A 57,671-nucleotide genomic window follows, 5' to 3' on the forward strand; every position below is an offset into this window, starting at 1 on the left:
AAGAATCGTCATTTCGACTGGAGCTTGCCGGTTTTTCACCGGTGGCGGAACGGAGAAATCTATTTAGACAGATTTCTCGGCTACGTTGCACTCCGCTCGAAATGACGACCATGGAAGAGGCTGTCACTTATATTGATTTTTATACAATAAATTACACCTCAGGATGACAAATAATTTTTACTGTTCTATAGTAAATGCACTCAGGTTTACAAATTGCTGGATACGTGCCGCAACTTCAGCTTCGGTTAAGTTTAACAATTTCTCATTTCCGAATTTCTCTACACAGAAAGAAGCCAGTGCTGAGCCATAAATAATGGCATTTTTCATGTTGTTAAAGTTAACGGTGCCTACTTTGGCTAAATAACCAATAAAACCGCCTGCAAAAGTATCGCCGGCACCGGTTGGATCGAATACCTCTGCCAAAGGCAATGCCGGAGCAGAGAAAATCTGATCTTCGTGGAATAACAAAGCACCATGCTCACCTTTTTTAATAATTAAATATTTTGGTCCCATTGCAAGGATTTTTTGAGCAGCTTTAACCAACGAGTACTCGCCTGATAGCTGACGTGCTTCGGCATCGTTAATGGTTAAAACATCTACCATTTTAATGGTTTCCAGTAAATCGTCCATCATAATGTCCATCCAGAAATTCATGGTATCCATTACAATTAATTTCGGACGGTTTTTAAGGCGTTTGATTACGGTTTGCTGTACCTGCGGGGTGAGGTTACCCAACATCAGGTATTCGCAGTCCTGGTAGCTTTCCGGAATAATCGGGTCGAAGTTTTCCAATACATTTAATTCGGTAATTAAAGTATCGCGGCTATTCATGTCATTGTGGTATTTTCCTGACCAAAAGAATGATTTTTCGCCTGCTTTAATCTGCAATCCTTCAGTGTCGATACCGTGTTTGGTAAAGGTATCAATATCCGATTGAGGGAAATCATCACCTACAACTGCAACAATTTTTGCTTTATTATAAAAGTAAGATGCCGCTAAACTGGCATAAGTTGCTGCTCCACCTACAATTTTGTCTGTTTTGCCAAAAGGCGTTTCAATAGCATCGAAAGCTACAGTACCTATGATTATCAGGCTCATATCTATGTATTAGTTTTTTTTTAATTTTTTTTCACTGCAAATATTGCATAAATAATTTAAAAGCCCTAATATTGCATTCCCAAAACGAACAAGCGGGTATTTTGCTGCAAAGCTTAAAGAAACTTGTTTTTTGGATAGCCGGATTCCTTCTTAGCTCAGCCGGTTAGAGCATCTGACTGTTAATCAGAGGGTCGCTGGTTCGAGCCCAGCAGAAGGAGCACAAAGCCAACTTTCGAGTTGGCTTTTTTCGTTTATAGCTGGGTGAGAAGTTTACCCTGAGCGCCAGTCGAAGGGAGCCCAGCAGAAGGAGCAGATCAAAAGCCTTACAACATTGTTGTAAGGCTTTTTTGTTTTACAGCCCTGTTGGGCGAGAAGTTTATCCTGAGCGCCGTCGAAGAGGCAGATCAAGGTTTTTTGCATCCGTTGTCACGTTGAGCCTGTCGAAACGCTTTGGTATATCTTTCGGAGAATTTGTCTGCGGGTACAGGATTGACAGCCTATAATTCTGGTGCTTCTTTTTTATCTCCTATCTTTTGATCCAATTAAACTTTCCGCTTTGGCCCTCGTCCAAATTATACACACAGCATAAAGCTTGATTTATTGTTTATTTAAAATTTAGGTTATGAAAAAGATTGTAAATGCATTGCTCTTATTGGTTATGGCTGTAAATTTTAGTGCCTGCGTGGTTCACACCCGTGCGCCTAGGGGCGAGTGGGTTCGCGGACACTATGTTATTGGTCCGTACGGTGGCCGCCATTGGGTACCTGGCCATTATCGCTAACGCTGGACTGGAGGATTGAATGTTGAAATTCAAACATTCAATCCTTTTTTGTTTGCTTCAAATCTTAATGGTAAGAAAGTAATTCATCATTAAGGAATTATGGGGATTAAGCGTTTTTGGTTTTGTTGCAAATCTACTTTATAATTCAAGCATGTTATTACTGTTGAAAAACGTTTACGTAACGATTGTAATTTTTGGTATAGATTACAGGAATAAAATAATACATTAGTGGCATCAATACCATTTAGGATATGCAGGAAGAAATTCTTTTACAGATTAGCGGAAAAATTAAAGAGCGTAGAAAAGAACTTGGGATTACCGTTCAGGAACTTGCCGATAAGGCATCGGTAAGTAAAGGGCTTATTTCACAGATCGAAAACAGCCGTACCATACCATCGCTTATGGTATTGATGGATATTATTAAAAGTCTGCAGATCGATTTAAACAGCTTTTTTAAGGATATTAACTTTCATAAAAAAGATGCACCTGTACTGGTTAAACGAAAGGATCAATATCAAAAATTTGAAAAAGAGCAGGCCATGGGTTTTAATTATTCAAGGATCCTGACTAAAAACATTAAATTTTCGACCGCCGATTTCGTATTACTGGAACTGGAAGTGAATGCACATCGTCCTATGGTTAAAACTGAAGCTTTCGAGTTTAAATATATGATTGAAGGTAAGGTTGAATACCAGTTTTCTAAAAAGAAAATCGTGCTCGAAAAAGGCGATTCGATGCTTTTTGATGGTCGGCTTTCACACACACCGGTTAATATCGGCGATACCAAAGCCTTGATGCTGGTGATTTATTTCTTTGAATAATATTTTAAACTTTGTTTATTAATACTTAACAAAATAACTACCTTCATATTCATAAATCACCATTCATACAGGATGGTAAACACACAAATGAATATGAAGAAAATTTTATTGGGTGCACTCTTGTCGCTCGCATTAGGCCTTAACTCCCAGGCGCAGTCTAAAAAAATCAAACATGTAGTATTAATTGGCTGCGATGGTTTCGGTGCCTATGCGCTGCAGGAAGCCAAAATGCCAAACCTTAAGGCCTTAATGAGTAATGGCTCATGGACGGATAAAGCGCGTTGTGTGCTGCCTTCTTCGAGCGCAGTAAACTGGGCCTCGTTGTTAATGGGGGCTGGCCCAACCGAGCATGGTTATACCGAATGGGATAGCAAAGTTCCCGAAATTCCGTCGGCAACCAAAACGGCTTACGGCATATTCCCTACCATTTTTAGTGTAATCAGAGAGCAGAAAAAGGAAGCTAAAACTGCCGTAGTTTACAGTTGGGGTGGTATTGGTTATCTTTTTGAAAAACAGGCTGTTAATATTGTGGTTGACGGAAAAGATAAAGATGATTTTTGTGCCGATACCACTGCTGCCATCATCAAAAAGGAGAAACCTTATTTTACTTTTGTGCATTTTGATGAGCCCGATCATACCGGGCATGCCATCGGGCACCGTACTCCGGAATATTATAAACAACTCGAATCGGTAGATCAGCGCATTGGTAAGGTTGTGCAGGCGGTTAAAGATGCAGGTATAGCAGATGAAACGATTATTTTAGTAACGGCCGATCATGGTGGTACTGGTAAAGGGCATGGTGGTAAATCCTTAGATGAGATTCAGATTCCATGGATTATTGCAGGTCCTGGCGTGCGTAAAAACCATGAGCTTAAAGATGTAATTATTACATACGATACCGCTGCTACCTTAGCCTGGGTGATGGGCTTGCAGCAACCACAGAGCTGGCGGGGTAAACCGGTTCAGGAAGCTTTTACAAAATAACAGTAGTTTACCTGGGCTAAACTTAACAATTTGATAACTTAATTTTTGTTTACAAATAATAAACTCTGTTTACTATTGTATTATTGAAGTAAGAGTTTATGGAAGTCAAGATCAAAGCGTTCTGTAAAACAGACGTAGCCGTGAAGTGTCAGTATTGTTGGGGTAATGCTTTTCAGCGGGCTCAGCTTAATTTATTTAGTTGTTAAGATGAGTCTGCTGGATGTTACCCGTAAAAGAGCCCTTAACTGGCCATATTGGTTAATTACGGTGCTTGGTGGTATTGCTGCTTTCGGCTGCTATACCAGTATGTATGCTTTCAGGAAAGCCTTTGCTTCGGCTACTTTCGAGCATCAGGAATTTCTGCATGTCGATTATAAAGTTTGGCTGGTAGTTGCGCAAATGGTAGGTTATACCCTCAGTAAATTTTATGGTATCCGGTTTATCTCCGAATCGGGTAAAAGTAACCGTGCGCGGAGCATTATGCTGCTCATTGGTTTTTCGTGGCTGGCCTTACTTGGTTTTGCCCTGGTGCCTGCCCCTTATAATATTGTTTTTCTTTTCCTGAATGGTTTTCCATTGGGGATGATCTGGGGTTTGGTATTCAGTTATTTGGAAGGCCGTAAAACAACCGAATTTATGGGGGCACTCATGTCTATCAGTTTAATATTTGCTTCGGGTTTTGTTAAAACGGTTGCGCGTACCCTAATGTCGGTGGCTGCGGTAAGCGATTACTGGATGCCATTTTTAACCGGACTTATTTTTCTGCTCCCGCTTTGTTTTTTTGTTTTTTGCCTGGAAGTAATGCCTCCACCTTCAAAAGAAGACCGGCAGTTGCGTACCGAACGGGTGCCTATGGATGGAAAACAACGCAGGCAGTTTATTGCAACTTTTTTACCGGGCATTGTGCTTACCATCATTATTTATGTGTTGCTTACCTGCATCCGCGATATGCGCGACAATTTCGAAGTAGAAATATGGAATGGTTTGGGCATTCACGATAACCATATTTACACGCAGATAGATACACTGATCTCGGTGGTGGTACTGGTGATGATCGGCCTGTTAATCCTGATTAAAGATAACCTCAAAGCATTTACCGTAATCCATATCATGATTATAGCCGGTTGTTTGTTAATCGGGTTCAGTACATTTCTTTTTGATAGGGGCTATGTAGGTGCTGTAAGCTGGATGGCGCTTTTAGGTATGGGGCTTTATATGGCTTATATTCCTTACAACGCCATATTTTTTGAAAGGATGATTGCCAATTTCCATTATAAAAGCAATATCGGTTTTATCATGTACCTGGCCGATTCTATTGGCTATGTAGGTAGTTTTTCGGTACTGATGTTGCACGAATTTGGCGAAACCAATGTAAGCTGGATGCATTTCTTTAAGCAATGTTTAATTGCCGTGCCGCTTATTGGTGGTTTGTGCAGTGTGCTTTCACTGATTTATTTCAGACGGAAAACCCTTTTAACACATAAAAAACAGCAAGCGCTTCAAGCTAAACAGGTGTGGAGTGCTGCTTCAGAATAATAATTTAAAATAAATTTGTGCAGGCCGAAAATTAAACCGGTGGGCACCAGAATAAAAATTCCATGACAAATAAACATTTCGATCTTATTGTAATTGGCGGAGGTATATTGGGTACTTTCCACGCCTATCATGCCTTGCTTGCAGGTAAAACTGTATTGCAGTTAGAAAAAGATAACTTTCCGGTAGGAGCTACCGTGCGCAACTTTGGCCAGGTGGTGCCTTCCGGTATGGAAGCCGAGTGGTTTGAGTACGGCGTAGCCGGATTGGAAATCTACAAATCTATCCAACAGGAATTTGATATTTCGGTGCGCAAGAATGGCAGTGTTTACATTGCGTCGGATGAAGATGAGCAAACTTTAATACACGAGCTAAAAGCGCATTATGATACTTTAGGTTACGAAACCGAACTGCTTGGACAGGCAGCTATTCTGAATAAATATCCTGCTATAAAAGCCTCGTACGCAAAAGAGGCAATATTCTTTCCACAAGAAATTAGTGTAGAACCCGAATTGATGATTTATCGCCTGCAGCAGTATATGCAGGCTAAATTTAATGGATATACCTTACAGTACAACAGTCCTGTAACTGCCTGCACACGCAAAGGCAATGGCGTAGAAGTTGGCTTAAGAAACAACAGTGTGGTTTTTACCGCAGAGAAAGCCATTATTTGTAACGGTTACGAATTTAAACTGCTTTACCCAGAACTGTTTAGCGAAAGCGGTATTGTGGTAAGTAAGCTGCAGATGATGCGCACAGTGCCTATGGCCGATGTAGCTTTGTCTGGTAATATTTTAACCGGTTTAACCACACGCCGTTACGAAAGTTTTGAGCATTATTGTCCTTCTTTTAAATCGGTAAAAACACCTGAACATTATGATGAATTGAAGAAATGGGGGATTCATATCCTGTTTAAGCAAGCTGCAGATAATAGCATTATTATTGGCGATTCGCATGTATATGCAGATGTAAACCATTTCGATGACCTAGGTTTTGATTTAAGCCATCACATTAATCAACTCATGCTGGATGAGGCCGCCCGGATTGTAGATTTTGATGTAAACAAATTGCAAAGTACCTGGGCAGGGTTTTATCCGCAACATCCTACCAAACACATTGTAACCTACGATCTGGACGATTGTATCCACATCCGGACTGCTATTGGTGGCAAGGGAATGACGGCTAGCGCGGGTTATGCAGCACAGAGCATTAAAGATATATTTAGTTAACAAATGCTAAACAAAAACACGTTGTTTTGTTAACTGAAACTTCGTATTAGGCTAACATTCATGACCTAATATTGCATCAGATTAAACCATAACGTTTACGTATTTATGAAACATTTTTACAAGATGACATTGGGCATCGTGGCTTTGCTATGCCTAATGCTCAGGCCCGAAATTACCTCGGCGCAAACCAAAATCAGTGGTATTGTTAAAGACGATGCCCAGCAGCCCATTCCGGGTGTTAGTGTGTTGGTAAAAGGTACGAAAAAAGCCATTTCTACCGACTTATCAGGCCGCTTTACCATAGATGCCAAAACAGGCGAAACCCTGTTGCTCAGCTCTATCGGTTTTATTAGTCAGGAAGTGCAGGTTTCGGGAAATACCCTGGCCATTATTTTAAAAACAGATTCAAAAAACCTGAATGAAGTGGTGGTTACCGCATTGGGTATCCGCAAAGAAAAACGGAACCTGGGTTACGCCATTCAGGAAGTAAAGGGAGCAGATTTGGTAAAAGCCAGAGAAGCCAACCCGGTAAACGGTTTGGTGGGTAAAGTTGCTGGTTTAACTGTAGGTGTTTCCTCTGAGCTTTTAGGGCGTTCATCGCTTTACCTGCGTGGTAATAACGTAAACCTGGTGGTGGTAGATGGGGTGCCGATCAATTCGGATACCTGGAACATCAACCCCGATGATATTGATACCTATACCGTGCTTAAAGGCCCTGCTGCCGCTGCACTTTACGGCTATCAGGCTTACAATGGTGCGTTATTAATTACCACCAAAAAAGGAAAGCTTAGCGATAAGGGTTTTGTAGTTGAACTCAACTCGAGCACACAATTTAATAAAGGATTTATTGCCCTGCCTAAAAGCCAGGATGAATACGGACCGGGCGAACACAGTGCCTATGCTTTTGGTGATGGTAAAGGTGGTGGTTTAAATGATGGCGATTACGATATCTGGGGGCCGAAGTTTGAAGGACAGCTAATCCCTCAGTATGATAGTCCGGTTGATGCAAATGGTGTGCGCCAGGGAACGCCCTGGGTAGCCCGTGGAAAAGACAATTTAAAGCGTTTTATCCAAACCGGTTTACTTTCGGCCAATAACGTTGCGCTATCATCTGCTACAGATAAGTACAATTTAAGGGTATCGGTTTCTAATAATTACCAAAAAGGAATTATCCCGAATACCCAGCTTAACATCAATAACTTTAATGTAAGCGGTAGCTATAACATCAGTCCTAAATTAAAGGCTGAAGCTTATATCAACTACAGCCGCCAGTTTTCTGATAATATACCGGATGTAAACTATGGCCCTAACAGTGTGATTTATAACATGACACTTTGGGGTGGTGCAGACTGGAATATAGATGATATGAAAAATTACTGGCAAGCTGGTAAAGAAGGTATTCAATCTATTTATGCCGAATATCAGCGTTATCACAACCCTTATTTTATGTCGTACGAGTGGTTGCGAGGTCATAAAAAGAATGATATTAACGGTTATGCCTCTTTAAACTATAACCTCACCAAAGATTTAGATGTGATGTTAAAAACACAAATTTCTACTTACGATCAGTTAAGGACAGAAAAAATGCCTTTTTCGGCACATCCTTATGGCAGGGAAGAAGGATTGGGTGATTACCGCGAAGATCGCCGTAGCATGTTCGAAAACAATACTCAGTTGTTGTTAAAGTATAATAAAAATGTTGGCGATTTGTTCGAAATCAGCGCATTTGGCGGTGGTAACGCGCGTAATTTCAGTTATAACTCCAGTTTTACCACAACCGATTATCTGAATGTGCCTAATGTGTACAATTTCTCTAACTCTAAAAACCCGGTAAAAGCTTTTAACTTCAATTCGAATATGTTGGTGCTGAGTGCTTTTTACTCAGTCGATATCAGCTTTAAAAAATACCTGAATATCAATACCACCGGCCGTGTGGATAAAAATTCCGCCTTATCGCCAAGCAATAACTCAGCTTTCTATCCTTCGGTTTCATTGAGTTCGGTAGTATCTGATTATGTAAAAATGCCAGCTTTTATTTCCTTTGCAAAAGTTCGTGCATCGTATGCTAATGTTAAAGATCCGGGTTTAGGTACTTTAGAATATATTGGTGCCACACCTTTGCAAACTTATCCTTTGGGTTATGGAGCTGAATATACCTCTTCTTATGGTGGTCCGGGTTATGGTCTTTCTTCGCCTTATAGTGTAAGGCCAACTTATAACAACCAAACCGGTGCGTATTATACCGACAACCTGATTGATTTAAATGCAGTTAAAGCGCAAAGCCGTACCAATTACGAAGGTGGTATCGATCTTAAGTTCTTAAAGAACAGGTTAGGCTTTGAGGCTACTTACTTCCGTTACATAGACGGTCCTAAAATCATTAAACAAAATATTTCGCCGGCTACCGGTTATCAAACCAATACCATTAATGGCCGTAAAACACAAAACAGCGGGGTAGAGTTAAGCTTATCGGGCACGCCGGTACTTACCGATAAATTTGGCTGGGATGTAATGGTAAACTGGTCTACCTACAAGCAGATTTATAAAGAGCTGGCTCCGGGCGAAACCTCAGTTGATCAGTTCTTCAAAGCTGGCGACAGGATCGATAATATTTATGGTTCAGTATTGGCAAAGTCACCAAGCGGACAGGTTATCCATACTTCGAGCGGTACACCAATTTCACTGCCGGTTAACCAGCTGTTGGGGCATGCCGATCCAAACTGGGTATGGAGCATCAGCAATAAGTTCAGGTATCAAAACTTCTCGTTTAGCTTTCAGTTAGATGGAAAAGTAGGTGGGGTAATGCAGGATTATGTGCGTTTGAAATCGTTTCAGGGCGGTCGCCAGATCGAAACCATTCAGGGTAAAATGGGTGAAGCCCGCTACCAGGATTATGTACACGTAAACGACCCCAATTACAAAGGTACCTGGGTAGGCGATGGTGTGGTGCTTACTAATAACGGTAAACTTAATTTCGATCCGGTTACCGGCGTGATTACCAATTACGATCAGCTTGCTTTTGCGCCAAATACTACCCCTGTGTTATTGCAGGATTATTTAGGTGTGTTTTATGGTGCCAAAGAAAATACCATGATGAGCCGTACCTATGCCAAATTACGTGAAGTAACTTTTGGGTACCAGTTGCCTAAAAAGTTATTGGAGGGCACCTTTATCCGTTCGGCTAATTTCTCGGTAGTAGGCCGAAACCTGCTTTATTTTATCAATTCTACCTATAACGATGTGGATGTAGATCAGTATTCGGGCAGGGAAGGTACTTCTACGCTGCAAACGCCAACTACACGAAGTATTGGTTTTAACCTGAATGTTACTTTCTAAGCCATTAAAAAAACAAAGATCATGAAATCAATATATCGCATGCTATTTTTCTTCATCGCACTGGCTGTAGCCACCGGATGTAAGAAAACCTTCGAAGAAAATTTCCATAATCCCAATCAGGCCGAACACGTTCCGCCAAATCTGCTTATTAATGGTATTTTGTACGATATGTACGAGGCGCCTTTCTCGAGCACCGAGCGCTGGAACCAGTACACCGCCGCCAATTATTTTTACTACGCTACCAATAATTACGACTGGACAGGTGCTTCGCTTGACTATACGACCTTAAAAAACGTAAGTAAAATGGAAGAAGAAGCAACCCGTTTAGGTGGTGAGGTAGCTAAGCCATATCTGGCATTAGCCAAATTCTTTAAAGCTTATTTCTTTATAAAAATGAGTTTAAAGGTAGGTGATTTGCCAATGTCTGACGCTTTAAAAGGTTTTGCGAACTTAACGCCGAAGTACGATACCCAGAAAGATATCTTCAAGCAATCGTTAACCTGGTTAGATCAGGCCAATACCGATTTAACGGCACTGATTGCTGCGGGTAACAAAGAACTTAAGGGAGACATTTACCTTAAAAACGATTTGCTGGCCTGGCAAAAGGTAGTGAATACTTTCAGGTTAAGGGCGCTGATTCACCTGAGCAGTCGTGTAGATGATGCCGATCTGCAGGTAAAACAACAGTTTGCCACTATTTTGGGTAATGCTGCCAAATATCCGGTAATGGAGAGTATGGCTGATAACCTGCAATTTGTGTATAACGAGAGTTTTAACAAATACCCTAACAATAAAGATAACTTTGGTAACGACGCGCTGCGTTATAACATGGCTGGTACTTATTTAAATACCCTTTCGCAACTGAAAGACCCACGCGCCTATATGGTGGCAGAGCCTGCCCGGGGTATTGCCGAAGCCAACGGTTATGCACTTACCGATTACCGTAATTTCGTGGGTGCCAGCACCGGCGAAGATCAGGGCGTAATGCTGGATAAGGTGCAGAAAGGTTTATACTCGTTAATTGGCCGTTACCGTTATTACAGTGGTTATACTGCCGAAAATACTTTCATTATTTCTTACCCTGAATTGTGTTTCATTAAAGCCGAAGGGATTAACCGCGGTTGGGTTAGCGGAGATGCCGAAAGCTGGTACAAAAAAGGAATTCAGGCTTCTATTGCTTTTTACGGCATACACGATGGCAGCAATACCGTTACTTTTTTGAAAAAAGACGGTAAACTGGGCGAATTTGAAACTTACACGGTTAATTTTACTTTCGAAAGCGATTATTACGCTCAAACAGCTGTTAAATACGATGGCAATACCGCAAAAGGTTTAACGCAAATCCTGACGCAGAAATACCTTGCTTATTTCCGTAACTCGGGTTTCGAAGCCTATTATCAGTACCGCAGAACCGGTGTGCCTGCATTTCAGGTTGGACCGGGTACAGGTAACAGTCAGCGTATACCGAAACGTTTTCAGTATCCCAATATTGAGCGTACCACCAATGGCGAAAACCTAAACCAGGCTTTAATGCGACAGTATAATGGTGTTGATGATATTAATTTAGCACCGTGGATTGTAAAGTAGTTTGTAATAACTATTTGGTAATCAGTTTGAAATAAGTAAAATGACCTTTCTTTATTTAAGAAAGGCCATTTTGTTTGATGAAATTTTAAATATTTGTTGCATAAATCAGATTAAAGCGCTAATATTGCACTCCCAAAACAAGCAAGCGGATATTGGCTGCAAAGCTTAAAGAAACTTGTTTTTTGGATAGCCGGATTCCTTCTTAGCTCAGCCGGTTAGAGCATCTGACTGTTAATCAGAGGGTCGCTGGTTCGAGCCCAGCAGAAGGAGCACAAAGCCAACTTTCGAGTTGGCTTTTTTCGTATACAGCTGGGCGAGAAGTTTATCCTGGGCGTAGTCGAAGGGAGCCCAGCAGAAGGAGCACAAAGCCAAATTCGAGTTGGCTTTTTTTGTTTACAGCTGGGTGAGAAGTTTACCCTGAGCGCAGTCGAAGGGAGCCTAGCAGAAGGAGCACAAAGCCAACTTTCGAGTTGGCTTTTTTCGCATACAGCTGGGCGAGAAGTTTACCCTGAGCGCAGTCGAAGGAAGCCCAGCAGAAGGAGCAGATCAAAAGCCTTACAACATTGTTGTAAGGCTTTTTTGTTTTATAGCCCTGCTGGGCGAGAAGTCCATCCTGAGCGCAGTCGAAGGAAGCCCAGCAGAAGGAGCAGATCAAAAAATATTCCAACCTCATTCCTTTAAGGTAATGTAATTGACGGCTTCTATTATCAAGGGCTTTACTTTAATTGTACCAACATTTGGGAGAACCTCATGATTAGCCGAAATTTTTGCATTTAACTTTTCCATAATGCTTAGGCATATTTCCTCAATTGGAGTAGAGATAAACGTAATTGTTGGCATAAGATGTTTCAATAAATCGAAATTATCATAAGCAACAATTTTCATGTTTTGAATAAAACTACTTGTCGTGCCTCTTCCAAGACTAAGCATTGTTTTTGCAAATGCACCGGGAGCAAAAATCAAAGCATCTATTTCATGGTGTTTATCAAAAAAATGAATAATCCTTTTTTGCGTGTCGTTTGCAAAGTGTTTTGGAATATCTAATACGCTGATTTTTTTATCTCTGCTTTTCATTACCCGCATATATCTTGTGTAGTCATTAATGAATTGCTGATTGTTAGATTCTATTTTAATCAGAGCAATATTTGAATACCCTTTTTTTATCAAATGCATTGTACCAAGCTTCAAGGCATGAAAATGGTCGGTTAAAACAAAATCTGAATTTAGTCCAGGGACAAATTGATCAAAGAAGACTACTGGCCGTTTGGTTGTAAGGAGTGCTTGTAATTGTGGATATATTCCGTGGATGGGGGCAATAATAAAGGCATCAAAAAGATGGCCGTTAAAGGCTTTCATTTTACGTTGAAAATTTTTACGCTCTTTACCCAAGTTTGTGATGACAAGTGTATAGCCTAATTGATCGGCCTGATTTTCAAGAGCACTGGCCAGTTTAGCATAAAAGGGATTAGATATATCCTCAACCAAAAATCCAATCAGTCCTGAACGTCCGGTGCGCAGACTTTTTGCAAAACTATTGGGTTGGTAATTTAATCGTTTAGCTATGTCACGGATTCTTTCAATTGTAACCTGGCTAATGAGGCCTTTGTTAGTACTTTTGTTCAACGCAATCGAGACTGTAGATATGCAGACGCCGGCTTTTTTTGCAACATCTTTTATCGAGATTTTTTGGTTCATACTTTCTTGGACTTCCATCAATCATGGCTCACGCTGGATTTTAGTCTGGTGATATCTGATATTATTGGGGGTTTGAGCTATTTAGGTTAAACTCAAAAATAAAAGGCCAAGTGGGCGTAAAAGATGAAAATTGGAAGTAAAAAGGTAGAAAATTAGACAATTTCATGGGTGATAGCCCCTCTAATGGACTGCGAAGTGGTTTTATCTTTTCAGGTAGTGTTATTTTTAAAGACTGTTTTTACCGTCCTTCTTTAATTGCCAGAGTAGTGTAAATACTAGATCATCATGTTTTGGTGAGTCAAACGTTTGCGCAATAATTGTTTGCCCCATTGCAGACTCCGCTGGCACTTTCAAGATATGAACTTGATTAAATGTAATATTTAGAAGCGTATTTGGCTTTAACAAGTAGTGTATCCATGGTCAGTCAGTTAGAATTTAATTTTAATTACAGGGTGTCTGGCCTTTAAACGATAAAATTAGCTGTAAAAATTAATTGAAAAATAGATGGTGCTACAGGCAAAAATCGTTTGCGTAGAGATAGTTCATCCAAAAAACAGTGACTAGGTTAAATTTGTAATGCATTTAAATTAGCAGCTCCAAATGAACCAACAATCGAAATACGCACCACCCGTTCAGGAGGTTTGGTGCTCGGCTAAAAGTGATACTTCAAACAAAACCATCATTAGCAAAAAAGCGCTTGATGAAGCCGTTGCCAATAATTTCCAATACATCATTTGGCTAGAGTTAAGGTCAGGAATGAATTATGCCACCCTACCTGATATGATGTGTTTTTAGTTTAAAATCAAGAATAACTGGCGGGTTCATCAATAATTATTTGGAATACAAACAATGGTCTAAAAGATTGATGTATAAATCTTATAAGCTATCTCATATTCCTACATGATCCCTTTAGTATAAAAAAATTATACCCTTAATATTATTCAAGTATTGTACAAATAATAAAATTACACCATATGAGAAAAATTTCCATCTTTCTTGTCGTATTCATATCGATAGTTAATTATTACAAAGCTTCTGCACAGCGAACACCATTTATCACTGAGAAGGATAATCTCATAGATTTCCCTGTTTCCTTAAATACGGGAACTGCAAGTATTACCATTCCTCTTTTCAGCTTTGCAATTGGAGATCAGCAAATCCCAGTCTCTTTGAACTATAATGCAACCGGAATTAAATATAATCAGCAAGCAGGCGAAGCAGGATTGGGTTGGGATTTATCCCCCTATTATAGAGTATCGCAAGAGATAAGGGGGAATATTTTTGGAACAAATTTAAGCCAATCAACACTTGGAACTTTAGAAACTTACTTAGGAGTTTGCAGTTCTAGTGATAGGGATAATAATCTTATAAAGTTTGCCCCCAAAAATAGCCTTTCATCATTGCCAGGATTTATTAATGCAGCAAATGCTACCACGTTTAGTAGTGTTTCTAATTTACGTGGCGAGCATGATATTTACCGCTATAGTTTAGCTGATAGAAGTGGAGCTTTTGTTTGGCTGGATAATAACCATGCTAACGACATTCTATTGCTGGATGCCCCTAAAAACAATATCAAATTGGAAGAAACTTTTAGCAACGGATTCCCAAGGTATAAAATTGTTGATGATAAAGGTTGGAAATATACTTTTGGTGAAAACAACAGTATTGATGCAGGTTACTTGACAGCAGATAATGTATATGATTCAAAAGGAGATATGGTGCATTTTGATTACAATCTTTACTATTTGCCTTACAAGTCTAGCTTTCAGTCGAGCGTTAATGTTGTAGAAGGTTATGTACACCCCGTTGCCGGAGGTTATAATCCAAATACTACAGTAGTAGAAGATACAGTAACCACAGTAGGAAATGGTTATTACAATAATCTTGTAACGCAAATTACCTGGCAAAATGGACGAGCATCTTTTTCTAGAGGCAGTAGCGGGTTGTTAAATCAGATCACAATTTATAAAGATGGAACTTTAACAGAGAAAACAATCAATTTTTATTATAGTAAACACAGTTACAATGATGCCGATTTTTTAGATTCGGTAGAAGTTAATCACGGAGAACAGACTTATCGTTTTGACTATAATGATGGTGTTGCAAGCGGCGAGGCAACTTATATCGCAAATAAAACCTTTGCAATTGATCACTGGGGCTATTACTGGGGAGGGGTAGATTACAATGGAATGCCGGGAGTACCTACATATGACCTGATGGTATACAATGTTAACTTTCAAGGGAGTGGTCCTGCTGATTTATATGTGCAATTACCGGGTTTAGGAGCAATTTCTTCTTCGCCCTTTCAATTCTTTACACCGAGAAACGGGCAGGCTTATTCCATGTTCTCCTTACAGAAAGTTACCTATCCAGGGGGAGGCTCGAAGGAGTTTGTTTATGAGCCCCATTCTGAAAATGGATTAAGAATTAAAGAAATTATTACTAATGATGGTTTGGGGAACCTAGCAGGCAGGAAAATTTATACTTATGGCAATAGCAGTAATTATGCTAATTCTCCTAATTACCAGATAAACGAGTTGTATACTGAACAAAAAGCCAGGATTGGCGCTTTCTCCAATACTTCAGGAGTGAGCACAAAGTGGGCACTCTACAATACATATCGGGTGAGTAACCAGGCTTCGTATCTAAATAACAAATCGGTTTATTATTATAAAGTTACAGAGCAGAATTATGATCCTTCAGGCTTGACGGGAAAAACGGAATATAATTACAGCGAACCTGGTTACGGTTCTTATGCCAATAAGGCCTCTACTAATTTATTACCTGATATAGTTGGTCGTGGTTTAACTACTCGTAATTTTCCTGCGCGTTACCAGGGAAATGAAAGCTTTGGAAAAACACCAGTATTAGACTCAGTGGTTTATTACAAAAATGATGGCGGTTGGAAAAAAGTTAAGCGTATTGAAAATACATATCAGTGGTTTCAAAACCCTGATAACCCAAGTTTGATTAATCTATATACAAAACAATATGCGAGTATGGGGGGCTGGCCAAGTGGCGTGTTGGATATGAGCAATTTAAGTGAATCTACTATTTATACGGACACGCATATCGATTCCTTTTTTGATTATGGATTCTACATGCTGTATACCAACTGGTCTAAATTATTAAAAACTAAAGTAACGGAATATCATGATTAAGTATAACAAGCACAGATTATTTTTGCTATTACTGGTGTTTTTTGCGTTGCAATCAAAAAGCCAGAGCATCAATGAAGAAACGAGCTGTTTTTATCAAAGCAGTAAGCACAACTATACAACTAAAACCGAGACGCCTGGTAGCGATGGAAGTACTGAAGTAAGCATACTTATTTATCCAGAAGATTATGCCGCAGGAGCTGCATTTACAGATGCAATGGTTAATAAGCGATTGCTTAAATATCCCATAGAAATGGTAAGTATGGTTGTTGTTAATGGTCAGACCTATATTAAATCAGGTTCCATAACCCAGTATAATAGTCTTACCGGATTTAAAGAGGCAGAAATGGCTTTAGAAATATCTGAACCAATACCTCTGGCGTCCTTCAAGTTTTCCAATTCTGTTACTGGCCAGCTTCCTTTTACAGGGAGCACAACAGCATTTAGCCCTGATAGTCATTATAAAACCAAGGTTACCTACGATCTTTATTCGAATTTTAACAAACCACTTCAAATAAGCACTGCAAGTGGGATATCCAGTTGTTATCTCTACGATGATAACGGAACCTATGTCTTGGCCGAAATTTCAAACGCCAAATTAGAAGATGTGGCCTATACGTCATTTGAACCTTATACCCCGGGCAATCGCAGTTGGGTATATAGCGATGAAGCCTATTCTTCAGGAATAACAGGACAAGGAGGCTATAATTTAAATACTGCCTTGAACTATACGGTTAGCCGGTCAGGTCTTAATACTTCGAAAACTTATGAGTTAACCTATTGGAAAAGGGGAGAAAATACAGTAAATATTGCCGGCGCGACAGTTTTAAGTACTGAAATTAGCAGAGCTACCAATGACGATAAAGAAGCAACAGACTGGATGTTTGTAAGGCATACTTTTACCAATGCAAGCAGTATATCTATTTCAGGTAGTGAAATAGATATTGATGAACTTCGGCTATGCCCTGTAGAGGCCAGAATGAAAACGTATACATACAAGGTAATGATGACCAATTGGACTGAAGATATGGAGCTGACAGAGGCAGGTGATGTGAGTGGGAGAATACTAAGATATGAATACGATGGATTGGATAGGATACTAAATATTAAAGACACTTATTACAATACATTAGAAACCACGCAATACAATTTACGTCATTAAATCCGGATTATGTTAAGATATCTTTACGCACTCCTAATTGGATTGTGCTTTGCTAATAATTGGACTTATGCTTCCACAGATTATCCAAGAGCTTTTGCCGACACGGCTAAAAAAATTACCTTAAACACCACTCCAACTACTGCAGTAGGGAACATTATTAAAACCATTTATCGTAAAAAAGGAGCAAGCCCTTACGATGAATCATATTTAAATACTTACGACGTAAGCCAGCAAATTACCTATGTGGATGGATTGGGGCGTACCATCCAAGCCGTAAGCCCCATGGCCAGTCCTGGCTTACAAGACATTGTACAACCTTTTAAGTACGATGAATTTGGTCGCCAGCCCAAACAATATCTTCCTTATACTGCCGGCAATAATGGTAGTTATAAAGCCGATGCATTGACTACCGGCCAGGGGCTTTTTGCTTTTTATAACGATGTAAATCAACAACGCGCAACAACTGCTTATCCTTACAGTACGATGGTGTATGATAAATCGCCCTTTAATACCATTAAAGAGCAAGGCGCTGTGGGACCTTACGGACAACCTGCAGATGTGTCGATTTCTGGCTCTGGTCATACCAATAAGGCTGTTTATTCCGCAAACGCAGAAAATGAGGTAGCATTGTGGGCAGTGAGCGGAGGTAATTTATTAACTACAGCAAATTATCCGGCAGGTAAATTACGTAAAACTATTTCCAAAGATCCCAACTGGGTTAGCGGAAAGGCCGGTACTGTGGAGTCGTTTACTGATTTACAGGGAAAGTTGGTGTTAAAACGAACATTTGAAACCGAAACCATATCCCAATCAACTTATTATGTTTATAATTTGCTGGGGCAGCTGAGTTTTGTTCTTCCACCAAATGTTAGTACTACAAGCATGGCCATTAACGGAACAGATTACAACGATAAGGTATATGCCTATAAATACGATCAGCGGGGAAGAGTAATTGAAAAGAAGCTTCCTGGTATAGGCTTGCAACTTATTATTTACAATGAGTTAGATCAGCCCGTGCTAACACAAGATGCAGGGCAACGGGCTGTACAGAAATGGATGTATATCAAGTACGATGCAATGGGAAGAGTTGTAATTACTGGTACATATGCTACAACAAGTACTGAAGCCGCCTTAAGATCGGCAGTACAAGCTAATACGAGTTTATGGGAGAGTAGAAATAACTCAAGTGCTTCAGGATATTCCAGCGTATCGTTCCCTGTAGGAGATGGCGATGAAATATTTGGAATTAACTTTTATGACGATTATAATTTGCCTGTCGATTGTCCTTTTAGCGCATTTCCATCAAATGCAAGTAAGATTGCATCAAACGGAATGCTGACAGCGCGTAAGATAAAAAGGTTGGGCACCAGCACCTTTTTATGGGCGGTAAATTATTATGATCAGGATAAGCGCTTATTGGAAAGTTATGCACAGAACCAGTTAAACGGATATGATCATACTGAATCTACCTATACAGTGAGTGGTATTTTAATCGCTGCTAAAAGAACCCATATTGCCAATAGTGTTACCACTATTATTGCAGAACGGTATGATTACGATCATATGGGCAGGCTAATGAATAGCTGGAGTAAGATAAACACACAACCTGAAGTATTGGTTGCGGCCTATCAATACAACGAATTGGGGCAGGTGGTAAAAAAGCAACTGCATTCAATAGATCTTGGCAATCATTTTTTACAGGTTTTAAATTATCAGTACAATATAAACGGACTTTTGAAATCCATTAACGATATCAACATCAGCTCAGCTGGAAATACCAAATTTGGTATGCAGTTCTTATATGAAGATGCCCCCATACCGCAGTATAACGGTAATATTGGCCAAAGTAAATGGAAGGTAGCCCGTACGGTAAGTTCGCCGCAACTTGGCTATGATTTTAGCTACGATAAGATTAACCGCTTAAGTGCTGCAGAATCGCTAACTGGTAACACCAAGGATAACAATTATGGAGAATATGCCCGCTATGATGAAATGGGTAATATTAAATCTTTAGGACGCTATGCACTCATTGGTGGCAGCAACGTAAGGGAGCAGATTGATAGTTTAAGCTATCAGTATACGGGAGGGAAATTAACAACGGTTGAAGATAACAGTAGCGGATCTACAACTGCCGTTAAAGCCTTAGGTTTTGATGATCACGCGCCAGCCGCTTCTACCCCCGACTATACCTACAATGATAACGGTTATGTTGTTCAAGATAATAATAAAGGTATAAGTAATGTAATCTATAATTTACTCAACTTAACCCAGTCGCTAACCTTAACTGGTGGTAAAACCCTGGCTTACAGTTATACCGCCGATGGAGCGAAACTGCAGAAAACTTTTACTGATGGAAGCACAATATCAAACACCTTTTATCTTGGTGGGATACAATACAGCGGTAGCGGGAGTAACACACCCTCATTAGATTTTATACAGAGTGGAGAAGGTAGGATGATTAACAATGGTGGTACTTTTATTTACCAGTACGATTTAACGGATAATTTAGGCAATGTTAGGGCTACAATAGATGCTGACCCGGCTGATGTAACACAGCAGACCGCAAGGGTAATACAGGAAAATAGCTTTTATGCTTTTGGGATGGTGATGCCAAATGCAGCGCTCAACTATGTTTCAGGTACAAAAAATAATTACCTTTACAATGGAAAGGAATTACAGGATGCATTAGGTGTATATGACTATGGCGCCAGGATGTATGACCCCGCTATAGGTAGGTGGAATGGTTTTGACCCTATGGCAGAAAGGCATTTTGAGCAAGGTGCTTATAATTATGTACTGAATAATCCGGTAAGATTGATGGATTTGTTAGGGCTGACAGATTACGACCCTACGAAAATGACTAATGATGACTGGAAAAAATTTGATCCGAAGAAGGATAAGTTTATTTTAAATGAAGTTAATATTAGTCCTGGTAGAAATTATGATAAAGAATGGGCTGAAAGAATAGCGAAACGGAACGAACGGGACAAAGCTTTTATGGAGCTTTTAGGGTCTTTTTCAGGGTCGAACAATGGAGAAACGGGAAGTTATAACTGGAGTAAAGATCCTAATGTACTTGCGAACGTAAATGCCTATGAAGCCTATGCCAGTCTAGTCGTTGCAAGTGGCGGCACAGCTAATTTGGAAGATAGTGATAATGCCGCAAATGGACGCAGTAGTGTAGGTAATGCTCTTGTAGTTTTTGGAGTATCGTTTGCTGCTGTGGAGAATACTATCGCTAATAAGTATTGGTGGTTAAGTGCAAAAGGTGAGTATCTGTCTACAAAAATACTTCAGGCTGGGAGCGCCGGTAAATATATACGTGGAGTACAAGGTTATAGAAATAGTCTCAATGGTGCTTTAGGAGCTGCAAAGGGATATCGTCTAGCTGGAAATGTAATAGGTGGACTTGGTATTGCCGTTACTGGATTACAGTACATAAATGGAGACATTACTGGAACCGAGGCCGCTGTCGATGCCGCATTTGGAGTTATCGGTTTTTTTGGACCGATAGGAGCGGGTGTTAGCGCAACTTATTTTCTTGGAAAGATGGGGTATGAATATTTTAGTGGTAATACTTTATTCGATAAACCTAAATAATATGAATGTTTTAATATTAGTTTTTAATAGGGTGTATTTTGTTTTACAGAAAGTGGGGAATCAGAGTCCATTTATAGGGGCAGTAATATTAGTTACACTATTAATAAGTTCAATTGTTTTTAGTATTTGGTTAAGTGTGTTTGCATTTAAAGTTGAAGCATTACACTTGCTAGGTAGCAGGTACTTTTCAATAATTTTTATTATTTTTATAATATTGTACTTATTTGCAAACAAACACAAAGAAAAAATCACAAACGATAGTATTGAGGTTTCGCCTATCAAAGGTATCTATGTTTTAAGCCTTTTTATTCTTGCTTTGCTGGCCTTCATTTTTTTATCAAACATTAACAGGGAAAAAATGAAAGGGAGAAATATCTCCGTTAATAAAGGAAAATACCCGTCAATTGAAAGAGATATCAGTAAGTGATTTGAAAATTAAGTTGCTTTGTTGGTCGGGATTAAAAATCCCGACCATCTACGCCCTTACTCCCATAGTATAATCTCCTTTTAAAAGATACAATTCAGCATTTTACTGCAACAGCTAAAGTACGGGTAGTATTAAAATGATATTTTTTCAACTTCAAATAGGTTACTCGTTGTTGTAGCCTATTTGGATATTTGAAGCAAGACGTTGAAACCCTAAAAAACAATGCTAAACCTTAAAACAAACTTGAAAGTTAAGACAAGTAAAGAGGTATTATACACTAAAATTATAGCCTATTTAAAAGAATTTGGGTATAAAATTACTGAAGCGAATGAAAATATGGTGGCTTTTACTGATGATGAATTTCGTGAAAAACCTGCTACCCGTTCAGATTATTACACCAGGATTGCAGGGGGAAGGATTGCGTTAGCAACGGATGGAGATGAGATCACTTTACATTTTTTTTATAAGATAGCTGTATTTTGGGAATTGCTTATTCTTTCGGTTATAACTGTATTATCTTTTATTATGGATTATGCCATAATTATTATAGGTGCGTTGGTTTTAGTTAATTTTCTATGCAAGCTTTTCTATTTAAAATTTTCTTTAATTGAGGCTATGATAAATATAGAATAGCCCAGGTTGGCTTGATTTGCCAGCCCGGCCATTTTTGCGTAATAATCAACCAGGTATTCCCCCCATGATATTTAAATATAAAAAGCTCATCCGTCCAATAAACGCAACAGATATCCAATTAATCCGGAATATTGGAAGCGAACTGGAGAAACGTGGTTATTTGATTAGCCACCTGGATACCAGAAGCATTACTTTTAAAGACAATTTCTGGCATTTTGGTTCCAGGAGTGAAGCTTTTAAAAGAGTAGATGGCGGAAAATTTGAAATCAATCCTGAACAAGGAAACATTAGTTTTACTTTTTATATCTCTTTAACCTCCGAAATCGTGGTAACAGCTGTTATGATCTTGATCGCGCTTTTTGATGGTCCTTTTATTTTATTTCTGATCATTTTCTTTTGGCTGATGTTTTTTGTACGGGTGTTTGCGCTGCGCGCCGAGGGAAAGCAGTTGTTTGTTAGCTTGATAAAAGCCGAATAATTACTGTTTTGCTTCTTTATTTATCCTCAAACCCGCAGAACTCCTGCAGTTCGCTACAGATAGGCGCGATCATCCCATATAAGGGTCCACTAATATTTTATTTTAAAAGAAGCATGTCTTTTTTATCCAATTTTATTTATATTTAACTCACGATCACCTGTATCGGCTAACCATTGCCCCGCAAGTCCATCTTTGGCTAAATGGTTAACATATCCCATATTTTTTATAAGAATACAGCGTAAAAGCTGATGAATGCATGTATACGGCAATTGATGCTGTTTGTGTGCTTGAAAAGGATTTGATAATTATTTTTTGACTTAAAAACCATTTACCATGAATTTAAGCAAGCGGATTTCGATCGAAATCACACCATACAAACCAGCAGTTATCTCCACTGAAAAGCTGAAAACAGTCCATTTGCCAAACTAAGCACGCGTTTTTATGATTGTATCTTCAATGGCTTTAATTGAAATTCACAACGAATTATTTAAAGACCTGGCAACGCTCACGAATAAAATAGTGAATTGCCATAAAGAATTCAGGCGTAGGGTTTTAAAGGCCAGCCGGTATCCGTTTAGCTATTCTTACGAGTGTTACAGCAGGTTAAATAAAAATCGCTTTATCCTAACATTTATGGCTATGAAAAGGAGCGATTACCATAACCCAACTATTGGTGTACGTTGTTTATACAATCGCGCCGAGGGTCTGTATGCTGCAGTGATATCGATGGAAAATGGCACTACGACAATATTTCCGCCTCATTTTTTTAAGCGATATCGCGAACGTATTGTAAAAGATTTTTCGGCCTCCAGCGACGATATTATAAAACGTTATTTTTCCGGAATCTGGGGTTTTACCTTTACTGTTTTAAATAATGATATACGATCGCTTTATCATGGCTTCGAAGATGAAATGCAAGGTGGTGGAGAGCGTTTTGTGTGTGCAATGACTGATGGATATTGTTTTGGAGAACGATACGGCAAGATTCACCTTATGAAAACCATTATATCAGAAGAGATGTTGTTTGAAAGCCAGAAAGAGGTTTTGGGCAACCTTCGAAAAGACTTTGTTAAAGTGAATGCAGCAATGTATGGAAATAAAAACTGTTAATGTTTAAAAATTAAAATAAGATGCTTTTAGCATAGGGATAGACTAAAATTAATCTGGTTTGCATGGCTTCGTTTTTTACAAGCCATCGACATCGAGCCGCCTGTACGTCGCCCTGATCCGATAGCTATCGGATTTATTCCAGGGTCCTTATTAATAAGCATGAACTAAGGAGAGGTGCTGAAACAAGTTCAGCAGGACGATCTCGGTAGGAATCGCTGGGCGGGATTTGTAATCCCGTCCGATTAACAAAACTTAGCCAATGCCTCTTGCGTTGGTTTTTCCTCAGCCAAAGCTTTCAGCGTAACCACCTCATCAATTTTTTGTTTGGCAAAGGCCAGCCACAGTTTAATTTCAGGGGTTAAGGTTTTCTCGTTAGTTTCAAGGTCTAAATCAGATTGCTTCGTCGTTCATACTCAGCAATGACGATTCTTCTATTAGGTTGTCAATAGTTGCCTGTCAAAATGCCTATTTAAACTGATAAGTTTTAACGTAATCAAACACAACCTCATCCGGATATACCCCTTTGGTATAATCGCCGCCAAAACCGGTTAATTCGGTACTTAAGATCATGTATTCGGCAATGCCCGATAAACCTTTACTGGTACGGAACACTTCAGTTCCATCAACAAAAAATACATATTCTACGTTATTCCAGAGCAGGCCAAAAGTGTGAAAATTACCATCGCTAATGGTTTCGCTCGGCACAATTTTACTTTCGCTTTTGTGCGTTGCGCCGTAACCTCCCCAATGCACGGTATGGTAAGTGGCGTTTGGATTAGGCTTCAGGTATTCAAAAATATCGACTTCTGCGCCCACCGCCAAGGCATTATCAGCCTGTGAGCCCATGGTATTGGTTTGCAGCCAAAAAGAGGAGTGTGTACCCAGCGATTTCTGCATTTTAGCCCTGCATTCAAAATAGCCGTATTTCTGGCTGAATTTTCCATCGGTAGACAGCTGCCCGACATAATATTTTCCATCAGCATCTTTTATCGTTTGTACAACCAGATTTCCTTTGCCATCAAGTGAAATGGTTTTGCTACCCGAAACAGTAGCATATCCCCTTACAGATCCGTCGGCCCTGTAGCTCCATTTGCTGGCATCGATGGTTGTTCCGTTAAAATCATCACTAAAAACAGGTGTCATCAAACCAATAAAATCGGCTGGTTTTAAGGGTTTTTGAAGAAAAGGGTCAGTTTTTGACGGAAGCGTTGGTGGTTCAGGAACATCATTTTTCTTAGCACAGGATAAAAGCAGAATGGTAATTAAAATCGAAACGGAATTTTTCATAGTGAATTTTAGATTTGGTTAGTGCATAAAGGTGCAGCTTATTTAGCATAGGCAGGGGGCAAAATCCTTAACAAATAGGGCAAAAAATACTCAGGCATTATTGGTTTGCGGGTAATAGGCCAGAGCTGGTAAAGGTTCGATTTTATGGTAGGTGCTTTAGGATGCTAATCTTAATATTTTCTTAACCTTTATCAAACATAAAGCCTACGTTGGCCAGATACCTTTGCCGAAAAAAGATTTATGAAACGAATAGTTGCCCTAATGGCCTTATTGTGGCTTTCGGCCGGATATGTAGCCGCTCAGGAGAATCATGTGGTATTGATTAGTATAGATGGTTTACGCCCCGAATTTTATTTAGACCCGCAGTGGGGAATGGTGAATGTGCGTCAGGCCATGCAAAAAGGATCATACGCGGAAGGCGTTAGAGGTAGTTTTCCAACAGTAACCTATCCTTCACATACCACCATTGTAAGCGGTGTATTGCCTGCTAAACACGGTATTTATTACAATACCCCGGTTGAACCGCTGGGCGTATCAGGCAAATGGTTCTGGTACTACAAAGATATTAAAGTGCCTACCATCTGGACTGCGGCAAAAGAGGCGGGCTTAACCACTGCAGGCGTAAGCTGGCCGGTTACTGTAGGCGCACCGATTAACTATAACCTGCCTGAGTATGTAATTCTTCCGCAGGGTAAAGGCGAAAAAAAGGATGAGATTAAAGCCATGTCTCTGGAGTCGAACCCTAAAGAACTTTTCCAGGAGGTTCAGGATTATGCGGTAGGTAAATTTAATGAAGAATATGGTGCATCGGTTGATTTTTTTACCAGCGATCAGAACAAATCGCGTATGGCAGCCTATATTTTCAGAAAATATAAGCCGGCTTTCCTGGCTTTGCACATTGCCTTGTTAGATCATTTTGAGCATGAGCAAGGCCGTGATGGCGATAAGGTTAGATCAGCTATTGTGGGTGCCGATGTGGCTGTTAAAACCATCATGGATGCCGTAGAGGCTTCGGGTATGAGCAAAAACACCACTTTCATTATTACCGGCGATCATGGTTTTGTTGATATCCACACGCAGTTTAAACCCAATGTGGTGTTAAATAAACTTGGTTTGTACGATGATGCCAATAAAGAAGGTTGGAAAGCGTATTTTCAGCAAAGCGGTGGTTCGGCCTTTTTACATCTTAAAGATCCAAACGATAAAAAGAGTGTAGAGCAGGTTAAAAAAGCATTAAGCCAGTTACCTGAAGGCATACAAAGAACCTTCCATGTGTTGGATAAAGAAGCGATTGCCAAAGCTCAGGGCGACCCAACTGCTGTTTTAGCACTTGCTGCAAATCAGGGGTTCAGCTTTGGTGCTGCGGCCACAGGCGATATGCTTGCCCCGGCCAGCGGTGGTACCCATGGTTACCTGCCAACTGATTTTAAAGAAATACAAACTGGTTTTGTTACTTTCGGCAAAGGAATTAAAGCAGGTACAGTTTTGCCTTTAATTGGTCAGGAAGATATTGCACCATTAATTGCAAAATTATTAAACCTGAACCTGAAGACAGACGGTGTGCTTTACCCGGGCATACTGGCTCCGGCTAAGAAATAAAAAATTGCCTGTTAAAGGTATTAACATAGAAATGCCCCGGATGTAATATCACTGGGGCATTTTTGGTTAAAAGTATTTGTGCTCCTACAATAATTTCTGGTAACAGAAAAAGCGTAGCCCAGGACGTTTGGCCAGGGTAATTTCTCCGCTAAACGTGTAACCTAATTTCGGGAAAAGTGCTTGTGTTGCTTTGTTTTCGCTATTGGTATCCACCCTTAAAATGCTAATATTTCGCGATTGTGCAACTGTTTCGGCCTGCTGCATCAAAGCACGGGCAATGCCTTTTCCTTGTAAATCGGGGTCTACAGCCAAACGGTGGGTTACAATGGCCTTTTCGGTAATATCCCAACCCGCATCTGTGTACTCGGGGTCCTGATCGGTGGTTATGGCCGATACCCCCACAATTTGCTGATCGATTTCGGCAACCCATAATTGTGCTAAGGAGATGTCTTGTGTAAAGACTTCAGGATTTGGATAATCGTTTCCCCACTGAAAATTTCCTGCAGCCTGCATCAAGGGTACTACTTTGCCTACCAGGTGCATAATACCTGTTATATCTGCCGTTTTGGCCAATCTGATTCTCATGCCGCAAAGATAAGGGAATGCTCAAAATAAATTAACCACAGATAAAAAGGATGCACACAGATAGGGCATTAAATTCCACGCCTGAACAGCAGGGCAGGTCTGTGTATCCGTGGCAAAAAATAATGAATTGGTATCCTGAGGCAAAAAATAAACCGCTCATAAAAGAATGACCACAGATTCAAATAAATTATCTGTGGTTATCTGTGGCAAAAAAATAATTGGTTTATGCTTTAGCAAAAAGAAAAAAGTGCGCCCAGCCGTTCATGCAGGTATGAACACAGATAGGAAAAGAATATCCGTGTTTATCTGTGTACATCCGTGGCCAAAATAAAGAGTGTGAAAAAAAAATAAGCACAGATCTCTTAAGAAATCTGTGCTTATCTGTGGCAAAGAAAGTAATGCTTTATCCCGGTTAATTATTCAAAATTTCTTTGGTTTTCGATAAGGTTTCAGCTGCCGTGGTTTTAGGTAGGTTGCCGATTTCGAACTGTTTTAAAGCATTTTCCAGTTGCTGTAGTTTCTCGCTTTGGTTTTTGGCAGTATATTCTTTTCTCAGCAGTTTTATTTTTTCGAAATCCTGAGCACCTTCAATCATTTTTTCGAAACGTACTGAACTAAACGGCCCAGGGTAAACCAGGTAGGTGTCGCCTGCAGGCCATGCGGTAAAGCGGGTATCGGTTAAGGGGCTTTTGGTCCAGCTGTTATAAGCCCAGCGCAGATAACCATCCATGTTTTTGTTAGCAGTATACCAGCCCATCCAAACCGATTCTGCCGGCGATGAAAAACTGAAGGCATTAGGATAAGGTTCGGTGCAGCAGGTGTACCAGGTACTTATTTTGCCGGCTGCGTGACGGTCTTTCAATACTTCTGCAGGATATTCCCATTTGGAAGCAATACAGTAGTTGAAAATATCTTTCTCAATTTCCTGATGATACTCGCCAGCCAATGCGATTTTCCATTCGCTATCAATCGATTTTAACAAACTGATTACGCTTTTCATGGCTGGCATTGGTCTTTCGTCCATAGCAATGTAGGTTTTGCCGAACCAGTTTTTTTGTTTTAAGTGGCGGGTAAAATCTTTAAGCATGGTACCCCAAAAAACATTGTAGCCGGGTGTGCCAATCGCTTCGGTAAAAACAGCTTCTTTGTTGCTGCTCTCGTCGAAATAACTGAATGCAATTTTCCAGGGCACCATACTGTAACAGTTAATGCGCTGGTTAATGCCGCAGCTCATAACAAAGGCGACGTATTTATCAAATAGGCTATAATCGTATGTCCAGCTGCCGTCTTTTTTCTTAGTCCATTTAATCAGGCTTGGATAGTCATCGTAAGTTTGGTGACCCCAGGGTTCGTTTACAATGCTGGTTGTAATGGTTTTTTGTCCGGCATTGGCCAGCATTTGATAATAATCTTTCATTAAGGCAAAATGTGCATCGCTCCATAATTTTACCTGGTGTACCCGGGCAATAGCCGCCGGGTGTTGCCACAGGTCTAAATCGTAAGCCCATTGGCTGGGTGCGGGTAAAGTTCTGTCTACTACGCGTAACGAAATTTCGAGGCTGCTGGCTTTATCGCCATTAATACTTACACTGCCTTTATAAGTGCCTGCTTTTGTTCCTTGCGGAACTTTTACCGTAAGCCAAACAGGTTGAGTACTGTTCGGTGTTAAGGTAATCGCTTTGGTTTTGGTGTCGATGAGGTCGGCAACATACGATGAATCAAAATCTTTCGATTTGCGGTAACCGCAACCATTTTTAAACTCATCGGTTATGACATATTGAATAAAACCGGCCGATAGGTTTTCTTTTTTGATGGTATTGCCTTCAGCGCTTTTTAAGTCGGTTACATTTAAACTTACCGTTGCAGTTCCTTTTGTCCAGATCAGGAATTGCGTATTCAGGCTTTCGCCTTTCCAGCCATTAAAAGTCCAGCTTTTGCTGTTGTTTACCGTTGGCGGAACTTCGCGGGCAAAGCGTTGGTTACTGCTTGCAAAGCTTAGGTTTAATCCGGCAGGCACATTTGCCCATTGGGCAGCAGTTGCTTCGGTACTTAATTTGGGCACTTTTTGGATGGCCAGGCTGGCATCCTGAGCATTAACCGTTGCAGCGGTTAACAGGGTTAAAATAAATAGAGAAAACTTCATAATCTACAAGTTAACAAATTGTAAATCATAGAATAAAAAGCTTTTTTAACGCAATCGTTTGAGTGAATGTAACAAAGATGATGCAGATTGGAAGGTGGAAGGCGTGGGAACCAATTAAAGATAATTATTCACTGGTATATTCCAGTAAATCGCCGGGTTGGCAATCCAATGCTTTGCAAATAGCTTCTAAGGTGCTGAACCGGATAGCCTTTGCTTTTCCGGTTTTAAGGATAGATAGGTTGGCCAATGTTAAATCAACCTTGCCCGAAAGTTCGTTCAACGACATTTTTCGTTTGGCCATCATCACATCTAAGTTTACGGTAATCGGCATAATTATACAGTCAGTTCGTTTTCGGCCTGTAGTTCTACTCCGCGTTTAAAAATCTGCGAAATAATAAACACCAGTCCGGCAATAAATAAAAATTCTACGGCAGCGTAATCAACCTCAGGTTCGCCCCTTTGTTTCAATAACCAATTGGCATGGATATGGTTTAACAGCGAAACAAACCAGGTGGCGAGCAGCACATAACCAATTAAAGCAATGCGTTGCGATACATTTGCCGTAAATGGATTGGCTAAGTTAACCTTTGAGAGGGTTTTTATCACCAGAAAAGCAATAAAAGCTTTCATGCCAAGTAAAGAAAACATAAAATACACTTTAATGCTGTAGTTCCAGAAGCCCAGTTGCATCATTTTATATAAATCTGCACCCAGATAAAGGTTTTTAGTGATTTCGGGTTTAATGCAGGTGATCACATAAGAAACCAGAATGATACCGGCTTCTACCATGAGGCCAATGAAGGCAATCCAGGTTAAAACCAGCATAATGTTGAGGATCTTTTCGGTTGCTGTTTTCATTTTAATTGATATTTCTGATTGACGCTATCAAATATCAATAATATTTTATTGATAAACAATAAATATTACAAAGTATTATTAAACATAAAAGCCATATAAGCGCGATCAGGCTTACATGGCTTTTATGATGAGTTTGGTTATTTTATCACTCAGGTATTCAAAATTCAATCTTTTCTTTTATAGGTTATACATCCCGCCATCGGCAATCAGTTCTGCGCCTAAAATAAAGGTAGAATCATCTGAAGCGAGGAAAGTAATGGTTTTGGCAATTTCGTCGGCCTTTCCAAATCTGCCCACCGGAATTTTTTGGGTAAGGTTATCGCCCATATTTTTTAAATCTTCTGCTGATAGGCCAAGTTTATCGGTGCTGTGTAATGGCGTAACTACGGGGCCAGGGCTTACTGCATTTACCCTGATTCTGCGGTGGGTTAATTCTGCCGATAAATTTTTAGCCAATGTTAATAAGGCTGCTTTACTGGCGGCATAAACTGTGGCCCCTGCCATACCTATGTGTGCATTTATAGAGGTGTTTAATACAATAGAACCACCGTCATTAATTAAAGGCAATACCTGTTGCAAGCTGAAATAGGCACCTTTGAAATTGATGTTCATGATTTCATCAAAAGTTACTTCGCTCATGTTGGCCAGGGCATCAAATTTGCCAACACCGGCATTGATCACTACAATATCAATTGTTGGACTAATGGCTTTTACCTGCCCGGCCAGTTTACTTACTTGCTCCATTTGTCCGCTATCTGAAATGATACCATAGGCATTTTCACCAAGTTCAGCCACTGCTGTATTTACTGATTGCTCGTTACGTCCGGTGATGATTACTTTGGCTCCCTGAGCTAAAAAGTCTTTAGCTGTTGCGAAACCTATACCGCTGTTTCCTCCTGTGATGATTGCGGTTTTACCTGCTAATTTTTTCATATCTTTATGTTTTAATGGCTCAAAGAGACGGTAAATTGCCATGTCCATCAAGTAGGTACTTTTTGGTTCGGTACGTACTTTTTTGTAAGAAATGCCCCCGCTTTCTTTAAAATACCTGTAGCAAAATTTATATGACAAAGAAAAGACAAGCCTATTATACCTGCTCCATGGAAGCTGCCCTGAATGTAATTGGCGGGAAGTGGAAACTCACCATTTTAAACCGTTTGTTAACCGGGCCAAAGCGGTATGGAGAGCTTCACCGAAGTGTTACGGGCATTACCGAAAAAATGCTTACCCAACAGCTGCGCGAACTGGAAGAAGACCAGGTAATTGCGCGTACCATTTATCCGGTGGTACCACCCCGGGTTGAATATGCCTTTACCGAATCGGGCGAAAAACTGAGCGATGTTTTTAAGGCTCTAGAAATATGGGGCAGTAATTTTCAGCACCGCATTAACCCCATATCGGGCAATGCAGATCACGATAAAAGCTGTTATGTGCTTAAAGAGGAAGAGCAGCCGGGTCAACTTATCCACAACCCATAAGCACATTGCGCCTTAATTTGGAGGAAAATCGGATATTTGCAGCTGCTTATCCTTTATTCCTTTATGAAACCCTACCTGCAACTTTTCGACTTTTCAAAAAAAATTAACTATCGTACCGAAATTCTTGCGGGTTTAACCGTAGCCATGACCATGATTCCCGAATCATTGTCGTTTGCCATACTGGCGGGCTTTCCGCCCCTAACAGGTTTATATGCAGCCTTTATTATGGGCCTGGTTACTGCCATATTGGGCGGCCGGCCCGGTTTGGTTTCTGGTGGGGCAGGGGCAACTGTAATTGTGCTCATTGCTTTAATGAAAATGCAAGGCATTGAATATGTTTTTGCTGCGGTGGCCCTGGCCGGTGTAATTCAGATTTTAGTTGGCCTGTTCAGGCTGGGTAAATTTGTAAGGCTGGTGCCACAACCGGTAATGTTCGGTTTTGTAAACGGTTTGGCTGTAATTATTTTCATGTCGCAATTGCAGCAGTTTAAAACCGTGGTTAATGGCACCGAAGTATGGTTAAGCGGCACACCTTTATATACTATGCTGGCTTTGGTGCTGTTAACCGTAGTCATTGTTATCTTTTTGCCTAAAGTAACCAAAGCAGTACCGGCATCGTTAGTGGCCATTATTACTGTTTTTATTATTGTATTGGGTTTTGGTATTCCAACCAAACTGGTTAGCGATATTGCTTCTGTAGCGGGTGGTTTTCCGCCTTTTCATATCCCAAGTGTGCCCTTAAACCTCGAAATGCTTCAAATTATTTTCCCTTATTCGCTTATTATGGCGGGTGTAGGCTTAACCGAGGGCTTACTTACCCTAAACCTGGTTGATGAAATTACCGAAAGCAAGGGCAACAGGAACCGCGAAAGCATAGCGCAAGGTGTAGCCAATATTTTAAATGGTTTTTTTACGGGCATGGGCGGCTGCCCGATGATAGCACAAACCCTGGTTAATCTTTCGGCAGGGGCGAGGGCCCGCTTATCGGGTATTGTGGCGGCGCTAACCATTTTGCTGATTATTTTAATCGGGGCCCCGGTTATAGACCGCGTGCCTATGGCTGCGCTGGTAGGGGTAATGATGATGGTTGCCATTGGAACATTTGAGTGGATGAGCTTTAAAGTAATTAACAAAATGCCCAAGCAGGATATTGTAATCGGTATTTTGGTAGCAGCAATTACCATTTGGCTGCATAACCTGGCGCTGGCGGTATTGGTAGGGGTAATTATTTCGGCACTGGTATTTGCCTGGGAAAGTTCTAAGCGCATCAAGGCAAACCAGTATGTAGATGAAAAGGGCGTAAAGCATTACGAATTGTTTGGACCCTTGTTTTTTGGTTCGGTAGCCAATTTCAATGCCTTATTTGATGTGGCTCACGATCCTGAAAATATAACGATTGATTTTAAGCACAGCAGGATTTTCGATATGTCAGGTATCGATGCTTTAAACAAGCTAACCGAAAAATACCAGGCTGCCGATAAAAAATTACAGTTAAGGCACCTGAGCGACGACTGTAAAAGGATGTTAAAAAATGCCGATAAAATTATTCAGGTTAATATTATCGAAGATCCGACTTACCGGGTAGCTACCGAAAGATAATTCAATCCAACCCGATTCTCATTTATGGGTTTTATCTTTCCCATCGGGTAACATAATCGCGATGTTTTATCAAATCTTTTACAGAAGCTTAACACTAATGTGAAATAGTATATAAATATCACTTTTTGCTAAAACGTTTAACTAGTTCCGGATTTTGCAACTAAAAAGCGTCTGTTTTATTGTACCCGAAGCCCTGTTTTTTCGTTAAACGCTGTTTTATAGGATGTTAAAATATTAACATTTTTTATTAATATTTAATTTTTTATCTGTCTATTCGACAATTATTTTAAAATAATTAAATATTATAGGCTTGTTTTATAAAAATTTCATAAAAATGACAATTCAATATTAAAACGTTTTAGTATTATATATATTTGATTTAACCAAATACTAATTATATGAGAATTACTAACCTTTACTACCCAACTACCAGTCTTTGTAACCTGAGACCTTTCTTGCCGTTTCCTAGAAATTAAGTTTTAGCAAATCATTTTTTTTACCAATTAAAGATCCATTAACTATGCGATACTTATGGGCGTGCCTTGGCTTTTTTGCAGCGTTTACGTTAAACGTTTTACCAGTTTTTGCTGGCGCTGATAAAATGCATAAAGGCTTAGCAATTAAACACTTTCTGTTTCAGGATACGACAAAAATTAAATTCGTTTCCTTAAAAGATTCATTGAGAAAAGACAGCTTAAAACAGATTAAGCAAAAAACACTTTATAACAAGTTATCAGGTGGCGTACAGAAAAGCACAAAAGATTTATCGCTTTTTCCGGCCATTACCTTACAGCAAAATTTAAAGGGTAATTATGCTGGCTTGTATGTTCAGGAACCATCGGGCGAACCGGGTACCATACAAAACATGTTTTTAAGGGGAGCTCCTATGCCGCTCTTATCTAAAAAGGATGTATATGCTTCGCAGCCTTTGGTTGTGCTGGATGGAATTCCACTTATTGGCGAACATCCATTCGCTTTTGATATCCAGCAGTACGATTTCAACAGGATTGGGCCAGCCACCAATTTGCTCAGTACCATCGATATTAACAATATCGCATCGGTAGAAGTATTAAGCGATTTAGCCAGTACGGCTATTTACGGGCCAAGAGGTGTAAATGGTGTAATCCTCCTTAAATCTAAAACACCTGATGGCATTGCGCGCAGCATCAGCTTTAACTCGTACATCGGTATGGCGCAAAAGCCAACCGTGAATACCATTAATGGTAAGTACGAAAATACATTCAGACAGCGCTTTTACGATATTTATACCACAAATGGCCGGTATTCTGACGATGAAGCTTACCCGGTTTATCTGAGCGACTCGTTAAATAATGTCTATAGCGGTAAATCAGACTGGACCGATTTATATTATAAAAATGCACTGGTTTACGGCATTAATTTAGGCCTGACGGGAGGCTCGGACAGGGCAAGTTTCAGGTTCTCGCTGGGTAATACCAAAAGCGATGGTGTAGCAGATGGAACTGGTTTAGACCGTTACAGTGCCATGTTTAACATCAACATGAAACCAGTTAAATGGTTATTGTTCTCTGCAATGATTAATGGTAACCGTTTAAACCGTACGCGCAACAGGACTTTAAGAGATCGCTTTGCACAGATTAATTATTTCCCTGATTTAAGTGCGCCACTGGCACCCAATAAAGATTATTATGCCAGTTACCTGAACGAGTACAGCAAAGGTTTTGACGATAATAAAACCAATAGTATCCAGGGTTTTGCCAAACTGGTAGGTACGCTGGGTAAATTTAAAATAAGCTCATCGTTTAATGTCGATTATAACGAAGGCTACCGCGATATTTTTTATGCCCGTACGCTGTTACAGGGAAATAGCTACGCTTCTAACTATTACGGCTTTAACCAGCGTTTAATGATGGATAATAAGGCCACGTACGATTTGAACCTGAAGAACGTACACGATTTTCATTTTGAGTTGGGCCAATCGATGATCTGGGATATTTACAAGTATAACAATGCTTATGCTTATAAAGGTGCCAACGATTATATTAAAATTAACCTGCTTGATTCTAAACCAAAAAATGACGATGGATCAGATAACGGTGGTTATTTAACGCCGGTTGCCTTCCCGAGAGAACTTACATACCGGTTTTTAGATAAAACAGCCGATAACCTGCTATCATTCTATGGCAAGGTAAATTACACCTATAACGATAAATATTTCGTTTCGGGTACTTTACGCTTAGATGGTTCATCGAACGCGCAACCCACCAAACGCTGGTTTTACTCGCCGGTACTTTCTGCAGCCTGGAACATTAAAAATGATTTGTTAAAAGATAACAAAGGGGTTGATGATCTGGTACTACGTGCCAGCGCAGGCAGAATGGGCAGAACTTTTACCTACGATAACTATGCGCAGGGGCCACAATATACCGCATCGGTTGGGTATACAGGAAACTTAACAGTACCGGGCTACAATGCTATTGGTGTACTAACCAGGCCTTACTCTTTTGGTTGGGTAGGGTATAACGTGCCATGGTCGTACTCTGATCAGTTAAATATTGGGGTAGATGTAGCGATGCTTAAAAACCGCCTGCATGTATCGGCCGATTTTTATACCAAAGCAGAGAGAAACCAGTTGCTGGGCATCCCGTCATACGCCGAGTACGGTTACAAACAATCGATAGAAAGTGGCCTGAACATGAGCAATACCGGGGTTGATTTAACCATCAGCGCTTTGGTAATTGCAAACAGCAAATTCTCGTGGAATTCGGCCCTCAACCTGAACCACAACAGCAATAAATTAACCGCATTGCCAAGAGGTTTAAATGAAATTATCATTGGCAACAGATTCTTAAAAGTTGGTCAGCCGGTAGATCAGTATTGGTTATTGGAAAACGAAGGCATTTACACCGCCAACAACCAGGTACCTGTAGTAAATGGTCAGCCTTTAAAATATAATGGTACGCCATTAAAAGCAGGCGATCCGCGCTGGAAAGATCAGAATGGCGATAACATTATCGACGAAAGAGATAAAGTATTAAAAGGTCATTCGCTACCGGTTTTATCGGGTGGTTTCGATAACTCGTTTACCTACGGTAACTGGAGCTTAGGTACAAACCTGTATTTCAACCTGGGCCGCAAACTGATTAACCAGGATATGGCCAACCGTTTTGATTTTGTAAACCGTGAAGGCAATACCGATGTATCGTCGGTAAAAGAAATTACTTTCTGGGAAAAAAGAGGCGATTACAGCAAATACCCGCTGTACAATCCATGGAGTACTGTAATCCCTTACCGCACCGATCAGGATTTGTTTTTAGAAAATGCTTCATTCCTGAAACTGAGATCTGTATCGCTGGGATACGATTTAGGTGCCGTATTGAAAAAGAAGAACATCAAAATCAACAAGCTTTTTGTGTACGGATCGGTTAACAATGTATTTGTAATTACCCCTTATACCGGGCAAGACCCCGAGCTGGTAAGTTACGATGGTATTGATACCGGCTATGGTCAGCCTATACCAAGAACGTATACCCTGGGTGTTAAAATGGAATTATAATATGGAAAGCAATACGAACAAAACATCAACAATGATGAAGAATATATTATACACATTTCTGCTGGCTGTAGTGGTTTTATCGGGTTGTAATAAAGCCCTCGAAACCGATTCGACCCGGGTTGTGGGCGAGAAAAACATGTGGAACACGGTTGAAGATGCAAGGGCAGGTATTATGGGCGTTTACGCGCTTACCCGTGCGGCACTATCAGATAACAATGGCCACTGGATTTATGGCGATGTAAGAACCGCAGAGTTTACCAGTCCGAAAAGGCAAGATCTGAAGGCCATTATCAGCAACAATTTAAATGCATCATATCCTGTGGTAGAATCGCTTTCTGATTGGACCAGGTTTTATGCCATTGTAAACGGTGCTAATGTTTTTATGGAAAACGTAGCCCATGTAAAAGCTACCGATAAACGTTATTCGGATAACAACATGACGGTAGATGTGGCTCAAGCCAGATTTTTAAGGGCTTTTGCCTATTTCTATATGGTGCGCATCTGGGGCGATGTACCTTTTATTATTTCTTCGAACGAAGGTGTATTTGAAAACAAACCACGCGAAAGTCAGGCTAAAATTCTGGCATGGGTAGAAAGCGAAATGTTAAAGGCTGCTGCCGATCTGCCATACATTTACAGTGGAGGCGATATTCAGCAACCCAGCAATTATTACAATGAAGACAGGACCCGTTGGGGTGGTGCACTGGCTACAAAAGTTACAGCCTATGCTGTTTTAGCGCATGTTGCCGCCTGGACAGCCGACTACTCGAATGTGGCCAAGTATGCCAAATTTGTAGAAGATAACTATGGTAAAAGTGGCGGCGGTTTTACTTCAGTAACTGATTTAAGCAATTCGAACGGTTTTTTCTACAATAAAAACTTCAGGCAGATGTTTGGCTTTAACTCTGATTACGGCCACATCGATGGTTCATCAACCGGCCACATTGAAGAATTAACACTGGCCGAACCCATTATTACCAAAGCCATTCCGGATATTTATTTACCAAAGGATTCAATTTTAAAGTATTTCAACCTGCCAAAAGATGAACGTTTTGCCATTGATACTTTAGGTCAATCGAAGTTCGACCGGTATTTCACCAATTTAAACGGTAAGTACCCCATTTTCAGTAAAATAAAAGTAATTCAGGGCGGCGGTACCGATCCCAACTTCAGGTACTTTACCAGTGCTTTAATTTTTACCCGCTTAGAAGATGTTGTGCTTTTGCGTGCCGAAGCCTTATCAGTACTTGGCGATCAGGAAGGAGCTAAAAACGAATTGCTGCAGGTAATGAACAGAAGGGTAACATCAGGAACAGAGGTGACAATAGATTTAACCAAGGTTGATATCCTGAAAATGATTTTTGAAGAAAGGCATCGCGAGCTGATGGGAGAAGGACAGCGCTGGTACGATTTGATCCGCTACAATAAAATCAGGCAGAATGATGCCAAATTCATGAACCTGATCAACTCAGGCGGCATTTACTGGCCAATATCACGTAGGCTTTTGTTGCAGAATAATTTATTAACACAAAACACTTACTGGCGCTAAACAATAAAGAAATGAAACCATCATCAGCTTCTAAATCGCGCGGCGAAATGATTAAGCTCATGATGGCTTCATCACCATTAAAATATAATCAGATGAAAAAATTTGTAAAATATGCAGGAGCCCTAACCATGCTGTTATTGCTCACCCTGGTGTATTCGGCTTGTAAAAAGAACGGCGGTTATTACGATGCTGCCGATGAAACTGCGCCGTTTTCAGGAAATATATACGAATATTTAAAAAGCAAACCCGGTGTTTACGATTCGCTTATTGTGGCGGTTGATCGGATGGGGCTGAAAAAGACACTTACCGATAGTAATGTAACTTTGTTTGCAGTTACCAACCCAAGCTTTCAGCTGGCTTTACGCAACTTAAACACCTTAAGAAAACAATCGGATAAAGATCCTTTATTCTTATCCAATATTGACGGTGTACAGTTGGATACGATGATTTCCTACTACATCATCAGAGGGGTAAAACCAACCGATTCTTTAAAACTGCAGGATGGTTTAAATTTAACCAGTGTAAAAGTGGCTTACCCCATGCATGCCAAATCGGTAAAAGGATCGGCATCAGGGCAGGTAGGCGCAGGCCCTGAAGTAATCGAATTCAGCAATACCAAAAAAAGCAAGTTTATCAGAAACTGGTCTACCAGTACAACTGCTTCCAATAATATCCGTACCAAAAACGGCATTGTGCATGTTATCAGCCCCGATCACCTTTTCGGTTTCGATGGCTTTGTTACCCGTTTAACCTTTGTACCACCACCGCCAAACTTAATGGTTACCGTAGGTGGAACTTTTTCTACCAACCGCGAAAATGGCGGTGGACCAACCAGTGGCGAGAACTCTAAAAAAGTAATTGATGGCGATGACCATACTAAGTTTTTATGCGATTTAAATGGCTTTTTAACCATGCAGTTTAAGCTTAAAACACCAGAAGTATCGTCGGTTTATACCTTAACATCAGCTAACGATGCGGTAGAAAGAGATCCGAAAGCCTGGACTTACGAAGGCTCACAGGATGGTGTAAACTGGACTGAGTTGCACCGTGTTTCGAACTTTTTCTTCGAAGAAAGGTACCAGCAGAAAGTATTCAGGTGTACCAATACCGTTGCCTATCAGTATTACAGGATAAATATTACCGAATTAAGAAGCGGTGGCGTATTCCAGCTGGCAGAATGGACAATTAATAAAACGAAATAGCTGATGGAGTACGGAAAAAATAAATTAGAAAAACTTATGAAGTCGATCATAAAAAAGGAACATCTTTTTGTAGCGTTTGCGCTGGTTGTTTTTAGCGGATGTAAAAAACTGTACAATTTGCCTGACGAAAAAGATTACTTAAGTAACAATGTAAATTTTAGCAATAAAATTCTCGAGCCGATTATTGGCCGTAATAATTTAATAGGTGGCTTTAACGGCGACAACTCGACGGCTCCCATCACTTTCGAAATTGTTAATGCAAGGTTTGGGGATGGAAGGCCTGTGAGCGATATTTTTCAAAAGGTACCAACTTACGTTTGGACTGCTCCTTATACCGGTTTAGAAAAAAGCCTGGCCGAAATTGAAGCCAAAAGGAAACTTGAAGAGCATTCACTCTTAGAAATTCGTTCCTCAGGGCAGTTCATTCTATGGGCATCGGCTACCAACCAGCTCATTACACCGAGGCCTTCAGATAGTACTAACTTTTCGCAGGATACCCGTTTTTTTGATGTGAAAGTTAAAAACACAGGTGGCGAGCGGTTAATTAAAGATTTTCAGATCAGGCCTTTCAGAGAGCGTCCTTACGAGCCTTCTAATGATTTTAATGCTTACACAGGCTTGCCTGCCCCTGACCCTAAATTTCCACTCGATAAAAAACTAAGGGATTATATCCGCCCTTATTTAAACAATGTGATTGGTGCCAACAGCAATAAAAACCTGGTAAGCAACAACGATCAGAAAGATGTGGTGGTTTACATCCGTCCGTTTACAGGTGGCAATGGCCACTCCCTGCGAATTAAAGCTTTAAATAAAGATTCGGTAGAAATTAACCCAGCCTTTTTTAACGAAACCGTTTGGGATAAAATGATCCATGGTTTTAACATGCAGAAAACCGATAAGTACGTGCAGTACGATGTAGCTTATCCCATTCCGCTGGTAGAGATACCAACCTCGTATGCCACTGGTGGTTCGAGGGCAAAGGCCGAACTAAGCTACTCGAGAGCTGCATTTGGTGGTGGGCGTACCATTGCCAACTTCGGTGTCGATTTTGCCATTTACAGGGCAGGCGACTGGGAAATTGTATTTCACTTTAAAACAGATAACCCAAAATTTGCCGGCGAGTAGGCAACATTTAAAGCTAATATTATGAGAAGAAATATACTTTTTTATGCATTACTCATCGTATGCATAATGTTAGGCACAAGTGCTTATTCGCAAGAAAAAAATATTATTGTGAATGGTACCGTGGTGGATAAAGAGACCAAGCAGGGGGTACCCGGGGTTTCTGTAATTTTAGAAGCAACAAACAAAGGTTTAACCCAAACCAACGGCAAAGGCCAGTTTACGGTAAATGTGCCGGTTGGCGGAACGCTTGTATTTAAATTTTTAGGTTTTAATACCACAAAAACCAAAATAACCGGCGCAACTAATATTACCGTAACCATTAGCGAAGACCGCAAGGCGCTTGATGAGGTAATTATTGTGGCTTACCAAAAAAGAACCAAAGAAACCACTACCGGTTCGGCCACTTTAATCCAGGCCAAAGAAGTTCAGGATATTCCGGTATCAAACGTCGAGCAGCTTTTACAAGGTAAAGTTCCGGGTTTAAACATCCAGAACAATACCGGTGCACCTGGTTTCAGGGGGTCTGTACAGGTGCGTGGTCTTTCGAGCTTAAGTATTTCGGGTAGCGGTAACGAATCGTTTCTGCAACCTACATCGCCTCTGTACATTATTGATGGTGTGCCATTGGATGCTGATAAAGCAGCCGAGTTTGGCTTTCAGAGCCAGGGACCCGGAGTTAGTCCGCTTTCATTAATCCCTCAGGAAGATATCGAGAATATCCAGATCCTGAAAGATGCCCAGGCTACTTCAATGTATGGCTCGCGCGGTGCTTACGGTGTAATTATCATCACCACCAAAAGAGGTAACTCTAAAGTGCCACGCATCAGATACGTAACCAACGCTTTCGTTAATACACCACCAAAATTACGCGAAACTTTGGGCGGAAATTCGGAGCGTTCGCTAAAAATCCAGCAGATTATCCTTAACGCACAAAACGTAAACGATATCCGTAACATTTCAAACACACCTTTTCTGGCCGATAGTTTAAATGCCTATTGGAATAATTCTACCGACTGGCAGAGCGTATTTTACCAAACCACTTACAACCAGAGTCATAATTTGGCCTTAGATGGCGGCGATCCTACTTTTAATTATAAAGCCAACGTAGGTTACTATACCGAAAAAGGGGTAATTAAAAATACAGGTTACGATCGCTATAACCTGAACATGAACATGGAGTTTAAACCAAACGAGAAATTCAGGTTCTTTGGTTTCATTAATGGTTCGGTAGGTAAGCAAAATAAAGGTAATGGTGTTGGTTTATTGCAATCGGGTGTTGCGGCTAATGGGCAGGCGTCTACCTTATTACCTCCACCTTCTTTCTATCAGGCTTCGGGCGGTGTATTATCGGCTTTGCAAACCTTAAACGATAACAACTCACGGAACTTACGCACCAACGTAGAAGCACGTTATGAATTTATACCTGGTTTGGCCGCTTCTTCTACCTTAAGTTACGATTATACTTCCGATACCGAATCTACCTTTACACCGGCGGCTGCCAATGGCCAGTATGCCAAACTATACGATTACGTGGGCAGAAACTTTCAGTTATACAACCGTAATGGTATTACCTATGCCAAAACCTTTGGCGAAAAACACAATATTTTTGTAAACACTTTTAACGAGATTTATAAGCAAGGTGCACAGGCTGGTATTACCCGTCAGGAAAGATTACCTAACGATCAGCTACAGGGCCCAACAGGTTACGATGCCTATAACTCAAGAGGTGGTGGTGTATTAAGCAATTACAGAAATGCAACCATTGCATCATTTGCCGGATCGCTTTCTTACGATTACGATAAAAAATATGTGGCAGAGTTTTCATACCGTTTGGATGGTACTTCATCAAGCGGATTGGAGAACCCTTATTCTAAAAACCCATCAGTAGGTTTAAGGTGGAACTTTAACAGAGAAAACTGGTTAACCGATTTAAAATGGCTATCGTACGGTAGTTTAAGGTTAACCTGGGGTCAAAACATTGTACCTACCGGCAACCTGCAAAGTATTTACGGTATTTATAACCTCAATGGCAATTTTAACAACAATCCTACTATTGGTATCAATTACGATTTGGTTCCGAATCCGAACCTTAAACCAACTACCACTACCCAATATAACCTGGGTTTCGATTTAGGTTTGTTTAACGACAGGTTATCGCTAAACTTCGATACCTATTACAAAAAGGTTGATAACCTACTTTTTGATAGGTTTTTATCGAATACTACAGGCTTTGGTAAGCTGGCCAGTAACGATTTGGGTATTGCCAATTACGGTAGCGAGTTGATGGTGACTTTCAGGCCTGTAGTAAGCAAAGATCTTGATATTTCGGTATCGGTAAACGGAGCCTTAAACCGCGATGTATTGTTAAAACTTCCGGCCGAATATAATGGCCAGTATATCAGGTTCGATGGTTCGGGTTACTTACAACACAACGTTTTCCGTGTGGGTAGAAACACCCTGTCTAACTATTTAAGAATTAACCAGGGCGTTTACCGTACCGATGCAGATGTGCCGGTAGATCCGGTTACCGGAAAAAGGTATCAGAGCAATGGCCAGTTTTTCTTAGGTGGCGATCCGATTATTAAAGATGTAAACGGCGATTATATTTTAGATAACCGCGATTACGAAATTACCGGTAACTCACAACCTTTGGTTACAGGTGGTTTATCGGCCAATATCAGGTATAAAAACTGGGGTTTAAACGTGTATGCAACTTACACTGCCGACAGAACCATCTTAAACAATGCCCTTGCAGATAGAATTGCCATTATGCGTAACCCTTTCTCGCAAACCTCGGTAGTGCCATTAAACGATCTGGATATCTGGAGAGCACCGGGCGATGTAGCTAAATATCCTTACCCTTATGATTATGCCCGTTTCGATCAGATTCAGCCTTTGCGTGCCGATCAAACCCTTTGGCAGGAAAGCGGAAGCTATTTGAAAGTGAGTAACGTAACCCTTTCTTATATGTTCGATAAAAAGTGGATCAGAAGGTTCGGTCTTAACCAATTGCGTATTTACGCTTCTACCAACAACCTGGTTACCTTTTCTAAATACAGTGGTCCTAACCCCGAGAACGTAACCACATTAGGTCGCGATATTTCAAACGGATACCCTGTACCGCGTACTTATAACCTTGGTTTAAACTTAGAACTTAATACAGGCAACTAATCAATATTATTATGAAAAAAGTTATCATTTATACTATAATTATAGCGGCGACCTTCTGTCTGCCTTCCTGTAAAAAGTTTTTAGATGTACAGCCGCTCGATAAATTAACCGGAAACAATTTCTTCCAGTCGAAAGAAGATGTAGTGGCCAACATTTACAATTTATCGCGTATTGTTTTTGGCAAGTACAACGAAACACACTTTGTTGGTGCCACTGGCGAGTATCGCTCGGGCGAAGTATTGTACGAAAGTCAGTCTGATTTAGCACCAGCCCGCGAGTTTGTAGAGATTTTAGGTAAAAACAACCTCTTATTTTTAATTTCCGGCGGTCGCCCATGGGATTTCTACAACTTTGGCCGCATTACCGATTGGACTGCCTATTATCAAGCCATTCAGGGGGCAAATATCTTAATTGCCAAATTGGATGAAGGCATTCCGGGTGTATCAGAAACTGAGAAAAATTCTTTCAAGGCCGAAGCAGCATTTATCCGCTCGTTAAGCTATTTCACCATGGTGCGTTTATATGGCAACGTGGTGTATTATACCGATGCCTTTCACTCTGCCGCCCAGCCCAGAGAAAACTTTGTTTCGGTGTTGAATAAATGCATCGCCGATTTAAAAACACATAAAAATAATATCGCCTGGACATACACCGACCCTTCTTTAAAAGGTGTACGCGCCAGCAGAGGCAGTATTGTAGCATTGATGATGGAAATGAACATGTGGAACGCAGGTTTCGATCCCAACAATGCCCAGAAATACTACCAGGAAACAGCCGATTTAGGTAAAGAACTGATTGCGAGCAACGCCTACCGCCTGTTGCCAATTAATGAGTGGGCAACCGTGGTAAAAGGCCGTTCGGATGAAAGCTTATTTGAGTTTTATCGTAGTATTAACTATGGCGATGCAAATGCAAATATTGCCCCGATTGCAGATATGTTTTTGCACTATCCGTACAAAAGACCAGAGTACACCCACCGCGTAAGTTTTGCTTACTACCGTGGAGAGTACATGCAAAAACTTTTTCAGGATGGTAGCGACAAGCGGATTACCAGCTGGTTTAACGAAGATATTTTTGCCGATAACGGAAAATTCATGATGCTGAAGTTTGCACAGAACTCCTTCTCTACAGGCGAGGAAGATGCCAACCCCGATAACACCTTTATGGTTTTTAGGTATGGTGGCGAAATATTGCTTGCAGCCGAAGCACTGGCCGATTTGGGCGAAGATACAGAATCTATCAAATTGTTAAATATGGTTAGAGACCGTGCGCAGGCTTCTAAATATGTTGGCGGTGGTGGCTCAGCCCTTAAAGATTTTATCTTTTACGAAAGATCGAGAGAGCTGATTGGCGAAGGTCACCATTATTTCGATCTCGTACGTACCAAAAGAATTTTAAGCAACCAGTGGTCCTACAACGTACTTACAGCCGATAAATTTAGCCGTGGCGCCTGGACCTGGCCAATAAACTCAAGTGCTTTAAATAACAACCCCTTTATGGTACTGAACGAGTACTGGGTTAATGGCGGTAATTAATTTGATTTAAAAGATTAAGAAGAAGATATGAAAAAGCTAATGATGATAGGTGCGGCACTTTTACTCTTGTTAAACGCTTGTAAACGTGACGAATATTATATAGATGGCGGCAGGGCCAATCCCAATTACCAGGGCAGTATGCTGCAATACCTGAAAGATAAAAAAGTTCCCTTCGATACCGTAGCGCAAATTGTTAAGCTGGCCAGTATGGAAGATCAGTTTAGCAAAGAAGATTTTACGTTTTTTGCTTTCGACGATGATGTAATTAAAAGGACCATCGGCGATATCCATACCAACGACAGGAATAAAAATCCAAGGTTACTTTCCTTAAACCAAATGCTTTACGAAGCCGGAAAGGATACCGTAAAAACGCTTGATCAGATTAGTCCGCAAATTTGGCGCAAATACCTGCAGCGCTACATGTTTAAAGGAGTAAATGCATTAAAAGATTATCCGCAGATAGATATGGATTTAAAAAGCATTTATCCGGGTGCCCTTCATTACGATTACAACAATGATGTATCGAACATTGGAGTGGTTTATAACAGTGCCAACGGGATTAAGTACATTGGTTACAGGCAGTTGGTGTTTTCATACATACCTGATATTTCAAAACCGAACGACAATTGGTACATCAGCTATGTAGCATCATCAGATATCAAACCTACCAACGGTATGGTGCACAGTTTGCGCTACCAGGGTTCTTATCTCGGCTTTAGCCTCTACGAGTTTTTTAACGATGTATACAATACCGGTTTAACACCAACTAACAAATAATTAGCCTGTTATCATTTTAAAAGAACAAAACATGAAAAAAATAAAATACATGCTAATCGTATTTTTTCTTTGCTCCCTAGTTATTCAGGGGTGTAAAAAAGAAGAAGAATTGGGTAGCGATCCCTATGCCGATGGAAAGGCAGCTTTGGGTATAGGCATAAGTCAGACTTTACTTCCGGTACCTGCCGAAGGTATTGTAGGTACAACGGTAACTGTTAAAGCTACCGGACTTTTACCCTATAAAGATCAGTTAAGCTTTATGTTTAACGGTGAAAAAGCACAGGTATTAAGTGTAACTGCAAGTGAGATTACCGTTAAAGTTCCTGAGGCCGGCAGTACAGGCATCACTTCAATTGCCATTGGCGATCAGTTAATCCTCGGCCCCCAGTTTACCGTAACAGGCATTATCAAAAACGACATTACCTGGAAAGCAACTGCAGGTACCAATGGTTATGTAAGCCAGTTTTACGAAATGCAGGATGGCCGTGCGCTGGTAATTGGCAGCTTTAACAACTACGATAACAAAGGGATTGTTACCAACATTAACCGCATTGCCAGAACATCGTTAGATGGCGATTACGACCGTACTTTCCGCACGGGTAGAGGTGCAAACGGTTCTTTATCGAGAGTAATCGAAATTGGTGGCAGGTTTATCATCGCAGGTGGTTTTAGCGGCTACAGTCAGCGTACCGAAAATATCAGCAATATTACCAGTTTGTACCCTAACGGTGCTATTGATACCATTAAAATACAAACCAAAAAGAAACCAACTTTAACCGATACAGTTACCCAAAAATGGTTCCCGAAATTTAACGGGGGTACCAACGAATTCATCAACAGAATTTATCCGCACCAGGGCAAAATATTGGCTACAGGTAATTTCAGGTACTATGTAAAACGTACTTACGATAAAGATAATTACGATTTTACACGCGATACCGTGATTCTGGATAGTACCGAAATCCGCCAGATATTGAGGTTTAACCTCGATGGCTCTTTAGATAAGACCTTCCGTTTCGATACCGGAACAAACAAGGGTAAGGTAAGCGCCAACGGACCAATTGATACCTACATGCATACCGATGCAGCCAATCTCGAAAAATTGATGGTTTTTGGTAGTTTCAGCACCTTCGATGGGCAACCTGCCGGCCGTATATTAAGGTTGGCAGCCAACGGAACGGTTGATCAAAGCTTTAACCCTGGCAGCGGGGTAGATAATTACATCAGTTCACTTACCTATAATGCCACAACACATAAGTATTTAATTACCGGAACCTTTACCCGTTACAATGGCAAACCTGCCAATGGCATGGCTTTGATTAACGAAGACGGAAGCTTAGACGAATCGTTCAACGCACGTTCGTTCGAAGGTGGCTATCCGGCTTTTGCCCGTCAAATTACCAATGGCCTGATTGTAGTAGGCGGTGGCTTTAAAAAATACAATAATGTAACCCGTAATGGTTTTATGGTGCTTACACCTGCAGGTTTACTGGCGCCAGGATATAATGCAACCGGTCCATTCTCCGGAAACCTGTCGGATGTAATTGAAACCAAATCTGCCGATGGTAAAAAAGCCTTGTTACTGATTGGTGGTTTTTACCGCTTCGATAACCTGCCGTACAATAACATTGTAAGAGTAACAATAGAATAAGCCCAGTTAAATATAAATTAAGATGAGCATGATGAAAAAATATAAATTATTGATTGGGCTGATGGCCACAATAATTACAACGGCCATATTTTCTTGTAACAAAGATTTCGATAGAACACTTGGTACTAAAGATGGTACCGATACCACCAAGGTGAGGTATGGTAGCCGCAAAGTTTTGTACCTGATTGTTGATGGTGCAAGGGGACAATCGGTTGCAGCGGCCAATATTCCAAATATTACCGCCCTACTACCCACTTCAATCTACAGTTGGGTGGCTTTAAACGAGCCGGAAGCTACACAGAATGCCAGCAATTGGGCAAACATGCTAACCGGGGTAAAGAAATCCAAAAGTCTGGTAAACGACGATGCGTTAACCAATAATAACCTGCAAAATTATCCCATCATTTTTAAGCGGATTAAAGAAAGCAGGCCGCAAACTAAAATTGCTGCTTATACCTCATCGGCAGTGTTTAAGAGTTTAACCGCCGGTGCCGATATCAGCGATCTGGTAGCGGGAGATGATCAGGTAAAAGCTGCGGTAATTAACCAGCTCAATACCGATACTGCTTCGGTAGTGGTGGGGCATTTTACCGATGTAGATAAAGCCGGTATAGCTTCTGGTTACGATAATTCATTTCCTGCCTATAAAGCGGCCATCGAGAAATTTGATGGTGGAGTAGGAGAGATTATGGCTGCTTTAAAAAAACGCAAAAACTATGCAAACGAAGATTGGCTGGTGGTAATTGCCTCGAGTGATGGAGGTGCATTTACACTCCCACCAAATGCCGACGATCAAACTATTTTTAGTAAAACGGCCAATAACGCATTTGTAATCTATTGCAGTGCAAGCTATCAGAAAAGGATATTGGTAAAGCCATTTACCGGTAACCGGTACCTGGGTAAAACTGTAAAACTGGTTGGACAGGATATCAGAGCTGAAATTGCGGCAACCGATGCCAGCGTTTACAATATAGACGATACCACCAAAATGACCATTGAGCTTAAGGTGAAGAAGAATAAAGAACAGTTTTTCTGGCCAAGCATTTTGGGTAAACGAAACGAATGGTCGAGCGGGCACCCAAGTGTGGGCTGGGTAATCTATCTCGAAGACCGTTACTGGTATTTTGAGTGGAGGGGTACCAAAGATGGCGATTATAAGCAGTGCAGAGGCGGCGATCTTATTCAGGGCCGCTGGGAAAATCTTTCAGTAAAATTAGAGCAGCGCGGCAGTCAGCGGTTTATCCGTACCTACACCAATGGTACTTTTAACAACGAGGTAGAAATTACAGCTTCAGGTTCATTGGCCAATTCAAATGCGCTTAAACTGGGTTATTTAAATGGCCAGGGACACGGAGAGCCCGATGTATACGTAACCGATATCCGTTTCTTTAAGTTAAGCGTACCTGATGGGGTAATTCAGCAATATGCCTGCGAAACCGCCATTGATCAAAGCCATCCGGCTTATAACTATTTAGTTGGTTACTGGCCTGCCACTGATGGAAACGGCGATAAAATGATCGATCTTTCATCACAGGCGCGCGATTTCAAGTTGCAGGGGGCATACGTTTGGGAGAACTTCAACGATTTAATCTGCCCGCCTTCTGCCAGTACCTTGGCGGTATTGGTGCCACAAACAGCTGATATACCGGTGCAGGTAATTAACTGGTTAAAAATAGCCAACAAACAAACCTGGGCGCTTGATGGAAGAGTTTGGTTAGATCAATAAAATAATTGCTGATCATTTAAAAATATCAAAAATGAAAAAAATTATATACACCCTGTTAATAGGTTTAACCATCATTGTTGGTGCCTATTCATGCAAAGAATCGCAAATAGAAGATTTGAAACTGCCTGATCCGGCTGGTAAAAGCATTACAGGCGAAGGGATTGTGGTAGGCAATGTAACCATGGATAACCAGTTTGTAAAAGTGCCCTTCAAAATATCCCTTTCGGGTATGGCCGAAGAAGCTTTTCAGGTAGGTTTAACCTTAAATAACGATACCGTTACCCAGTTAATTAATAACGGAGGTTTAACCAACGCCGTACTCATGCCATCGGCAGCTGTAGAATACCCGAATGTAATTAATGTAACTTACGGTACCGATAATGCCGAAGGTATAGCCATTGTGCGCAGATCGGTACTCGAACGCTATCTGGGTAAGAAAGTAGTTTTTGCCTTAAAGCTATCGGCGCCGGGCAAAGGCAACAAAATTGCCAGCGGTAAATCTACAATTCTGGTTATTATCAATACTTCCGATTTATTAAAACAAAGTGATATTCATTACCTTACTTTTCAGGGAGGAGGCACTTACACTGTTGTGCAGGGGCCAAATTATCAGGTTGGGCCGGCAGGGGTTACCATTCCTTTAATTATCAGTTTAGATAATGCGCCTACAACAGCCTTTAATGTAAAGATTAAAGATAATGTCGATACCATTGCCACCTTACTTTCGGCAGGTACACTTACAAATGCCATTCACCTGGCTGCTAAAGATTTTACACTCGATACTTTGGTGAGGTTTAACACCGGGGCAAGCAGTGCAACAGTGAGGTTATCTATTCCATGGCCAGTTTTCGATGCCAACATCGTGGCCAATAAAAAATTTGCTTTTGCGCTCAGCCTTAGCGATAATACTAACCATGTTATTCACCCTACAAAGGGTAAGGTTATTGTGGTGGTAGATCCAAGCGTAAACCTCGATAACAACTCGCCGATTATTGGTAATGGTACCGGTTTAATTGCGAAATACTATACCAATACCCAACTGGCGCCAGATGATGGACGTGAACCTTTTGCTACCCGTATCGATGGTACAATCGAGTTCTCGGGTGATGGATGGCCGGATAATGTTAAAAATACCGCCGGAGTATCTTTAAGCAGGGATAATTTTGCCTCGAAATGGAGCGGAGAATTTCTTGCACCGGTAAGAGGCGATTATATTTTCTATCAAACCCGCTGGGATGATGGATCGCGGTTATACATTAATGGTAAAGCCATTATCGACGATTACACCACACAGTGGGATAAACCAGAAAGAAAAGCCACTATTCGTTTAGAGCGTGGTATTAAATACAGAATTGAAGCGCACCACCGCGAAAACGTGGGCGGACAACAGGCTTATCTCGAATATGAAGTGCCATCAGCAGGTATAACAGGTAAACGTGCCATTCCAAGAACACAGTTATTCCCAACCCCATAAACATAAATAGATATGAAAAGTAACATGAAAAGATTATTCAACATCTGTGCGCTCTTACTGCTTATCGTTGTGTTAACGGTAAAATGCAAAAATAACGATACCGAGGAAGCTGTTCCCGTAGTAGAAGAGCCTAAACCATTGGTAGCTTTCGATTATAAAATACCAGATCCTGCAAAATACCAGGAGGTGCAGTTTACGGCCGATCCGAAAAATTATAAAACGCTACTGTGGCAGTTTGGTGATGACAGCACTTCGGTTGAAGTTTCACCCAAACATGTATACCGCTTTCCGGGTACTTACAGGGTAATTTTAACGATCCGTAACGGACAAGGCTATTCCGCTACAAAAGAGATCAACCTGAAAGTAGTTGACCCTAATTTCGATCCAACCAAATACGGCGAAAACTACATGAAAACCATTGGTGGTAAATTTTCGGTTAACCTCGAGGCTGGTGCGGGCCCCAATTCTGCCGAAGGGTCTAGTAAACTGGTCGATCAGGATATCAATACCAAGTTTTTACAGGCAGGTTTTGATGGTACACAGCGTTGTACTTTCGAGCTTAATACACCGCAGGTGGTGGGTGCTTATACCATGACATCGGGTAACGATGCTGCCGACCGTGATCCGAGATACTGGATTTTACAGGGATCATTAGATGGTATTCAGTTCACCGATTTGCATACCGTAACGGTGTGCCCATGGGAGAATACCAACGAAGGTGCGAGCCGGAAACAAACCAAGCTTTTCCACTTCGATAACTATATTGCCTATAAATTCTACAGGCTCTACATCAAGTCGAACAGGGGTAGCCGTATCTTTCAGCTGGCCGAATGGACAATCAATAAAAAACAACCATAGAATACTCTCTCCACACCATTTGAAGATACATGAGGCCTAAAAACTTCATGTATTTTTTTTGAGCAGATTTTTCTGAGGTTTAGCGATTAAATTTAATTGTCTAACTGACAATTAAAGTGCAAAATCTCTCTTCTATTTAAATTATATTTTATACTTTAGTAAAACGTTTAACTAAGCTGTTTCTAACCAGAATATAAATTTCAAAATACACACACAGATTATGAACAAAACCAAAACTTTAACATTTTTAGGCTTACTCGGCTGCATGTTTGCAGGTGGTTTGCTCAAAGCGCAGGATCGAAAGGCACCAGCCTATCCCTTAATTACGCACAATACTTATTTCAGCATCTGGTCTAACACCGATAAATTAAACGAATCGTCTACCCAGCACTGGACAGGTGCCGAGCATTCGCTTTTAGGGCTCATCAATGTGGATGGCAATATTTACCGCTTTTTAGGCAAAGAGGCTACCAATTACAAAACCATTGTACCCGCTTCTGACGAAAAGGGCTTTCAGGTAAATTATACCGAAACCGAACCACAAGGCGATTGGAAAGCTGAAAATTATAATGCAGCTAGCTGGCAGACCGGTGCTGCTCCTATTGGCGACGATGCTAAAACCGTTAAAACCTTATGGAAATCGCACGATATTTGGGTGCGCAGAACATTTAATGTGGCCAACCCGAAATCAATAAACGAGTTGTTTTTAAAAATAAACCACGACGATAATATTGAGGTTTTCTTGAATGGCAAGAAAATTTATACCAAAGAAGGCTGGACAAATACCTTCCAGTATGTGGCTTTAAGCAATAGCGATAAAAACGCATTAAAAGCAGGTTCGAATGTAATTGCCATTCATTTAATTAACACGGCTGGTGGTCGTTACCTCGATTTTGGCCTGGTTGATAAATTAAAAGACAATGCCGAAAAAGTACAAATGGCCAAGCAAAAAAGTGTCGATATTAATGCTACGCAAACTATTTACAACTTTACCTGTGGCAAAGTAGATTTAAAATTGACCTTTACTTCGCCATTGTTAATGAACGATTTAGGTTTGTTTGCACGTCCGGTTTCTTATGTTTCCTATCAGGTTAAAGCAAACGATGGCAAAACGCACCAGGTTAAGGCTTATTTAAGTGCTTCGACCAATATTGCCGTTTATCGTCCTTCGCAAGAGGTAACTACCAGTAAATACAGCACGCCGAAATTATCAATTTTAAAAGCCGGTACCGTAGAGCAACCTGTCTTACAAAAAGCAAGTGATGACATGCGCATTGACTGGGGTTATTTTTATGTCGCTGCACCAAAAAACAGCAACGCTATTCAATTTGTAACTGCCGAAAAAGATGCTGCCGATGCTTTCAGAAACGGAAATGCTGCTTCAACAGCTAAACAAGGCAAAATGCTGGCCCTAAATACGATTATTCCATTTGGTGCAGTAGGCAAAGCAGCTGTAGAAAAATATGTTGAGTTGGCTTACGATGAAATTTATTCGGTACAATACTTTAACCAGAATTTAAGGCCCTGGTGGAATACTTCTGGTAAAGAAACCATCGAAGGACAGTTAACTGCTGCGGCTAACGAGTACAAAACCGTTATAGCCAAATGCGAAGCATTTAACAAATCGGTGTATGCCGATGCCTTAAAATCGGGTGGAAAAGAATATGCCGATTTATGTGTTTTAGCTTACCGTCAAAGCATTGCTGCACACACCTTGGTAAAAAGTCAGCATGGCGAACTTTTATGGCTATCAAAAGAAAACAATAGCGGTGGTTTTATCAATACCGTTGATGTTACCTATCCATCAGCGCCGCTATATTTAATTTATAACCCACAATTGCTGCAAGGTATGCTGAACGGTATTTTTTATTTCAGCGAAAGCGGAAAATACCCGCACCCATGGGCAGCACACGATTTAGGTACTTATCCTTTGGCAAATGGCCAAACTTATGGCGAGCCTATGCCGGTTGAAGAATCGGGCAACATGATTATTTTAACTGCAGCCATTGCTAAGGCACAAGGCAATGCCGATTACGCCAAAGCCCACTGGAAAACATTAACCACCTGGGTTGATTATTTAACCAAAGAAGGTTTAGATCCAAAAACACAATTGTGTACCGATGATTTTGCCGGTCACCTGGCGCGTAACGCCAACTTATCGGTTAAAGCTATTGTAGGGATTGCCTGCTATGCGCAAATGGCACAAACTTTAGGTTATAGCGATGTTGCTAAAAAATACCGCGAGATTGCCGAAAGCATGGTACCCAAATGGATGGAAATGGCCGATGCAGGCGATCACTATGCTTTAACCTTTGACAATAAAAATACCTGGAGCCAGAAATACAACCTGGTATGGGATAAGGTTCTGGACTTAAACCTCTTCCCTCAGAAAATTTATGATACCGAAACCAAATATTACCTGACTAAACAAAACAGGTACGGAATTCCGTTAGATAGCAGAAAAGCCTACACTAAAAACGACTGGATTTTGTGGACAGCTACATTTGCGCCAACGCGCGAGGAGTTTGAGGCTTTGGTACATCCTGTTTACAAACACGCTATCGAAACAGAATCGAGAGTACCGTTAAACGATTTTTATGATTCGAACACCGGTATCCGCGATAATTTTAAAGCGCGTAGTGTTGTGGGTGGTTTTTACATGAAAATGCTTGCCGATAAACTAAAAGCCAAATAAGATTTAATTTATTACCCTTTAAATTAACAATCGAAGGTCCTGCATCAGTGCAGGGCCTTTTTTATTTTAGCTCGCTCCAGCCTGCGCGCGTTTATTAACGCGTACATGTTTAGCTCAGCGACTCCTGTCGCGTTTTAATTCGTTGCAAACGAATAGCTATTTACACGCTCGTTAGAAACGAGCGTGAGCGTAATTAACGCTATATCGTCCTCGTTTGTAATGGGGATGAATGTGATCAGCGATTTTATCGCTGTTTATAGAAACTTAGCTTGCGCGCGTTTATTAACGCGTGCGTTTTAACACTGCGACTCCTGTCGCGTTTTAATTCGTTGCAAACGAATAGCTATTTACACGCTCGTTAGAAACGAGTGTGAGCGTAATTAACGCTATATCGTCCTCGTTTGTAATGGGGATGAATGTGATCAGCGATTTTATCGCTGTTTATAGAAACTTAGCTTGCGCGCGTTTATTAACGCGTGCGTTTTAACACTGCAACTTTGTCGCATTTATTCGTTGCAAACGAATAGCTATTTACACGCTCGTTAGAAACGAGCATGAGCGTAATTAACGCTATATCGTCCTCGTTTGTAACGAGGATGAATGGGATCAGCGATTTTATCGCTGTTAATAGAGAATCAAAACTCAAATTCCAGCTGGTTATTCTCCCTTTTTTCGATATCAGGGCCATCATAAAAGCGCGATAAAGTAATACCCAGTAATCTTACCTTCGACGCCCCCAATTCGGCTTCTTCAAGCAATTTTATGGCTTCTTTGTACATTACTTCTGCCTGATGGATCGGGGTAAGGAACGATCTGCTCCGCGTAATCAGTTTAAAATCGGCAAATTTTATTTTCAAAGTAATCGTTTTGCCACTCAGCTGGTATTTTTCCAAACGCTTACTTACCGTTTCACTAATCTGTTTCAGCAGATCGTGCATTACCACATCATCATTGGTATCTTCAGGCAAGGTATCTTCTGCACCAACCGATTTCGCCTCGCGGTTTGCCCTCACCGGTCGCTCATCTATGCCACGTACAATTTTGTAATAAAACATACCCGATTTACCGAACTGGGCAATAAGCTGTGCTTCAGTTAATTTTTTCAGGTCTGCCCCGGTATTAAGCTGCATAGCTTTCATTTTAGCGGCAGTTACTTTACCCACACCAAAGAATTTTTCGACCGGCAGCTTTTCCATAAAGGCTTTAATTTTCGATGGCCCGATAAAAGTTAAACCATCGGGTTTATTCATATCAGATGCGACTTTGGCTACAAATTTATTTGTTGATACCCCTGCAGAGGCCGTTAGGTTTAGCTCATTTTTAATGGCATCTTTAATGGATTGGGCAATATCTATAGCCGATCCAATACCCAGTTTATCTTCAGTAACATCCAGATAAGCTTCATCTAAAGATAAGGGCTCAATTAAATCAGTATAGCGGCTAAATATTTCCCGAATGGCTTTCGAAGCCGCAGTATAAGCATCAAACCGGGGATACACAAAAATAGCCGTCGGACATAACTGATAGGCTTTACTGGACGACATGGCGGAGCGGATTCCATATTGCCGGGCTTCATAACTTGCCGTTGATACGACCCCGCGGCTGTCGGGTTTGCCACCAACCACAAGCGGTTTTCCGCGGTATTCCGGAAAATCGCGCTGCTCTACCGACGCATAAAAAGCATCCATATCGATATGGATAATCTTTCTTAACGTTATGGTAGTTTCTTCAGACATTGGGATGAAATAAATTTCGCTATTTTTTTTAGCATTATTGAGATAGAATTTTTTTCTTTACAAAATATGGAAAGATCGATCCGCTTTTATAAGAATGCCAAACACGAATGGTATGCTGATATTCCTGAATGGGCAGGGGCTTTAGATGAGCTGCAAATGGTAGAAGGGGCCGATGATTTATTAAACTGGATAGCCGCATCGGCCAATGAATGTAACCTTTTGCTGGCCGACCAACATTTTGAACAGGCAGAGATTTTAGAACTGGTTTATATTCGCGAAGAAAACCTGGGTGGTGGAGGCGATTATATTTTAGAAAACTTTAGGGGCGAAGTTAAAAACCACAGGCTTTGGCTCTGCCATGTTACCGAATTTGTATTTAAACAATTGCCCGAGCGGATCTATTTTAAAGAGATAAGTTTTGATTGAAAAGACCCAAACATTTATCATTAAGAAATGAAGGATATTAAGAATAATAGCGCTTATTAAAGTCAATGAATATTTAAATGCCCTCAATTGCCTTATATGGTAAAGTAATGAGTAAAAACTTAGTTTAAAAGATGATCAACCTTATTAAGTAGCGAATCCATTTCGAATGGTTTTTCCATAAAATCGTTGGCACCGGCATCCATAGCCGATTGTCTGATATCCCTGCTGGCAGAAATCATCAGAATCGGAATTTCGCGGTATTGCGGATCATTTTTAAGCTGCTTGCAAATATCTCTACCGTCGTAACCGCTCATCCAGATATCGAGCATAATTAAATCTGGTTTATTTTTCACCGCATCTATTACCGCCCCGCCGTCATAAGTATAGTCAACCTCATAGCCCATCACCTCCAAAATCATCGTCACAGCGTCAACAATGCCTTCGTCATCGTCTGCAATGAGTATTTTCTTATTTCTCATTTTGTAGTTTTATATCCATTCAGTTCCTGTTTTGCATTTTTAAAAGCAAACATGAGCATTAACCTTTTATTATTAATAGCTAAAATCTGTTTTTTGTTTTAAAAATATAAATATTTATTTGTCGGTTTTGAGGCTCTAAAAATGATATAATTTATTGAAAAAACCAGTAAATCCGATCAGTTTTAATAAAGCTTTTGTTGCATCTGTTAATTTTTTAGCCGGGCTAAACAGATAATTTTGCACCGCGTATAAATTATTTAGGATTTTTATACTTTATATTTACAGCATTAATTCAGGTTAATTGAATTTAGTGGCCAAATGGATAGTATTAATATTAAGAAGTTAGCGGAGGCTTTAAATTTATCTACTTCAACAATTTCGAGGGCGTTCAGGGATAATAGCGACATTAATGTGGCTACCAAAGAACGCATATTAGCCAAAGCAAAAGAATTAAACTATCAGCCTAATCATTACGCCAGCAATTTGCGCGAGCAAAAAAGTAAAACCATTGCGGTTATCGTGCCCGAGCTGGCCAACAACTATTTCTCGCA

General features: G+C 40.6%; 42 protein-coding genes and 2 tRNA genes (1 of these 44 running past the window's edge). 34 read left to right on the forward strand and 10 right to left on the reverse strand.

Annotation, left to right across the window (positions count from 1 at the left end):
* Positions 1 to 177 precede the first annotated feature (177 nt).
* Positions 178 to 1,098 carry a PfkB family carbohydrate kinase gene (locus OC25_RS18920; protein WP_039479335.1) on the reverse strand — a complete coding sequence of 307 codons (921 nt, stop codon included), beginning with the start codon at positions 1,096 to 1,098 and terminating at the stop codon, positions 178 to 180.
* A gap of 144 nt (positions 1,099 to 1,242) precedes the next feature.
* Here OC25_RS18920 and OC25_RS18925 point away from each other — a divergent pair.
* From OC25_RS18925 to OC25_RS18960, 9 genes are all read left to right on the forward strand, one after another.
* Positions 1,243 to 1,316, forward strand: a tRNA-Asn gene (locus OC25_RS18925).
* 404 nt (positions 1,317 to 1,720) lie between these two features.
* A complete protein-coding gene (locus OC25_RS28150) occupies positions 1,721 to 1,879 on the forward strand; it encodes a hypothetical protein (protein WP_167335412.1) in 159 nt (52 codons plus the stop codon).
* Between the two features lie 251 nt (positions 1,880 to 2,130).
* The gene (locus tag OC25_RS18930) at positions 2,131 to 2,700 is read left to right on the forward strand and encodes a helix-turn-helix domain-containing protein (RefSeq protein WP_039479337.1); all 570 of its coding nucleotides are present in this window, start codon (positions 2,131 to 2,133) and stop codon (positions 2,698 to 2,700) included.
* Between the two features lie 93 nt (positions 2,701 to 2,793).
* The gene (locus OC25_RS18935) at positions 2,794 to 3,684 is read left to right on the forward strand and encodes an alkaline phosphatase family protein (RefSeq protein WP_082018660.1); all 891 of its coding nucleotides are present in this window, start codon (positions 2,794 to 2,796) and stop codon (positions 3,682 to 3,684) included.
* 207 nt (positions 3,685 to 3,891) lie between these two features.
* On the forward strand, positions 3,892 to 5,220 hold the full coding sequence (locus OC25_RS18940; protein ID WP_039479550.1) for a DUF5690 family protein: 1,329 nt from the start codon (positions 3,892 to 3,894) through the stop codon (positions 5,218 to 5,220).
* Positions 5,221 to 5,282: 62 nt separating this feature from the next.
* The gene (locus tag OC25_RS18945; RefSeq protein WP_039479340.1) at positions 5,283 to 6,446 is read left to right on the forward strand and encodes a TIGR03364 family FAD-dependent oxidoreductase; all 1,164 of its coding nucleotides are present in this window, start codon (positions 5,283 to 5,285) and stop codon (positions 6,444 to 6,446) included.
* A gap of 105 nt (positions 6,447 to 6,551) precedes the next feature.
* Positions 6,552 to 9,782, forward strand: a complete 3,231-nt coding sequence (locus OC25_RS18950) for a SusC/RagA family TonB-linked outer membrane protein (protein WP_039479344.1) — start codon at positions 6,552 to 6,554, stop codon at positions 9,780 to 9,782.
* A 21-nt stretch (positions 9,783 to 9,803) separates the two neighbouring features.
* The gene (locus OC25_RS18955) at positions 9,804 to 11,369 is read left to right on the forward strand and encodes a SusD/RagB family nutrient-binding outer membrane lipoprotein (RefSeq protein WP_039479347.1); all 1,566 of its coding nucleotides are present in this window, start codon (positions 9,804 to 9,806) and stop codon (positions 11,367 to 11,369) included.
* 196 nt (positions 11,370 to 11,565) lie between these two features.
* Positions 11,566 to 11,639 (forward strand) — tRNA-Asn (locus OC25_RS18960).
* A gap of 399 nt (positions 11,640 to 12,038) precedes the next feature.
* On the opposite strand, the gene OC25_RS18970 is transcribed toward OC25_RS18960, so the two are convergent.
* Positions 12,039 to 13,064 (reverse strand): LacI family DNA-binding transcriptional regulator, encoded by a 1,026-nt coding sequence (locus OC25_RS18970; RefSeq protein WP_039479353.1) that lies wholly within the window; start codon positions 13,062 to 13,064, stop codon positions 12,039 to 12,041.
* Positions 13,065 to 13,664: 600 nt separating this feature from the next.
* Here OC25_RS18970 and OC25_RS18980 point away from each other — a divergent pair.
* From OC25_RS18980 to OC25_RS19015, 8 genes are all read left to right on the forward strand, one after another.
* Positions 13,665 to 13,859 (forward strand): hypothetical protein, encoded by a 195-nt coding sequence (locus tag OC25_RS18980; RefSeq protein WP_039479358.1) that lies wholly within the window; start codon positions 13,665 to 13,667, stop codon positions 13,857 to 13,859.
* Between the two features lie 179 nt (positions 13,860 to 14,038).
* A complete protein-coding gene (locus OC25_RS18985) occupies positions 14,039 to 16,225 on the forward strand; it encodes a hypothetical protein (RefSeq protein WP_156131532.1) in 2,187 nt (728 codons plus the stop codon).
* Entirely contained in the window at positions 16,218 to 17,384 is a 1,167-nt protein-coding gene (locus tag OC25_RS18990) for a hypothetical protein (protein ID WP_039479363.1), read from the forward strand. The genes OC25_RS18985 and OC25_RS18990 overlap by 8 nt, the downstream gene beginning before the upstream one ends.
* A gap of 9 nt (positions 17,385 to 17,393) precedes the next feature.
* Positions 17,394 to 20,984, forward strand: a complete 3,591-nt coding sequence (locus OC25_RS18995; protein WP_039479367.1) for a DUF6443 domain-containing protein — start codon at positions 17,394 to 17,396, stop codon at positions 20,982 to 20,984.
* Between the two features lies 1 nt (position 20,985).
* On the forward strand, positions 20,986 to 21,411 hold the full coding sequence (locus tag OC25_RS19000) for a hypothetical protein (protein ID WP_156131533.1): 426 nt from the start codon (positions 20,986 to 20,988) through the stop codon (positions 21,409 to 21,411).
* A gap of 243 nt (positions 21,412 to 21,654) precedes the next feature.
* Positions 21,655 to 22,044, forward strand: a complete 390-nt coding sequence (locus OC25_RS19005) for a hypothetical protein (RefSeq protein ID WP_156131534.1) — start codon at positions 21,655 to 21,657, stop codon at positions 22,042 to 22,044.
* 64 nt (positions 22,045 to 22,108) lie between these two features.
* Positions 22,109 to 22,522, forward strand: a complete 414-nt coding sequence (locus OC25_RS19010) for a hypothetical protein (RefSeq protein WP_039479374.1) — start codon at positions 22,109 to 22,111, stop codon at positions 22,520 to 22,522.
* Between the two features lie 441 nt (positions 22,523 to 22,963).
* Positions 22,964 to 23,632, forward strand: coding sequence for a hypothetical protein (locus tag OC25_RS19015; RefSeq protein WP_039479377.1), 669 nt, complete (start codon positions 22,964 to 22,966; stop codon positions 23,630 to 23,632).
* A gap of 465 nt (positions 23,633 to 24,097) precedes the next feature.
* Here OC25_RS19015 and OC25_RS19020 read toward each other — a convergent pair whose 3' ends face one another.
* Positions 24,098 to 24,919, reverse strand: a complete 822-nt coding sequence (locus OC25_RS19020) for a glycoside hydrolase family 16 protein (protein ID WP_039479379.1) — start codon at positions 24,917 to 24,919, stop codon at positions 24,098 to 24,100.
* 240 nt (positions 24,920 to 25,159) lie between these two features.
* Between OC25_RS19020 and OC25_RS19025 the strand changes: the two genes are divergently transcribed.
* Positions 25,160 to 26,518 carry an alkaline phosphatase family protein gene (locus OC25_RS19025; RefSeq protein ID WP_039479381.1) on the forward strand — a complete coding sequence of 453 codons (1,359 nt, stop codon included), beginning with the start codon at positions 25,160 to 25,162 and terminating at the stop codon, positions 26,516 to 26,518.
* An 84-nt stretch (positions 26,519 to 26,602) separates the two neighbouring features.
* Here OC25_RS19025 and OC25_RS19030 read toward each other — a convergent pair whose 3' ends face one another.
* From OC25_RS19030 to OC25_RS19050, 5 genes are all read right to left on the reverse strand, one after another.
* The gene (locus tag OC25_RS19030; RefSeq protein ID WP_039479383.1) at positions 26,603 to 27,103 is read right to left on the reverse strand and encodes a GNAT family N-acetyltransferase; all 501 of its coding nucleotides are present in this window, start codon (positions 27,101 to 27,103) and stop codon (positions 26,603 to 26,605) included.
* 412 nt (positions 27,104 to 27,515) lie between these two features.
* A complete protein-coding gene (locus OC25_RS19035) occupies positions 27,516 to 29,246 on the reverse strand; it encodes a DUF4091 domain-containing protein (protein ID WP_039479386.1) in 1,731 nt (576 codons plus the stop codon).
* A gap of 124 nt (positions 29,247 to 29,370) precedes the next feature.
* Positions 29,371 to 29,577 (reverse strand): helix-turn-helix domain-containing protein, encoded by a 207-nt coding sequence (locus OC25_RS19040; protein WP_039479388.1) that lies wholly within the window; start codon positions 29,575 to 29,577, stop codon positions 29,371 to 29,373.
* Between the two features lie 2 nt (positions 29,578 to 29,579).
* Complete coding sequence (locus tag OC25_RS19045; RefSeq protein WP_039479390.1) at positions 29,580 to 30,104, reverse strand: DUF2975 domain-containing protein; 525 nt, start codon at positions 30,102 to 30,104, stop codon at positions 29,580 to 29,582.
* Positions 30,105 to 30,281: 177 nt separating this feature from the next.
* On the reverse strand, positions 30,282 to 31,037 hold the full coding sequence (locus OC25_RS19050) for an SDR family oxidoreductase (protein WP_039479552.1): 756 nt from the start codon (positions 31,035 to 31,037) through the stop codon (positions 30,282 to 30,284).
* Positions 31,038 to 31,168: 131 nt separating this feature from the next.
* Between OC25_RS19050 and OC25_RS19055 the strand changes: the two genes are divergently transcribed.
* From OC25_RS19055 to OC25_RS19120, 14 genes are all read left to right on the forward strand, one after another.
* Positions 31,169 to 31,582, forward strand: a complete 414-nt coding sequence (locus tag OC25_RS19055; protein ID WP_082018655.1) for a winged helix-turn-helix transcriptional regulator — start codon at positions 31,169 to 31,171, stop codon at positions 31,580 to 31,582.
* 63 nt (positions 31,583 to 31,645) lie between these two features.
* Positions 31,646 to 33,181: a SulP family inorganic anion transporter gene (locus OC25_RS19060; RefSeq protein WP_039479391.1), complete on the forward strand. Its 1,536-nt coding sequence runs from the start codon at positions 31,646 to 31,648 to the stop codon at positions 33,179 to 33,181.
* 601 nt (positions 33,182 to 33,782) lie between these two features.
* A complete protein-coding gene (locus OC25_RS19065) occupies positions 33,783 to 36,716 on the forward strand; it encodes a SusC/RagA family TonB-linked outer membrane protein (protein WP_052266323.1) in 2,934 nt (977 codons plus the stop codon).
* Positions 36,717 to 36,747: 31 nt separating this feature from the next.
* Positions 36,748 to 38,265, forward strand: coding sequence for a RagB/SusD family nutrient uptake outer membrane protein (locus tag OC25_RS19070; RefSeq protein WP_245222082.1), 1,518 nt, complete (start codon positions 36,748 to 36,750; stop codon positions 38,263 to 38,265).
* A gap of 11 nt (positions 38,266 to 38,276) precedes the next feature.
* Positions 38,277 to 39,467, forward strand: a complete 1,191-nt coding sequence (locus OC25_RS19075; RefSeq protein WP_156131535.1) for a fasciclin domain-containing protein — start codon at positions 38,277 to 38,279, stop codon at positions 39,465 to 39,467.
* A 36-nt stretch (positions 39,468 to 39,503) separates the two neighbouring features.
* Positions 39,504 to 40,592 carry a DUF5007 domain-containing protein gene (locus OC25_RS19080; protein WP_039479560.1) on the forward strand — a complete coding sequence of 363 codons (1,089 nt, stop codon included), beginning with the start codon at positions 39,504 to 39,506 and terminating at the stop codon, positions 40,590 to 40,592.
* A 21-nt stretch (positions 40,593 to 40,613) separates the two neighbouring features.
* Complete coding sequence (locus OC25_RS19085; protein WP_245222083.1) at positions 40,614 to 43,763, forward strand: SusC/RagA family TonB-linked outer membrane protein; 3,150 nt, start codon at positions 40,614 to 40,616, stop codon at positions 43,761 to 43,763.
* Positions 43,764 to 43,774: 11 nt separating this feature from the next.
* Positions 43,775 to 45,298, forward strand: a complete 1,524-nt coding sequence (locus OC25_RS19090; protein WP_039479394.1) for a RagB/SusD family nutrient uptake outer membrane protein — start codon at positions 43,775 to 43,777, stop codon at positions 45,296 to 45,298.
* 27 nt (positions 45,299 to 45,325) lie between these two features.
* A complete protein-coding gene (locus OC25_RS19095) occupies positions 45,326 to 46,075 on the forward strand; it encodes a hypothetical protein (protein WP_039479398.1) in 750 nt (249 codons plus the stop codon).
* A 31-nt stretch (positions 46,076 to 46,106) separates the two neighbouring features.
* Positions 46,107 to 47,726 (forward strand): DUF5008 domain-containing protein, encoded by a 1,620-nt coding sequence (locus tag OC25_RS19100; RefSeq protein ID WP_039479399.1) that lies wholly within the window; start codon positions 46,107 to 46,109, stop codon positions 47,724 to 47,726.
* A gap of 28 nt (positions 47,727 to 47,754) precedes the next feature.
* Complete coding sequence (locus OC25_RS19105; protein WP_167335413.1) at positions 47,755 to 49,452, forward strand: DUF4983 domain-containing protein; 1,698 nt, start codon at positions 47,755 to 47,757, stop codon at positions 49,450 to 49,452.
* A gap of 31 nt (positions 49,453 to 49,483) precedes the next feature.
* On the forward strand, positions 49,484 to 50,926 hold the full coding sequence (locus OC25_RS19110; RefSeq protein ID WP_039479405.1) for a PA14 domain-containing protein: 1,443 nt from the start codon (positions 49,484 to 49,486) through the stop codon (positions 50,924 to 50,926).
* 24 nt (positions 50,927 to 50,950) lie between these two features.
* Positions 50,951 to 51,784 (forward strand): PKD domain-containing protein, encoded by an 834-nt coding sequence (locus OC25_RS27030; RefSeq protein WP_209435614.1) that lies wholly within the window; start codon positions 50,951 to 50,953, stop codon positions 51,782 to 51,784.
* Between the two features lie 220 nt (positions 51,785 to 52,004).
* Positions 52,005 to 54,479: a glutaminase family protein gene (locus OC25_RS19120; protein WP_039479408.1), complete on the forward strand. Its 2,475-nt coding sequence runs from the start codon at positions 52,005 to 52,007 to the stop codon at positions 54,477 to 54,479.
* A gap of 635 nt (positions 54,480 to 55,114) precedes the next feature.
* Here the strand turns inward: OC25_RS19120 and dinB are convergent.
* On the reverse strand, positions 55,115 to 56,215 hold the full coding sequence (gene dinB / locus OC25_RS19125) for a DNA polymerase IV (protein WP_039479410.1): 1,101 nt from the start codon (positions 56,213 to 56,215) through the stop codon (positions 55,115 to 55,117).
* A gap of 66 nt (positions 56,216 to 56,281) precedes the next feature.
* On the opposite strand from dinB, the gene OC25_RS19130 reads away from it, so the two are divergent.
* Positions 56,282 to 56,641 carry a DUF6717 family protein gene (locus tag OC25_RS19130; protein ID WP_039479412.1) on the forward strand — a complete coding sequence of 120 codons (360 nt, stop codon included), beginning with the start codon at positions 56,282 to 56,284 and terminating at the stop codon, positions 56,639 to 56,641.
* Between the two features lie 119 nt (positions 56,642 to 56,760).
* On the opposite strand, the gene OC25_RS19135 is transcribed toward OC25_RS19130, so the two are convergent.
* Positions 56,761 to 57,120, reverse strand: a complete 360-nt coding sequence (locus tag OC25_RS19135; RefSeq protein ID WP_039479413.1) for a response regulator — start codon at positions 57,118 to 57,120, stop codon at positions 56,761 to 56,763.
* A 318-nt stretch (positions 57,121 to 57,438) separates the two neighbouring features.
* Here OC25_RS19135 and OC25_RS19140 point away from each other — a divergent pair, with 318 nt between their 5' ends.
* Positions 57,439 to 57,671, forward strand: the 5' portion of a protein-coding gene (locus tag OC25_RS19140; protein ID WP_039479415.1) for a LacI family DNA-binding transcriptional regulator. 781 nt of this gene lie beyond the right edge of the window; 233 of the gene's 1,014 nt are visible here — the first part of the coding sequence; it begins with the start codon at positions 57,439 to 57,441; its stop codon lies off the right edge, out of view.

It is taken from the genome of Pedobacter kyungheensis (genome assembly GCF_000812965.1).
In the GTDB taxonomy this organism is placed as follows: domain Bacteria; phylum Bacteroidota; class Bacteroidia; order Sphingobacteriales; family Sphingobacteriaceae; genus Pedobacter; species Pedobacter kyungheensis.

Coding starts and splice junctions, on each gene's coding strand:
- OC25_RS18920 (WP_039479335.1), bottom strand. CDS start 1,098: ATGAGCCTGATAATCATAGGTACTGTAGCTTTCGATGCTATTGAAACG.
- OC25_RS28150 (WP_167335412.1), top strand. CDS start 1,721: ATGAAAAAGATTGTAAATGCATTGCTCTTATTGGTTATGGCTGTAAAT.
- OC25_RS18930 (WP_039479337.1), top strand. CDS start 2,131: ATGCAGGAAGAAATTCTTTTACAGATTAGCGGAAAAATTAAAGAGCGT.
- OC25_RS18935 (WP_082018660.1), top strand. CDS start 2,794: ATGAAGAAAATTTTATTGGGTGCACTCTTGTCGCTCGCATTAGGCCTT.
- OC25_RS18940 (WP_039479550.1), top strand. CDS start 3,892: ATGAGTCTGCTGGATGTTACCCGTAAAAGAGCCCTTAACTGGCCATAT.
- OC25_RS18945 (WP_039479340.1), top strand. CDS start 5,283: ATGACAAATAAACATTTCGATCTTATTGTAATTGGCGGAGGTATATTG.
- OC25_RS18950 (WP_039479344.1), top strand. CDS start 6,552: ATGAAACATTTTTACAAGATGACATTGGGCATCGTGGCTTTGCTATGC.
- OC25_RS18955 (WP_039479347.1), top strand. CDS start 9,804: ATGAAATCAATATATCGCATGCTATTTTTCTTCATCGCACTGGCTGTA.
- OC25_RS18970 (WP_039479353.1), bottom strand. CDS start 13,064: ATGAACCAAAAAATCTCGATAAAAGATGTTGCAAAAAAAGCCGGCGTC.
- OC25_RS18980 (WP_039479358.1), top strand. CDS start 13,665: ATGAACCAACAATCGAAATACGCACCACCCGTTCAGGAGGTTTGGTGC.
- OC25_RS18985 (WP_156131532.1), top strand. CDS start 14,039: ATGAGAAAAATTTCCATCTTTCTTGTCGTATTCATATCGATAGTTAAT.
- OC25_RS18990 (WP_039479363.1), top strand. CDS start 16,218: ATGATTAAGTATAACAAGCACAGATTATTTTTGCTATTACTGGTGTTT.
- OC25_RS18995 (WP_039479367.1), top strand. CDS start 17,394: ATGTTAAGATATCTTTACGCACTCCTAATTGGATTGTGCTTTGCTAAT.
- OC25_RS19000 (WP_156131533.1), top strand. CDS start 20,986: ATGAATGTTTTAATATTAGTTTTTAATAGGGTGTATTTTGTTTTACAG.
- OC25_RS19010 (WP_039479374.1), top strand. CDS start 22,109: ATGATATTTAAATATAAAAAGCTCATCCGTCCAATAAACGCAACAGAT.
- OC25_RS19015 (WP_039479377.1), top strand. CDS start 22,964: ATGATTGTATCTTCAATGGCTTTAATTGAAATTCACAACGAATTATTT.
- OC25_RS19020 (WP_039479379.1), bottom strand. CDS start 24,919: ATGAAAAATTCCGTTTCGATTTTAATTACCATTCTGCTTTTATCCTGT.
- OC25_RS19025 (WP_039479381.1), top strand. CDS start 25,160: ATGAAACGAATAGTTGCCCTAATGGCCTTATTGTGGCTTTCGGCCGGA.
- OC25_RS19030 (WP_039479383.1), bottom strand. CDS start 27,103: ATGAGAATCAGATTGGCCAAAACGGCAGATATAACAGGTATTATGCAC.
- OC25_RS19035 (WP_039479386.1), bottom strand. CDS start 29,246: ATGAAGTTTTCTCTATTTATTTTAACCCTGTTAACCGCTGCAACGGTT.
- OC25_RS19040 (WP_039479388.1), bottom strand. CDS start 29,577: ATGCCGATTACCGTAAACTTAGATGTGATGATGGCCAAACGAAAAATG.
- OC25_RS19045 (WP_039479390.1), bottom strand. CDS start 30,104: ATGAAAACAGCAACCGAAAAGATCCTCAACATTATGCTGGTTTTAACC.
- OC25_RS19050 (WP_039479552.1), bottom strand. CDS start 31,037: ATGAAAAAATTAGCAGGTAAAACCGCAATCATCACAGGAGGAAACAGC.
- OC25_RS19055 (WP_082018655.1), top strand. CDS start 31,169: ATGACAAAGAAAAGACAAGCCTATTATACCTGCTCCATGGAAGCTGCC.
- OC25_RS19060 (WP_039479391.1), top strand. CDS start 31,646: ATGAAACCCTACCTGCAACTTTTCGACTTTTCAAAAAAAATTAACTAT.
- OC25_RS19065 (WP_052266323.1), top strand. CDS start 33,783: ATGCATAAAGGCTTAGCAATTAAACACTTTCTGTTTCAGGATACGACA.
- OC25_RS19070 (WP_245222082.1), top strand. CDS start 36,748: ATGATGAAGAATATATTATACACATTTCTGCTGGCTGTAGTGGTTTTA.
- OC25_RS19075 (WP_156131535.1), top strand. CDS start 38,277: ATGAAACCATCATCAGCTTCTAAATCGCGCGGCGAAATGATTAAGCTC.
- OC25_RS19080 (WP_039479560.1), top strand. CDS start 39,504: ATGAAGTCGATCATAAAAAAGGAACATCTTTTTGTAGCGTTTGCGCTG.
- OC25_RS19085 (WP_245222083.1), top strand. CDS start 40,614: ATGAGAAGAAATATACTTTTTTATGCATTACTCATCGTATGCATAATG.
- OC25_RS19090 (WP_039479394.1), top strand. CDS start 43,775: ATGAAAAAAGTTATCATTTATACTATAATTATAGCGGCGACCTTCTGT.
- OC25_RS19095 (WP_039479398.1), top strand. CDS start 45,326: ATGAAAAAGCTAATGATGATAGGTGCGGCACTTTTACTCTTGTTAAAC.
- OC25_RS19100 (WP_039479399.1), top strand. CDS start 46,107: ATGAAAAAAATAAAATACATGCTAATCGTATTTTTTCTTTGCTCCCTA.
- OC25_RS19105 (WP_167335413.1), top strand. CDS start 47,755: ATGATGAAAAAATATAAATTATTGATTGGGCTGATGGCCACAATAATT.
- OC25_RS19110 (WP_039479405.1), top strand. CDS start 49,484: ATGAAAAAAATTATATACACCCTGTTAATAGGTTTAACCATCATTGTT.
- OC25_RS27030 (WP_209435614.1), top strand. CDS start 50,951: ATGAAAAGATTATTCAACATCTGTGCGCTCTTACTGCTTATCGTTGTG.
- OC25_RS19120 (WP_039479408.1), top strand. CDS start 52,005: ATGAACAAAACCAAAACTTTAACATTTTTAGGCTTACTCGGCTGCATG.
- dinB (WP_039479410.1), bottom strand. CDS start 56,215: ATGTCTGAAGAAACTACCATAACGTTAAGAAAGATTATCCATATCGAT.
- OC25_RS19130 (WP_039479412.1), top strand. CDS start 56,282: ATGGAAAGATCGATCCGCTTTTATAAGAATGCCAAACACGAATGGTAT.
- OC25_RS19135 (WP_039479413.1), bottom strand. CDS start 57,120: ATGAGAAATAAGAAAATACTCATTGCAGACGATGACGAAGGCATTGTT.